Annotated in this window: 44 protein-coding genes, 1 tRNA gene and 1 pseudogene (1 of these 46 running past the window's edge); 22 read left to right on the top strand and 24 right to left on the bottom strand. The window is 72.6% G+C overall.

From position 1 onward, the window contains the following. Positions 1-122: 122 nt before the first annotated feature. Positions 123-2,648, top strand: coding sequence for an ATP-dependent helicase HrpB (gene hrpB / locus AB0946_RS32940; RefSeq protein WP_366764347.1), 2,526 nt, complete (start codon positions 123-125; stop codon positions 2,646-2,648). Here hrpB and AB0946_RS32945 read toward each other — a convergent pair. Continuing rightward, on the bottom strand, positions 2,570-2,932 hold the full coding sequence (locus AB0946_RS32945) for an SPW_0924 family protein (protein ID WP_366764453.1): 363 nt from the start codon (positions 2,930-2,932) through the stop codon (positions 2,570-2,572). The two genes, hrpB and AB0946_RS32945, sit on opposite strands and share 79 nt — an antisense overlap. Positions 2,933-3,048: 116 nt before the next feature. Further along, entirely contained in the window at positions 3,049-4,833 is a 1,785-nt protein-coding gene (locus AB0946_RS32950) for a lytic transglycosylase domain-containing protein (protein WP_366764348.1), read from the bottom strand. A 317-nt stretch (positions 4,834-5,150) separates the two neighbouring features. Between AB0946_RS32950 and AB0946_RS32955 the strand changes: the two genes are divergently transcribed. Next, the gene (locus tag AB0946_RS32955) at positions 5,151-6,017 is read left to right on the top strand and encodes a DUF4184 family protein (RefSeq protein WP_366764349.1); all 867 of its coding nucleotides are present in this window, start codon (positions 5,151-5,153) and stop codon (positions 6,015-6,017) included. Here AB0946_RS32955 and AB0946_RS32960 read toward each other — a convergent pair. After that, positions 5,929-6,336: a hypothetical protein gene (locus AB0946_RS32960; RefSeq protein WP_366764350.1), complete on the bottom strand. Its 408-nt coding sequence runs from the start codon at positions 6,334-6,336 to the stop codon at positions 5,929-5,931. The two genes, AB0946_RS32955 and AB0946_RS32960, sit on opposite strands and share 89 nt — an antisense overlap. 656 nt (positions 6,337-6,992) lie before the next feature. Continuing rightward, a complete protein-coding gene (gene polA, locus AB0946_RS32965) occupies positions 6,993-9,719 on the bottom strand; it encodes a DNA polymerase I (RefSeq protein ID WP_366764351.1) in 2,727 nt (908 codons plus the stop codon). 417 nt (positions 9,720-10,136) lie between these two features. Between polA and AB0946_RS32970 the strand changes: the two genes are divergently transcribed. From AB0946_RS32970 to AB0946_RS33010, 9 genes are all read left to right on the top strand, one after another. Then, entirely contained in the window at positions 10,137-12,449 is a 2,313-nt protein-coding gene (locus AB0946_RS32970; protein ID WP_366764352.1) for an FdhF/YdeP family oxidoreductase, read from the top strand. Between the two features lie 46 nt (positions 12,450-12,495). Further along, the gene (locus AB0946_RS32975) at positions 12,496-12,987 is read left to right on the top strand and encodes a hotdog fold thioesterase (RefSeq protein WP_366764353.1); all 492 of its coding nucleotides are present in this window, start codon (positions 12,496-12,498) and stop codon (positions 12,985-12,987) included. Between the two features lie 65 nt (positions 12,988-13,052). Continuing rightward, complete coding sequence (locus AB0946_RS32980; RefSeq protein WP_366764354.1) at positions 13,053-13,463, top strand: hypothetical protein; 411 nt, start codon at positions 13,053-13,055, stop codon at positions 13,461-13,463. Further along, positions 13,460-14,092 carry a Tat pathway signal sequence domain protein gene (locus AB0946_RS32985; protein WP_366764355.1) on the top strand — a complete coding sequence of 211 codons (633 nt, stop codon included), beginning with the start codon at positions 13,460-13,462 and terminating at the stop codon, positions 14,090-14,092. The genes AB0946_RS32980 and AB0946_RS32985 overlap by 4 nt, the downstream gene beginning before the upstream one ends. 292 nt (positions 14,093-14,384) lie before the next feature. Further along, a complete protein-coding gene (locus tag AB0946_RS32990; protein WP_366764356.1) occupies positions 14,385-15,617 on the top strand; it encodes a branched-chain amino acid ABC transporter substrate-binding protein in 1,233 nt (410 codons plus the stop codon). 111 nt (positions 15,618-15,728) lie between these two features. Continuing rightward, on the top strand, positions 15,729-16,658 hold the full coding sequence (locus tag AB0946_RS32995; protein ID WP_132783939.1) for a branched-chain amino acid ABC transporter permease: 930 nt from the start codon (positions 15,729-15,731) through the stop codon (positions 16,656-16,658). 5 nt (positions 16,659-16,663) lie between these two features. Further along, the gene (locus AB0946_RS33000) at positions 16,664-18,490 is read left to right on the top strand and encodes a branched-chain amino acid ABC transporter permease (RefSeq protein ID WP_366764357.1); all 1,827 of its coding nucleotides are present in this window, start codon (positions 16,664-16,666) and stop codon (positions 18,488-18,490) included. Between the two features lie 5 nt (positions 18,491-18,495). Next, positions 18,496-19,440 (top strand): ABC transporter ATP-binding protein, encoded by a 945-nt coding sequence (locus AB0946_RS33005; protein ID WP_366764358.1) that lies wholly within the window; start codon positions 18,496-18,498, stop codon positions 19,438-19,440. Further along, positions 19,437-20,153, top strand: a complete 717-nt coding sequence (locus AB0946_RS33010) for an ABC transporter ATP-binding protein (RefSeq protein WP_366764359.1) — start codon at positions 19,437-19,439, stop codon at positions 20,151-20,153. The genes AB0946_RS33005 and AB0946_RS33010 overlap by 4 nt, the downstream gene beginning before the upstream one ends. 68 nt (positions 20,154-20,221) lie before the next feature. Here the strand turns inward: AB0946_RS33010 and AB0946_RS33015 are convergent, their stop codons facing one another. After that, positions 20,222-20,881 carry a response regulator gene (locus AB0946_RS33015; RefSeq protein ID WP_366764360.1) on the bottom strand — a complete coding sequence of 220 codons (660 nt, stop codon included), beginning with the start codon at positions 20,879-20,881 and terminating at the stop codon, positions 20,222-20,224. A 99-nt stretch (positions 20,882-20,980) separates the two neighbouring features. On the opposite strand from AB0946_RS33015, the gene AB0946_RS33020 reads away from it, so the two are divergent. Then, positions 20,981-21,067, top strand: a tRNA-Leu gene (locus AB0946_RS33020). Positions 21,068-21,149: 82 nt separating this feature from the next. Further along, positions 21,150-21,938, top strand: coding sequence for a helix-turn-helix domain-containing protein (locus AB0946_RS33025; RefSeq protein ID WP_366764361.1), 789 nt, complete (start codon positions 21,150-21,152; stop codon positions 21,936-21,938). A gap of 13 nt (positions 21,939-21,951) precedes the next feature. Here the strand turns inward: AB0946_RS33025 and pyk are convergent, their stop codons facing one another. Next, positions 21,952-23,388, bottom strand: a complete 1,437-nt coding sequence (gene pyk, locus AB0946_RS33030; RefSeq protein ID WP_366764362.1) for a pyruvate kinase — start codon at positions 23,386-23,388, stop codon at positions 21,952-21,954. Between the two features lie 217 nt (positions 23,389-23,605). On the opposite strand from pyk, the gene AB0946_RS33035 reads away from it, so the two are divergent. Continuing rightward, entirely contained in the window at positions 23,606-25,411 is a 1,806-nt protein-coding gene (locus tag AB0946_RS33035) for a 5'-nucleotidase C-terminal domain-containing protein (protein WP_366764363.1), read from the top strand. Positions 25,412-25,434: 23 nt separating this feature from the next. Here the strand turns inward: AB0946_RS33035 and AB0946_RS33040 are convergent, their stop codons facing one another. From AB0946_RS33040 to AB0946_RS33055, 4 genes are all read right to left on the bottom strand, one after another. Further along, complete coding sequence (locus AB0946_RS33040) at positions 25,435-26,847, bottom strand: SidA/IucD/PvdA family monooxygenase (RefSeq protein WP_366764364.1); 1,413 nt, start codon at positions 26,845-26,847, stop codon at positions 25,435-25,437. Beyond that, positions 26,844-28,226 (bottom strand): aminotransferase class V-fold PLP-dependent enzyme, encoded by a 1,383-nt coding sequence (locus AB0946_RS33045; RefSeq protein ID WP_366764366.1) that lies wholly within the window; start codon positions 28,224-28,226, stop codon positions 26,844-26,846. The genes AB0946_RS33040 and AB0946_RS33045 overlap by 4 nt, the downstream gene beginning before the upstream one ends. A gap of 580 nt (positions 28,227-28,806) precedes the next feature. After that, positions 28,807-31,299, bottom strand: a complete 2,493-nt coding sequence (gene pepN, locus AB0946_RS33050) for an aminopeptidase N (protein ID WP_366764367.1) — start codon at positions 31,297-31,299, stop codon at positions 28,807-28,809. Positions 31,300-31,425: 126 nt separating this feature from the next. Beyond that, a complete protein-coding gene (locus AB0946_RS33055; RefSeq protein WP_366764368.1) occupies positions 31,426-31,776 on the bottom strand; it encodes a chorismate mutase in 351 nt (116 codons plus the stop codon). A gap of 503 nt (positions 31,777-32,279) precedes the next feature. On the opposite strand from AB0946_RS33055, the gene AB0946_RS33060 reads away from it, so the two are divergent. After that, entirely contained in the window at positions 32,280-33,161 is an 882-nt protein-coding gene (locus tag AB0946_RS33060) for a hypothetical protein (protein ID WP_366764369.1), read from the top strand. A gap of 33 nt (positions 33,162-33,194) precedes the next feature. Here AB0946_RS33060 and AB0946_RS33065 read toward each other — a convergent pair whose 3' ends face one another. The 5 genes from AB0946_RS33065 to AB0946_RS33085 form a co-directional block, all read right to left on the bottom strand. Next, the gene (locus AB0946_RS33065) at positions 33,195-33,737 is read right to left on the bottom strand and encodes a hypothetical protein (RefSeq protein WP_366764370.1); all 543 of its coding nucleotides are present in this window, start codon (positions 33,735-33,737) and stop codon (positions 33,195-33,197) included. A gap of 98 nt (positions 33,738-33,835) precedes the next feature. After that, complete coding sequence (locus tag AB0946_RS33070; RefSeq protein WP_366764371.1) at positions 33,836-34,588, bottom strand: VWA domain-containing protein; 753 nt, start codon at positions 34,586-34,588, stop codon at positions 33,836-33,838. 162 nt (positions 34,589-34,750) lie between these two features. Continuing rightward, entirely contained in the window at positions 34,751-36,214 is a 1,464-nt protein-coding gene (locus AB0946_RS33075) for a glutamate synthase subunit beta (RefSeq protein ID WP_366764372.1), read from the bottom strand. Next, positions 36,207-40,805 (bottom strand): glutamate synthase large subunit, encoded by a 4,599-nt coding sequence (gene gltB, locus AB0946_RS33080; protein ID WP_366764454.1) that lies wholly within the window; start codon positions 40,803-40,805, stop codon positions 36,207-36,209. The genes AB0946_RS33075 and gltB overlap by 8 nt, the downstream gene beginning before the upstream one ends. Positions 40,806-41,284: 479 nt before the next feature. Next, the gene (locus tag AB0946_RS33085; protein WP_366764373.1) at positions 41,285-42,016 is read right to left on the bottom strand and encodes a VIT1/CCC1 transporter family protein; all 732 of its coding nucleotides are present in this window, start codon (positions 42,014-42,016) and stop codon (positions 41,285-41,287) included. 262 nt (positions 42,017-42,278) lie between these two features. Here AB0946_RS33085 and AB0946_RS33090 point away from each other — a divergent pair. From AB0946_RS33090 to AB0946_RS33120, 7 genes and pseudogenes are all read left to right on the top strand, one after another. Beyond that, positions 42,279-43,265: pseudogene (locus tag AB0946_RS33090) on the top strand (ADP-ribosylglycohydrolase family protein); the annotation flags it as partial. Positions 43,266-43,630: 365 nt separating this feature from the next. After that, complete coding sequence (locus AB0946_RS33095) at positions 43,631-44,749, top strand: ADP-ribosylglycohydrolase family protein (protein WP_366764374.1); 1,119 nt, start codon at positions 43,631-43,633, stop codon at positions 44,747-44,749. Positions 44,750-44,757: 8 nt separating this feature from the next. Further along, the gene (locus tag AB0946_RS33100) at positions 44,758-45,942 is read left to right on the top strand and encodes an ADP-ribosylglycohydrolase family protein (protein WP_366764375.1); all 1,185 of its coding nucleotides are present in this window, start codon (positions 44,758-44,760) and stop codon (positions 45,940-45,942) included. Beyond that, entirely contained in the window at positions 45,930-47,291 is a 1,362-nt protein-coding gene (locus AB0946_RS33105) for an ADP-ribosylglycohydrolase family protein (protein WP_366764376.1), read from the top strand. Before AB0946_RS33100 ends, AB0946_RS33105 begins: the two co-directional genes overlap by 13 nt. Beyond that, a complete protein-coding gene (gene rbsK / locus AB0946_RS33110; RefSeq protein WP_366764377.1) occupies positions 47,288-48,181 on the top strand; it encodes a ribokinase in 894 nt (297 codons plus the stop codon). Before AB0946_RS33105 ends, rbsK begins: the two co-directional genes overlap by 4 nt. Continuing rightward, the gene (locus AB0946_RS33115) at positions 48,178-49,428 is read left to right on the top strand and encodes a CoA transferase (protein ID WP_366764378.1); all 1,251 of its coding nucleotides are present in this window, start codon (positions 48,178-48,180) and stop codon (positions 49,426-49,428) included. Before rbsK ends, AB0946_RS33115 begins: the two co-directional genes overlap by 4 nt. Then, complete coding sequence (locus AB0946_RS33120) at positions 49,425-50,237, top strand: CoA ester lyase (protein ID WP_366764379.1); 813 nt, start codon at positions 49,425-49,427, stop codon at positions 50,235-50,237. Before AB0946_RS33115 ends, AB0946_RS33120 begins: the two co-directional genes overlap by 4 nt. Before the next feature lie 67 nt (positions 50,238-50,304). Here AB0946_RS33120 and lgt read toward each other — a convergent pair whose 3' ends face one another. From lgt to AB0946_RS33165, 9 genes are all read right to left on the bottom strand, one after another. Beyond that, positions 50,305-51,261, bottom strand: coding sequence for a prolipoprotein diacylglyceryl transferase (gene lgt, locus AB0946_RS33125; protein WP_366764380.1), 957 nt, complete (start codon positions 51,259-51,261; stop codon positions 50,305-50,307). Between the two features lie 91 nt (positions 51,262-51,352). After that, positions 51,353-52,126 carry a thioredoxin domain-containing protein gene (locus tag AB0946_RS33130; RefSeq protein WP_366764381.1) on the bottom strand — a complete coding sequence of 258 codons (774 nt, stop codon included), beginning with the start codon at positions 52,124-52,126 and terminating at the stop codon, positions 51,353-51,355. A 111-nt stretch (positions 52,127-52,237) separates the two neighbouring features. Continuing rightward, on the bottom strand, positions 52,238-53,056 hold the full coding sequence (gene trpA / locus AB0946_RS33135; protein WP_366764382.1) for a tryptophan synthase subunit alpha: 819 nt from the start codon (positions 53,054-53,056) through the stop codon (positions 52,238-52,240). Further along, positions 53,053-54,336: a tryptophan synthase subunit beta gene (trpB, locus tag AB0946_RS33140; RefSeq protein WP_366764383.1), complete on the bottom strand. Its 1,284-nt coding sequence runs from the start codon at positions 54,334-54,336 to the stop codon at positions 53,053-53,055. Before trpB ends, trpA begins: the two co-directional genes overlap by 4 nt. Before the next feature lie 324 nt (positions 54,337-54,660). Further along, a complete protein-coding gene (trpC, locus tag AB0946_RS33145) occupies positions 54,661-55,470 on the bottom strand; it encodes an indole-3-glycerol phosphate synthase TrpC (RefSeq protein ID WP_171157252.1) in 810 nt (269 codons plus the stop codon). Positions 55,471-55,603: 133 nt separating this feature from the next. Then, positions 55,604-56,035 (bottom strand): DUF2752 domain-containing protein, encoded by a 432-nt coding sequence (locus AB0946_RS33150; protein WP_366764384.1) that lies wholly within the window; start codon positions 56,033-56,035, stop codon positions 55,604-55,606. A gap of 108 nt (positions 56,036-56,143) precedes the next feature. After that, positions 56,144-56,401 carry an HGxxPAAW family protein gene (locus tag AB0946_RS33155; protein ID WP_366764385.1) on the bottom strand — a complete coding sequence of 86 codons (258 nt, stop codon included), beginning with the start codon at positions 56,399-56,401 and terminating at the stop codon, positions 56,144-56,146. Positions 56,402-56,517: 116 nt separating this feature from the next. Then, the gene (locus AB0946_RS33160; RefSeq protein WP_366764386.1) at positions 56,518-57,156 is read right to left on the bottom strand and encodes a TIGR02234 family membrane protein; all 639 of its coding nucleotides are present in this window, start codon (positions 57,154-57,156) and stop codon (positions 56,518-56,520) included. A gap of 52 nt (positions 57,157-57,208) precedes the next feature. Continuing rightward, positions 57,209-57,671, bottom strand: partial view of an anthranilate synthase component I gene (locus tag AB0946_RS33165; protein WP_366764387.1) — the final stretch only. The gene runs 1,037 nt beyond the window's last position; the window shows 463 of its 1,500 coding nt (coding positions 1,038-1,500); the start codon falls outside the window, past its right edge — the gene reads right to left on this strand; its stop codon occupies positions 57,209-57,211.

Below are 57,671 nucleotides of genomic sequence, written 5' to 3' on the forward strand. Positions count from 1 at the left end.
CCGGCGTTTTGTGTTGGGGGGGGGGTTTTAAACCCGCGGGGGGGGGGGGGCCCCGCCCGCCCCCCCCGGGCCTCCCCCCGGTGGGGGGCCGGCCGTTCGGGGCCCCGTACGACACTAGAGGCGTGATCCGTTACGACGCCCTGGACGCCCTGCCCGTGCGCGGCGCTCTTCCTGCCCTGGCCGAGGCCCTGGACGGGCACGGCACCGCCGTCCTCGTGGCACCGCCCGGCACCGGCAAGACGACACTGGTGCCGCTGGTGCTGGCGGGACTCGTCGGAGGCGGTCCCGCGCGGCGGGTCGTGGTGGCCGAGCCGCGCCGGATCGCGGCGCGGGCGGCGGCGCGGCGCATGGCGTGGCTGCTGGGCGAGAAGCCCGGCGGGAGCGTCGGCTTCACGGTGCGCGGCGAGCGGGCCGTGGGGCGGCACACGCGCGTGGAGGTCGTGACGACCGGTGTCCTGCTGCAGCGGCTCCAGCGTGACCAGGAGCTGGCCGGGGTGGACGTCGTCGTCCTCGACGAGTGCCACGAGCGGCATCTGGACGCGGACACGGCGGCCGCGTTCCTGTGGGACGTGCGGCAGGCGCTGCGGCCGGAGCTTCGGCTGGTGGCCGCGTCGGCGACCACGGACGCGGAGGGGTGGGCGCGGCTGCTCGGCGGGGCGCCGGTGGTCGAGGCGGCGGGCGTGGCGCATCCGGTGGAGGTCGTGTGGGCTCCCCCGGCGCGTCCGGTCCGGCCGCCGCACGGGATGCGGGTGGATCCGGCGCTGCTCGCCCATGTGGCGTCGGTGGTGCGGCGGGCGCTGGCCGAGCGGGCCGGGGACGTGCTGTGCTTCCTGCCCGGCGTCGGCGAGATCGCGCGCGTGGCGGGCCTGCTGGGGGATCTCGGTGACGTGGACGTGCTCCCGGTGCACGGGCGGGCGCCGGCCGCCGTGCAGGACGCGGTGCTGGTGCCCGGCCAGCGGCGCCGGGTGGTGCTGGCGACGTCCGTGGCCGAGTCCTCGCTGACGGTGCCGGGGGTGCGGGTGGTGGTCGACTCCGGGCTCGCGCGCGAGCCGCGGGTGGATCACGCGCGCGGGCTGAGCGGGCTGACGACCGTGCGGGCGTCGCGGGCGGCGGGGCGGCAGCGGGCGGGGCGGGCCGGGCGTGAGGCGCCGGGTGCGGTGTACCGGTGCTGGGCGGAGGCCGAGGACGGCCGTCTGCCGGCTTTTCCGGCACCGGAGATCAAGGTGGCCGACCTGACCGCGTTCGCCCTTCAGGCGGCCTGCTGGGGCGATCCGGACGCCTCCGGGCTGGCGTTGCTGGATCCGCCACCGGGCGGGGCGATGGCCGCGGCGCGCTCGGCTCTGGCGGCGGTGGGGGCGGTGGACCCCGCCGGGCGGGCCACGCAGGTCGGCGTGCGGATGGCCCGGCTGGGGGTGCACCCGCGGCTGGGGCGGGCCTTGCTGGACACGGGCGGCCGGGGGGCCGAGGTGGTCGCCCTGCTCTCCGAAGAGGTGCCCCGGGAGTACGGGGACGATCTCGCCGGAGCGCTGCGCCGCGTCCGGCGCGGGGGTGACGCGTACGCCGCGCGGTGGTCGGCGGAGGTCCGGCGGCTGCGGGGCGCCTCGGAGGAGTTCTCCCACCCGCCGGCCCGTGACGGCCGGCGAGAGGGCGCCGCCCGGGTCGCGGCGGGCATCGGTGACGACCGGCTCGCCGGGCTCGTCGTCGCCCTGGCCTTTCCCGAGCGGGTCGCCCGGCTCGACGGCGGGTCGTATCTCATGGCGTCCGGGACACGGGCGGAGCCGGCCGAGGGGTCGGCGCTGCGCGGTGCTCCCTGGATCGTCGTGGCCGTCGCCGACCGGCCTTCCGGCAAGGGCCACGCGCGCGTGCTGCTCGGCGCGGCCGTGGACGAGGACGTGGCGCGGGCCGCCGCCGGCGCGCTGTGGGCGGAGGGGGACGAGGTGCGCTGGGCCGACGGGGACGTCGTGGCCCGGCATGTCGAACGGCTGGGCGCGATCGAGCTGACGGTACGGCCCCTGAAGGACTCCGGTCCGGCCCTCGTACGCGGCGCCCTCCTCGACGGGCTCCGGCAGGACGGGCTCGGGCTGCTCCGCTGGACGCCGCAGGCGCGGCTGCTGCGGCAGCGGCTGGCGTTCCTGCGGGCGCACCTGGGTGAGCCGTGGCCCGACGTGTCCGACGCCGCGCTGCACGCGCGCGTGGACGAGTGGCTGGAACCCGAGCTGAGCCGGGCCGGGCGGCGGGCCGATCTCGCCCGCATCGACGCCGGACAGGCACTCGCGCGGCTGCTGCCCTGGGCGAGCGGGGAGGCCGCCCGGCTGGACGAGCTCGCGCCCGAGCGGATCGCCGTGCCGAGCGGGTCCGGCGTCCGGATCGACTACGGGGATCCCGAGCGGCCGGTCCTCGCCGTCAAGCTCCAGGAGATGTTCGGACTGCGGGAGACGCCGGCCGTCGCGGGCGTGCCGCTGCTCGTGCACCTGCTCTCGCCCGCGGGGCGGCCCGCCGCCGTGACGGCCGACCTCGCCTCCTTCTGGGCGGACGGCTACCGGGCCGTCCGCGCGGAGCTGCGCGGACGCTACCCCAAGCACCCGTGGCCGGAGGACCCCGCGACCGCCGAGCCCACCCGGCACACGACCGCGCGGCTCGGGCGCTGACCCCGCCGGGCTCCACCGCCCGCGCGGACGCCGGGTACGGGCCTCCAGCCGGAGGGAGAGGGCGAGGAGCAGCAAGCCGCGGCCCCCGTACCGGACGGGCGCGGCCACGGGTGTGCGGGCGCCGTCGTCGGCAGCGGCTCGGGGAACGTCCGGCCCGGCGGGGAGTCCGGCGCGATGGTCGCGGGGACCAGGGCGAGCGCGAGGGCGAGACCGGTCGCGGCGGCGATCAGGGCGCGCCTGCGGGGGCTCCCGGCGGACGGTGGGTTCCCTGCGGGTGTCCTGATGGGCCGTCAGGTTCGGCACCGTGGCAACGGGCGGGCGGGACGGGAACAGCGGTGCGCGCACGAAGAAGGGCGCCCGCCCGCCGGAGCGGGTCGGGCGCCCTGTACGCCGCCGCGCGTCAGGAGGCGGACGCGCCGGGGTCCGGGCTCGCCGGGGAGTCGGCGGCGGCGACCTTCAGTTCGACCGTGAGCGTGGCGCCGCCCGTGGTGGTGATGCGGAGCAGGAACGTGCCGGTGGTGTCGTCGGCGTACAGCTTCGGCAGGGTCAGCAGGCCCTTGTCGTCCGTCAGGAGGCCGGTGAGGGTGCGTACGGACTTGCCGTCGGCGTCCTTGAAGTAGGGGCCCTTGTCGTTCTCCGTGGCGTCGTCCGCCGACTTGACCAGTGTGGCGGTGGCCGCGACCTTGTCCGCGACGGCGCCCTTGTACGTCGCCTTCACCTGGACCTGGTCGGCGAACTCGCCGCCCGGCGTGCAGCTCAGCGGGGTGTCGCCGGTACGGGCCAGGGTGTCGGCGGCGCGCGCGGTGACGGTCGCCGCGAAGTCGACGCCCTTGACGGAACGGCCCACGACGGCGGCGGTGACCTTGAAGTCACCGGTCTTCTCGCCCGCCTGGAGCGCCGGGGCGAGCGCGATGCCCTTGGCGTCGGTGGCGACCGTGGCCACGGTCTCGCCGCCGGCGAAGGTGGCGTCGGTGTCACCCGTGATGGTGAACCGGATCCTGATCTTGGCGACGGACTTGCCGCCCTTGGTCTCGGCACGGACGCTGACCGGCTCGGCGAAGGCGTCACCGGCCATGGTGCTGAGCTTTCCGGTGCCCACGCCCACCAGGTGGTCCACGAGATCGGTGGGCGTCTGCGGGTCCGTCGGCGGGGCGGGCGGCGTCGGCGGAGCGGGCGGTGTGGGCGGGGCGGGCGGCGTCGGCGACCCGGGGTCGGGGCTCTCGTTGCCGCCGTGGCCGCTGCCGCCGTGGTCGCTCCCGCCGTCGCCACCGGGCTTGTCGGGCTTCGGGTCCGGCTTGGTCCTCGGCGGGTCCGAGGGCTTCGGGGAGTGCGTACCGCCGGAGTCGTGGTCGCTGCGGTGCTCGGGGATACCGCCGGTGCCGTCGGGGATGGAGTGGCTGCCCTTGCGGTAGTACTCCAGCCAGTTCAGGACCAGGCCCAGGTAGTCCTGCGAGTTGTTGTAGCTGAGGATCGCGCTGTGCAGGCCGCTCTCGGTCGACATGTCCCAGTCGTTGCGGCACAGGTAGTGGCCGGCGGCGAGCGCGGCGTCGTAGACGTTGTTGGGGTCCTTCTTGCCGTCCCCGTTGCCGTCGCGGCCCGCCCAGGCCCAGGTGGACGGGATGAACTGCATGGGCCCGACGGCCTGGTCGTAGGTGCTGTTGCCGTCGTACGCGCCGTCGTCGGTGTCCGGGATGAGCGCGAAGCCGTTGCCGTCGAGCTGCGGGCCCAGGATCCGGCCCACGGTGGTGCCGTCGGCGTCGACCCGGCCGCCGCGGGCGTGCCCGGACTCCACCTTGCCGATGGCGGCGAGCAGTTGCCACGGCAGGTTGCAACCGGGCTTGGACGAGCGCAGTTCCGCCTCGGCCTTCTTGTAGGCGTCGAGGACCGTCGCCGGGATGCCCGCCTCTGCCGCGCCGCGGGAGACGGGGGTGCCGGCACTCGGCGAGGGACTGGGGTTGGGGCTCTTCAGGGGCGGCAGGTCCGTGTAGTACGGCGAGTTGCCGGTGGCGTTGCCGTCGGCGGCCCCGTCCGCGGCGGGGGCGCTGGCGCCGGCCGCCGTCTGTCTGCCCTCGTCCTCGTGAGTCACTCCCGGAGCCTGGGACGCGGAGAGAGCCGCGACCGCCGCCGCGGCCACGGCGGTGGTCGCCGCTCCCTTGCGCAGCCGCCTGCCGAAATGCGCCGCCATAGAGTGAACCCCTCCCATTGGACGCCCGTGCGTCCGTCTCCTTCTGTCTGCCTCGCTCTGGTGTGACGGTTGACCCGGTGCTGTGGTTGCGCCTGTTCCGCCCTTCCCTCCGTGCGACGGGTGTACGGCCGTGCGCCCGCACGGCGACGCAGGTGACCCTACGACAAGTTGCTTGGAAGCTGCACCGGTTCACGCCCGGATTTCACCGGTTGGCCAACTGTCGTTGCCCGCCCCGCCGCCGGACGCGGTCACGCATACTGGGCTGACCTGATCACCGGCGCCGCGTTCCGGGCCGCCGACCGCTCCAGGGGGCTTAGGTGCCGTTCACGCTCAGCCATGCGGCGGCCGTGCTGCCCGCGATCCGCCGGGACGGCAGCGGCCGTGGCCCACTGGTGCCGACGGTGCTCGTCGCCGGTTCCTTCGCGCCCGACATGCCCTACTACGCGGCCGGTGTCCTGCCGGGCGGGATGGAGTCCGGCGCGGTCACGCACGCGTTCGCCGGCGTCCTCACCGTCGACGTGCTCATCGCCTGGGCCCTGGCGGGGCTGTGGCTGCTGGTGCGGGAGCCGTCGCTCGCGCTGCTGCCACGGGCCCGGCAGGGCCGGCCGGCCGCCCTGCTGCGCTGCGGTGTGCCCCGCGCGCGGGTACGGGCCGCGTCGGCGGGCTGGTGGTACGCCTCCGCGGTGCTCGGAGCGCTCACCCATGTGGTGTGGGACGCGTTCACGCATCACGACCGCTGGGGCACGCGGCTGGTTCCGGCCATCGGGCGGGAGCGTCCGGCGGGCGTGCCGCTGTACACGTGGCTCCAGTACGGCTCGTCGGCGGCGGCTGCCGTGGTGATCGCCGTGTTCGTGGTCCGCGCGCTGCGGCGGGCGCCGGACGGGGCGCCGGTGGCGGTGCCGGCGCTGTCCGTGCGGGACCGGTGCCGGGCGCTCGCGGTGATCGGCGGCTGCGCGCTGACCGGGGCGGTGCAGCGCTCGGCGGGGTGGTGGTGGCGGCGGGGCACGGCCGCGGGGCCGTGGGAGCTGGTGCCCACCCTGTGCTTCGGGGTGGGCGCCGGGCTGGTCGTGGGGTTGCTGCTGTACGCCGTCGGGGTCAGGGTCTGGCGTCCGGCCGGTCCCGGGGATCCAGGGGATCCCGGTGGGGTGGTCGGTGCGGGCCGGGGGCGGCCGGTCGCTCGGTGACGGAGGCGACGAAGACCGTGAGCGTCGGCCGGGGGCGTGATCTCGGGACCAGGGTGAGGACGAGGGCGGCATAGCCGCGGGCCAGGTCGGCCCACTGACGCCAGTCGGTGGTGCGGGCCGCGCGGCCGGCGATCCTGCGCCGGAGGTCCCTGGGGACGTTGCGGACGGTCGTGGCCAGGTCGGCCGGGATGCGGGCGGTGCTTGCGTCGGCCGCGAGGGCCGGCACCGGCGCGGCGGGCACGGCCTGCGTCGAGGCGGTGACCGCCCAGACCCCGGCTGATGCCTCGGGCGTCCGGCGGTGAAGCATGCGTATACCCATGCCCGCAGTGTTGCGGCTGCGAGCGGTGGGAGGCGTTCTGGCGGGGTCCGTTCGGGTTGTGACGAATCCCTCTGGGGGATCGGCCGGGTGTTCGAGCCCGGGTGGGTCGGAGGGGGGAGGAGCGAGGCGGTCGGGACAGTGGGGCTGGCGGCGCCCGGCCGCGTCGTGGGGGGTGCCGCTGAGCCGCGTCGTGGGGGCCGCCGGGCCGTCTCGTGGGGGCCGCAACGCTGGGCCGCGACGCTAGGGGTGTCAGGCAACGCCCGGTCACGTCGTCGGGAGCCGCCCGGCCGACTCGTGGAGGACCGCCGGGCCACGACGTGGGGGGTGGCAGGCAACGCCCGATCGCGTCGTCGGGAGCCGCCCGGCCGACTCGTGGAGGACCGCCGGGCCACGACGTGGGGGGTGGCAGGCAACGCCCGATCGCGTCGTCGGGGCGACCACCGGGCTACCTCGCGGCGGGTGGCCGTGCCGGGCCGCGTCGTGGGGGCGCCGCCGAGCCGCGTAGAGGAGGGACCGCCGAGCCGCCTCGAGGTCGCCGGGCCACGTCGCGGGGACCGCCGGACGCGTCGAGGGGGTGATCGTCGTTGCGGCGGAGCTGTCGGTCCGGTCTTGGCCCGACGCCCGCCTCCCTTCGGTCACCCCCCACGCGCCGTCGGCTAGTGGGCCGCCGATTCCCAGTCGGGGCCGACGCCCACCGAGACGTCCAGCGGGGCCCTGAGCTGGACGGCGCCCGCCATCTCACGGCGGACGATCTCCTCCGCCGCCGCCCGCTCGCCGGGGGCGATCTCCAGCACGATCTCGTCGTGGACCTGGAGGAGCATGCGGGACCTGAGGTCCGCCTCCCGCAGCGCGCTGTCCACCTTGAGCATGGCGATCTTCACGATGTCCGCCGCCGTGCCCTGGATGGGCGCGTTGAGGGCCATCCGCTCGGCCGCCTCGCGGCGCTGGCGGTTGTCGCTGTTGAGGTCGGGCAGGTAGCGGCGGCGTCCGAAGAGCGTCGCCGTGTAGCCCGTCGCCCGGGCCTCGTCGACCGCCCGGCGCAGATAGTCCCGCACGCCGCCGAAGCGCTCGAAGTACGCGTCCATCAGGGCGCGGGCCTCGGCCGCCTCGATGTTCAGCTGCTGGGAGAGACCGAACGCGGACAGGCCGTAGGCCAGGCCGTACGACATCGCCTTGATCTTGCGGCGCATCTCGGCGTCGACCGCGCCCGGCTCGACGCCGAACACCTGGGACGCGGCCGTGGTGTGCAGGTCCTCACCGGAGGTGAACGCCTGGATCAGGCCCGCGTCCTCCGAGAGGTGGGCCATGACGCGCAGCTCGATCTGGCTGTAGTCGGCGGTCATCAGGGACTCGAAGCCCTCGCCGACCACGAAGCCCCGGCGGATCGCCCGGCCCTCGTCCGTACGGACGGGGATGTTCTGGAGGTTGGGGTCGGTGGAGGAGAGCCGCCCGGTCGCGGCCACCGTCTGGTTGAACGTGGTGTGGATACGGCCGTCACCCGCGATGGTCTTGATCAGGCCCTCGACGGTGACCCGCAGCTTGGCCTGCTCGCGGTGCCGGAGCATGATCACGGGCAGTTCGTTGTCCGTCTGGCCCGCGAGCCAGGCCAGGGCGTCGGCGTCCGTGGTGTAGCCGGTCTTGGTCTTCTTCGTCTTCGGCAGCGCCAGCTCGCCGAAGAGGACCTCCTGGAGCTGCTTCGGCGAGCCCAGGTTGAACTCGTGGCCGGCGGCAGCGTGCGCCTCCTTCACGGCCTGCTGCACGGCGCCCGCGAACATCTGCTCCATCGCTTCGAGGTGCGGCCGGTCCGCCGCGATGCCATGGCGCTCCATGCGGGCGAGCAGCGCCGAGGTGGGCAGCTCCATGTCGCGGAGCAGGTCTGCGGCGCCGACCTCCTCCAGGCGGCCCTCGAAGGCCGTGCCGAGGTCCAGGACGGCGCGGGCCTGGACCATCAGGGCCTCGGCCTCGGCACCCTCGTCCGCGCCGAAGGCCAGCTGGCCGTCGGCCGCCGCGGCGGGGGCCAGTTCGCGGTGCAGGTACTCCATCGACAGCGCGTCCAGGTCGAAGGAGCGGCGGCCGGGCTTGACCAGGTAGGCGGCGAGCGCGGTGTCCATGCGCACGCCCTCGACGCTCCAGCCGTGCTCGGCGAAGACGCGCATGGCGCCCTTGGCGTCGTGGAACACCTTGGGGCGGGCCGCGTCGGCCAGCCAGGCGGCGAAGGCGTTCTCGTCGGCCTCGTCCAGCTCCGACGGGTCGAACCAGACCGCCGCTCCCCCGGCCGCTGCGAGGGCGACCTCGGCGACCGAGCCGGCGCCCAGCGCCCAGGTGTCGACGGTGGCGACGCCCAGGGGGCCGGCGCCGTGCTCGGCGAGCCAGGGGGCCAGCTCGCCGGTGCGCAGGATCGCGCCGTCGATCTCGACGCCGTCGGTGACGACCGGGGCGGCCTCGGCCTCCTCCGTGCCGGGGTCGACGGCGAAGAGCCGCTCGCGCAGCGAGGGGTTGCGGATCTCCAGGGTGTCCAGGACCATCGCGACGGCCTTGCGGTCGTACGGTGCCCGCTCCAGGTCGGCGACCGTCTTCTCCAGCTCCACCTGGCGTTCCAGCTCGGTGAGGAGACGGTTGAGCTTGACGGACTCCAGGTGGTCGCGGAGGTTCTGCCCGGCCTTGCCCTTGACCTCCTCGACCCGCTCGACGAGCTCGGCGAAGGAGCCGAACTGGTTGATCCACTTCGCGGCGGTCTTCTCGCCGACGCCGGGGATGCCGGGGAGGTTGTCGGACGGGTCGCCGCGCAGCGCCGCGAAGTCCGGGTACTGGGCGGGCGTCAATCCGTACTTCTCGAAAACCTTCTCCGGGGTGAACCGGGTCAGCTCCGAGACGCCCTTGGTCGGATACAGCACGGTGGTGTTCTCGGTGACCAGCTGGAAGGAGTCGCGGTCGCCGGTGACGATCAGCACCTCGAAGCCCTCGGCCTCGGCCTGGGTGGCGAGGGTGGCGATGATGTCGTCCGCCTCGTAGCCCTCGACGGCGAAGCGGTGCGCGTGCATCGCGTCGAGCAGCTCGCCGATCAGCTCGACCTGTCCCTTGAACTCGTCCGGGGTCTTGGAGCGGTTCGCCTTGTACTCGGTGAACCGCTCGGAGCGCCAGGTCTTGCGGGAGACGTCGAAGGCCACCGCGAAGTGCGTGGGCGCCTCGTCACGCAAGGTGTTGGCCAGCATCGACGCGAAGCCGTAGATCGCGTTCGTCGGCTGGCCGGTCGCGGTCGTGAAGTTCTCCGCGGGCAGCGCGAAGAACGCGCGGTAGGCCAGCGAGTGCCCGTCCATGAGCATCAGCCGGGGACGGGAGCCGCCGGGGGTCTTGTCGGTCTGCTTCGCTGCTGTCTCTGCCACGTCCCCGATCCTGCCACGACCCACTGACAGCGCGGGCCGGACCGTTCCAGCGGGGCACAACCGGTCGCCCCCCGGTCGCTCACGGCGACGGGGCGCGCAGAGGAACACGGCGGGGTGCGCGAGCAGGCGGGCGCGGTGGGGCGGGAGCGAGGGGGTGCGGTGGGGCGGGCGCAGGGGGCGCCGTGGAATCCGCGCGAGCGGGCGCCGTCGGCCCGTGCGCACCACCCCGTGGGGCCGGCGCGAACCTACGCGGCAGGGCCCGCCCAGAAGCGCGCCTCGGCCCGCGCGGAGAAACGCCGTGGGCCCCGCGAGCAGTGCCGCCGCCTCCCGTCCCGCTCGCCCGACCGGCAGCGTTGTCAGCGGGCCGTGGGAGGATCGTCGGCGTACTTGTCACACGCAGTCGAAGGGGAGCGTGCGATGGCGACGAAGCCGCCCAAGGGTGATCCGGTCCAGGACGCGCCGCAGGTCGCGCAGCCCCGGCACGCGGCGGCGGGGCTGCCGGCCATCGGGCACACGCTGCGCATCGCCCAGCAGCAGATGGGCGTGAAGCGCACCGCGCTGACGCTGCTGCGCGTGAACCAGAAGGACGGCTTCGACTGCCCGGGCTGCGCCTGGCCGGAGCCGGACCACCGGCACACGGCGGAGTTCTGCGAGAACGGCGCCAAGGCGGTGGCCGAGGAGGCCACCCTGCGCCGGGTCACGCCCGAGTTCTTCGCCGCGCACTCCGTCGCGGACCTGTCCGGCCGCAGCGGCTACTGGCTGGGGCAGCAGGGCCGGCTCACGCACCCCATGTACCTCCCCGAGGGCGGCACGCACTACGAGCCGGTCTCCTGGGAGCGGGCCTTCGACATCGTCGCCGAGGAGATCGCCGCCCTCGGCTCCCCGGACGAGGCCGTCTTCTACACCTCCGGCCGCACCAGCAACGAGGCCGCGTTCCTGTACCAGCTCTTCGCGCGCGAGCTGGGCACGAACAACCTGCCGGACTGCTCGAACATGTGCCACGAGTCGTCCGGGTCGGCGCTCAGCGAGACCATCGGGATCGGCAAGGGCAGCGTCCTGCTGGAGGACCTGTACAAGGCCGACCTGATCATCGTCGCGGGCCAGAACCCGGGCACGAACCATCCGCGGATGCTGTCCGCGCTGGAGAAGGCGAAGGCGAACGGCGCGAAGGTCATCAGCGTCAACCCGCTGCCCGAGGCGGGCCTGGAGCGCTTCAAGAACCCCCAGACCCCGCAGGGCCTCCTCAGGGGTGCCGCCCTCACCGACCTGTTCCTGCAGATCCGCATCGGCGGTGACCAGGCCCTCTTCCGGCTCCTCAACAAGCTGATCCTGGAGACCGAGGGGGCGGTCGACGAGGAGTTCGTCCGCGAGCACACCCACGGCTTCGAGGAGTTCGCGAAGGCCGCGCGTGCCGCCGACTGGGAGGAGACGCTGACCGCGACCGGGCTCACGCGCGCGGAGATCGAGCGGGCCCTCGGCATGGTCCTCGCCTCGCGGCGGACCATCGTCTGCTGGGCCATGGGCCTCACCCAGCACAAGCACTCCGTCCCGACCATCCGCGAGGTGGTCAACTTCCTGCTGCTGCGCGGCGACATCGGCCGCCCGGGGGCGGGTGTGTGCCCGGTGCGCGGGCACAGCAACGTGCAGGGCGACCGCACGATGGGCATCTTCGAACGGCCCGTGCCGGCGTTCCTGGACGCCCTGGAGAAGGAGTTCGGGTTCGCTCCGCCGCGCGAGCACGGCTACGACGTCGTGCGGGCCATCCGCGCGCTGCGCGACGGCGAGGCGAAGGTCTTCTTCGCCATGGGCGGCAACTTCGTCTCCGCCTCGCCCGACACGGAGGTCACCGAGGCCGCGATGCGGCGCGCGCGGCTGACCGTGCACGTGTCGACCAAGCTGAACCGCTCGCACGTGGTCACGGGCGCGCGGGCGCTGATCCTGCCCACGCTGGGCCGGACCGAACGCGACGTGCAGGACGGCGGCGAGCAGTTCGTGACGGTCGAGGACTCCATGGGCATGGTGCACGCCTCGCGCGGGCGGCTGCGGCCCGCGAGCCCGCACCTGCGCTCCGAGCCGGCCATCGTCTGCGGTCTCGCGCGCCGGGTGCTCGGCGAGCGCAGCGTCGTGCCGTGGGAGGAGTTCGCCAAGGACTACGCGACCGTCCGTGACCGCATCGCACGCGTGATCCCCGGTTTCGAGGACTTCAACACGCGCGTGTCCCGGCCCGGCGGCTTCGCGCTGCCGCACGCCCCGCGCGACGAGCGGCGCTTCCCGACCGCCACGGGCAAGGCCAACTTCACGGCAGCGCCGGTGGAGTACCCGGCGCTGCCCGAGGGCCGGCTGCTGCTGCAGACCCTGCGCTCGCACGACCAGTACAACACCACGATCTACGGCCTGGACGACCGGTACCGGGGCATCACGGGCGGGCGCCGGGTGGTGCTGGTGCACCCCGAGGACGCCCGGTCGCTCGGGGTCCGCGAGGGGTCGTACGTCGATCTGGTGAGCGAGTGGCGGGACGGGGTGGAGCGGCGGGCACCCGGTTTCCGGGTCGTGCTGTATCCGACGGCCCGGGGGTGCGCGGCCGCGTACTACCCCGAGACGAACGTGCTGGTGCCGTTGGACGCCACCGCCGACACCAGCAACACCCCGGCCAGCAAGTCCGTCGTCGTACGGCTGGAGGACCACACCGGCACCGCGGTGAGCCGTCTGGAACAATCGGCGACCGACTGAGCGTTTGCTCAGCGAGCAGAAGGCGGACGACGAACGGAGCCGGCCCATGGGTGAGCAGCAGCACGTGAAGTTCCCGCAGGAGGTCCTCGACGAGTACACGGCGCTCGGTGTGGACCTGCCCGCTCTGTTCTCGGCCGGGCATCTCGGCACGCGGATGGGCGTGCAGATCCTGGAGGCCTCGGCGGACAAGGTCGTCGGGACGATGCCGGTGGAGGGCAACACCCAGCCGTACGGCCTGCTGCACGGCGGCGCGTCCGCGGTGCTGGCGGAGACCCTGGGCTCGGTCGGCTCGATGCTGCACGGCGGCGCCTCGAAGGTCGCGGTCGGGGTGGACCTGAACTGCACGCACCACCGGGGGGTCCGCTCCGGTCTGGTGACGGGCGTGGCCACGCCGGTGCACCGGGGCCGTTCGACGGCGACGTACGAGATCGTGATCAGCGACGAGGAGGGCCGTCGCGTCTGCACCGCCCGGCTGACCTGCCTGCTGCGCGACGTCCGGCCGGGCGACGGGGCGCCCGCCGAACCCACCGCGAGCTGAGCCGGGTTCTGCCCGGCCTTTGCCGGACCGTTGCCCCTCGCCCTCCCTCCCTCTAACTTCGGCACATGGGACGGCGAGGAGGCCCCCGGCGGGGGGTGGGGTTCCTGGTGCTCGGCCTGGCGTTGCCGGCGCTGCTGTGCACGGCGGGCTGCACCGGACCGGACGGCTCCGCTCCCACCCCCACCCCGGCCACGGGCTCCACCACGGCACAGCCGGCCTCGGACGCCGGCCTGTGCACCAGAGTCGTCACCTACTGGGCCCGCAGGACGCTCGCCGACGACACCTACGGTGACTACCAGTCGATGGGCCTGTCCCACGGGCAATACCAGATCCTCATGGACGTCGTGGCGGCGGGACGCTCCGAGCGACAGCGCCAAGGCGCCGACGCTGCACGGCGATTGATGGATCGTCAAGCCCGCGTGGCCTGTACCGCGCGCTACCGCCACGGGACCCCGAGCGGAGGCCCCTGGACATGAGCGGCATCGGTCCGCCGGAGCCCGGCGAGGGCACGCGCGCATGGGACGGCCGACGGCCACGGGACTCCCGTCCGCCGGGCCGGGCACGCGCGGCCCTGACCGCCTGGTACGCCCGACGGCGACGGATCGTCACCACCCTCGCGGCGGCCGTCGCCCTCGCGGGCGGCGGCTGTCTGTACGCCACCAGGCCGCACCGGCCGCCCGCGCGCGAGGACCGCGCGCACGCCCAAGTCCCCTACCCCGCCCAGGTGGTGGACATGACCTACCTGGACGGCCGGCCCACTCCCGCGGGCGCCCCGCCGCGCAGCTTCAGCTTCGCCGTGCTGCTGAGCGTGACCTCGGGGCCGCCGGTCACCGTGGCCCGGGTGACGCAGCCGTACGCGGGGCTGTCCCTGGATACGGAGCCTCCTGCTCCGCTTCGCACGAAGTCGGGTTCCGCCCGCAAGATCACGATCACGATGCACGTGACGGAATGCGAAAAAGTCCCCAAGAACGCCGGACTCCCTTTCCTGGACGTAACTCTGCGTAATACGCGCGCAATACAGGTGCAGAGCTTCATCCTGGGCCCCCGTTACGCGCAGGACCTCTCACGCGCCCTGCAAGTAGCCTGCAGCAACAAAGTGAGGTAATCACCAAAACGGCTGAGACGCCTGGATGGATCAAGGCGGGTCCTGCGGGTTCTCACAATGCGGACGGTGCGAATCCACCTGAATTCCACCTTCCACCCCACCGGGTACCGCTCTGCATTACGTCGTGTCATAACAAGAGCGTCACAGCCTCGGTCAGACACTCCTCCACGTTCCCCACACACGCTTAGAGTCACGGCCAGTCACCGCGCCTTCGGATTGTCCAAAATTCAGCGCGGCGCGCGACTCGGCCGCTTCCACGGGGAGGCGGTTGTGCCTGGGGAAAGGACTGATCGTGCGTCAACGTTCGCTTATCGCCATCACCGCCGCGCTGGCGGCGGGAGCGCTCACCCTCACCGCCTGCGGCTCGCGCGACAGCGGCGACAAGGGATCCGACTCCGACAACGGCGGCAGCACCGTCGTCATCGGCGTCGACGCCCCCCTGACCGGCGACCTGTCCGCCATGGGCCTCGGCATCAAGAACTCCGCGGACCTCGCCGTCCGCAACGCCAACAAGCAGAAGCTCGTCAAGGGCATCACCTTCAAGACCGAAGCCCTCGACGACCAGGCGCAGCCGTCCGCCGGCCAGCAGAACGCCTCGAAGTTCGTCTCCGAGCAGGACGTCCTCGGTGTCGTCGGCCCGCTCAACTCCTCGGTCGCCGAGTCGATGCAGAAGGTCTTCGACGACGCCAAGCTGGTCCAGGTCTCCCCGGCCAACACCGGCCCGGCCCTGACCCAGGGCCCGGACTGGCAGAACAAGAAGGTCCGCCCCTACAAGGCGTACTTCCGCACCGCGACCACGGACGCCATCCAGGGCCCGTTCGCCGCCCAGTACGTCTTCAACACCGCCAAGAAGAAGAAGGTCTTCGTCATCGACGACAAGAAGACCTACGGCTCCGGCCTCGCCGCCACCTTCACCTCGGAGTTCAAGAAGCTCGGCGGCAAGGTCGTCGGCACCGAGCACATCAACCCCGACGCCAAGGACTTCTCCGCGGTCGCCACCAAGGTCAAGAACTCCGGCGCCGAAGTCGTCTACTACGGCGGCGAGTACCCGCAGGCCGGCCCGCTCAGCAAGCAGATCAAGGCCGCCGGCGCCAAGATCCCGCTGGTCGGCGGCGACGGCATCAAGGACGACACCTTCATGAAGCTGGCGGGCTCCGAGGCCACCGGCGACCTCGCCACCTCCGTCGGCGCCCCGGTCGAGGACCTGCCCTCCGCCAAGCAGTTCGTCGCCGACTACAAGACCGCCGGCTACAAGGAGGAGTACTCGGCGTACGGCGGTTACGCCTACGACTCCGCCTGGGCGATCATCGAGGCCGTGAAGAAGGTCGTCGACGCCAACGGCGGCAAGCTGCCCTCCGACGCCCGCGCCAAGGTCACCGAGGCCATGCAGGGCGTGGCCTTCGACGGTGTGACCGGCAAGGTCTCCTTCGACGAGTACGGTGACGCCACCAACAAGCAGCTCACCGTGTACGCCGTGAAGAACGGTGCCTGGGTTCCCGTCAAGTCCGGTACCTACACCGGCTGATCCCCGCCTGAACCCCCTACGAGCCGCGCGGGGCGCTGTTCCACTGGCGCCCCGCGCGGACTCGCATCCGGCCACATCCCTCGCACTTTCCGAACGCTCGGAGGACATGCGGTGAACGAACTGCCGCAGCAGCTGGTCAACGGCCTGCTACTAGGATCCATGTACGGGCTGGTCGCCATCGGCTACACCATGGTCTACGGCATCGTCCAGCTCATCAACTTCGCCCACGGCGAGATATTCATGACGGGAGCGTTCGGCGCTCTCACCGTCTGGCTCTGGCTCCCCGGCGGCACCACCATGTGGATCGCGCTGCCGCTGATGATCATCGGCGCCGTCGTCGTCGCCGTCGCCATCGCCGTCGGAGCGGAACGATTCGCCTACCGGCCACTGCGCAACGCCCCGCGTCTCGCCCCCCTGATCACCGCCATCGGCCTCTCGCTGGCACTCCAGCAGGCCGTCTGGGCCTGGTACCCCGAGGCGAAGTCCGCGCGCACCTTCCCGCAGATCTCCGGCGGCCCCTTCGAGATCGGCAGCGTCACCATCCAGACCGGCGACATCTTCCTCGTCGTCGCCGCCCCCATCAGCATGGCCGTCCTCGCCTACTTCGTCATGAAGACCCGCACCGGCCGCGGCATGCAGGCCACCGCGCAGGACCCGGACACCGCCAAGCTGATGGGCGTCAACACCGACCGCATCATCGTCATCGCCTTCGCGCTCGGCGCCGCCTTCGCCGCCGTCGGAGCCGTCGCCTACGGCCTGAAGTACGGCGAGATCAACTTCCGGATGGGCTTCATCCTCGGACTGAAGGCCTTCACCGCGGCCGTCCTCGGCGGCATCGGCAACATCTACGGCGCCATGATCGGCGGCGTGGTCCTCGGCGTCGCCGAAACCCTGGCCACCGCCTACATCGCCGACATCCCCGGCATGGACAAGTTCGGCAGCCAGTCCTGGGCCGACGTCTGGGCCTTCGTACTCCTCATCCTCGTACTGCTGTTCAGGCCACAGGGCCTGCTCGGCGAGCGCGTCGCGGACAGGGCGTGAGACCGATGACCACACAGACCACCGCACCCGACACACCCAGCGCCCGCAAGGCCGACACCCCCACCGGCCTGCTCCCCCTGCCCGAGAACGCCGCCCGCGCCCTCGCCCTCGGCGGCAGCGCGCTGACGATCGTCTCCACCTTCCTCGCCTGGACCTGGACCCCCGACTTCCCCGGCGACCTCACCGTCTACGGCTACCCCGGCGGCCTCCAGGTCCTCGTCCTCATCGGCGCACTCCTCGCCACCCTGTACGCACTCGCCTCCTACGGCGTCCGCGGCCTGGCATGGCTGGCCCCCGCCGGCCCCGACGCCGCCCTGCGCTTCGCCACCCTCGCCACCTTCGCCACCAGCTGGTACACGGTCCTCGCGATCAGCGCCGACCTCGGCGGACTCGTCAACCTCGAACCCGGCGGCTTCCTCGTCGCCCTCGGCAGCCTCGCCGCCCTCGCCGGCGCCCTGGCCCTGCCCTTCCAGCGACCCGAACCCGAACCGATCGACCCCGACGACACCGGCTGGGAGAAGTTCAAGCACGGCGCCGCGCACACCTGGGAGACCACCAAGGCGGTCTTCGCCGCCGGCACCCCCCGGCCCGCCCCCGCCCTGCCCTCGTACGCCGAGATCCTCGTCATCGTCGCGATGCTCGCCCTCGGCCTCGTCGTCTTCACCTACGGCATCGGCACCGGGTACGACGAACTGTTCATCGGCTTCCTGATCACCGCGGGCTTCGGCTTCGCCGCCCTCAACAAGGCCGGCCTCATCGCCCACGCCTCACAGATCGCCTCCCGGCACACCAACATCACCATCTGCGGCGCCTTCGTCGCAGCGGCACTGTTCCCCTTCACCCAGACCAACGACCAGTACGCCACCCTCGGCGTCTACATCCTCATCTTCGCCACCGTCGCCCTCGGCCTGAACATCGTCGTCGGCCTCGCCGGCCTCCTCGACCTCGGATACGTCGCCTTCCTCGGCGTCGGCGCCTACGCCGCGGCCCTGGTCTCCGGCTCCCCCAGCTCACCCTTCGACGTGCACTTCCCGTTCTGGGCCGCCGTACTCGTCGGCGCCGCCGCCTCCCTCGTCTTCGGCGTGCTCATCGGCGCCCCGACCCTCCGGCTGCGCGGCGACTACCTCGCCATCGTCACCCTCGGCTTCGGAGAGATCTTCCGCATCACCGCCAACAACCTCGACGGCACCTCCGGACCCGACCTCACCAACGGCTCCAACGGCATCTCCTCGATCCCCAACCTCGACGTCCTCGGCTTCGACTTCGGCGCCCAGCACGACATGGGCGGCTTCACCATCGGCCGGTTCGCCAACTACTTCTTCCTGATGCTGATCATCACCGCCGTCGTGGTGCTGGTCTTCCGCCGCAGCGGCAACTCCCGCATCGGACGCGCCTGGGTCGCCATCCGCGAGGACGAGACCGCCGCCCTCGCCATGGGCATCAACGGCTTCCGCGTCAAACTCATCGCCTTCGCCGTCGGCGCCTCCCTCGCCGGACTCGCCGGCACCGTCCAGGCCCACGTCACCTACACCGTCACCCCCGAGCAGTACCTGTTCGCCGGCCCCATCCCGCCCAACTCCGCCTTCCTGCTCGCCGCGGTCGTCCTCGGCGGCATGGGCACCATCAGCGGCCCCCTGATCGGCGCCGCCCTGCTCTTCCTCATCCCGAACAAGCTCCAGTTCCTCGGCAACTACCAGCTCTTCGCCTTCGGCCTCGCACTCATCCTGCTGATGCGGTTCCGCCCCGAGGGCCTCATCCCCAACCGGCGCCGCCAGCTCGAATTCCACGAAGAAGCCGAAGCACCCACCCTCCTGACGAAGGCGGGGGCCTGACCACCATGACCACCGACACCACCACCAAGGACACCACCCCCGGCGCCCCCACGCCCGGCGAAACCGTCCTCGACGCCCGCGGCGTCACCATGCGCTTCGGCGGCCTCACCGCCGTACGCGGCGTCGACCTCACCGTCGGCGCCGGCGAGATCGTCGGCCTCATCGGCCCCAACGGCGCAGGAAAGACCACCTTCTTCAACTGCCTCACCGGCCTCTACGTCCCCACCGAGGGCGAAGTCCGCTACAAAGGCAACGTCCTGCCGCCCAAATCCTTCAAGGTCACCGCGGCCGGCATCGCCCGCACCTTCCAGAACATCCGCCTGTTCGCCAACATGACGGTCCTGGAGAACGTGCTCGTCGGCCGGCACACCCGCACCAAAGAAGGCTTCTGGTCCGCCGTACTGCGCGGCCCCGGCTTCCACAAGGCCGAAAAGGCCTCCAAGGACCGGGCCATGGAACTGCTCCAGTTCGTCGGCCTCGACCACAAGGCCGAACACCTCGCCCGCAACCTCCCCTACGGCGAACAGCGCAAACTCGAGATCGCCCGCGCCCTCGCCAGCGAACCCGGCCTGCTCCTCCTCGACGAGCCCACCGCCGGCATGAACCCCCAGGAGACCCGGGCCACCGAGGAACTCGTCTTCGCCATCCGCGACATGGGCATCGCCGTCCTCGTCATCGAGCACGACATGCGCTTCATCTTCAACCTCTGCGACCGCGTCGCCGTCCTCGTCCAGGGCGAGAAGCTCATCGAAGGCGACAGCGCCACCGTCCAGGGCGACGAACGCGTCGTCGCGGCCTACCTCGGCGAACCCTTCGAGGACGCGCCCGGCGCCGAAGAAGTGGCCGAGGTCGAAGCCGCCGAAGCACACGCCGGAACCACGGACGAGGCCACCGGCGCACGCGCCGACACCACGACCGACGCCGCGCCCGGCAAGGAGAACGACCGATGACCGCACTGCTCGAAGTCGAGGACCTCAGGGTCGCCTACGGCAAGATCGAAGCCGTCAAGGGCATCTCCTTCAAGGTCGAAGCCGGTCAGGTCGTCACCCTCATCGGCACCAACGGCGCCGGCAAGACCACCACCCTGCGCACCCTCTCCGGACTGCTCAAGCCGGTCGGCGGACAGATCAAGTTCAACGGCAGATCACTGAAGAAGATCCCCGCCCACCAGGTGGTCTCTCTCGGCCTCGCCCACTCCCCCGAGGGCCGGCACATCTTCCCCCGCATGAGCATCGAGGACAACCTCCGCCTCGGCGCCTTCCTGCGCAACGACAAACCCGGCATCGAAAAGGACATCCAGCGCGCCTACGACCTCTTCCCCATCCTCGGGGAGCGGCGCAAGCAGGCCGCGGGCACCCTCTCCGGCGGTGAACAGCAGATGCTCGCCATGGGCAGGGCACTGATGTCCCAGCCCAAGCTGCTGATGCTGGACGAGCCGTCCATGGGCCTGTCGCCGATCATGATGCAGAAGATCATGGCGACGATCGCCGAGCTGAAGTCCCAGGGCACGACCATCCTGCTCGTCGAACAGAACGCCCAGGCCGCCCTCTCCCTCGCCGACCAGGGACACGTCATGGAGGTCGGCAACATCGTCCTGTCCGGCACGGGACAGGACCTCCTGCACGACGAATCCGTCCGGAAGGCCTACCTCGGCGAGGACTGACCTCCCGGACACGGCAAAGGCCCGCGCCCCCTTCTCCGGGGCGCGGGCCTCAGCCGTACGCGACGGGCTCAGTCCTTCTTGCCCGCCTTCTTCTCCTCGCTGTCCGCGATGACCGCCTCCGCGACCTGCTGCATCGACATGCGGCGGTCCATGGACGTCTTCTGGATCCAGCGGAACGCGGCCGGCTCGGTCAGCCCGTACTCCGTCTGCAGAATCGACTTCGCGCGGTCCACCAGCTTGCGGGTCTCCAGCCGCTGGGTGAGGTCGGCGACCTCCTTCTCCAGCTGCTTCAGCTCGGTGAACCGGGAGACGGCCATCTCGATCGCCGGGACGACGTCGCTCTTGCTGAACGGCTTGACCAGGTAGGCCATGGCACCGGCGTCCCGGGCGCGCTCGACGAGGTCGCGCTGCGAGAAGGCGGTGAGCATCAGGACCGGCGCGATGGACTCACCGGCGATCTTCTCGGCCGCGGAGATGCCGTCCAGCTTGGGCATCTTCACGTCCAGGATGACCAGGTCCGGCTTGTGCTCGCGGGCCAGCTCGACGGCCTGCTCACCGTCCCCGGCCTCGCCGACGACGGTGTACCCCTCCTCCTCCAGCATCTCTTTCAGATCGAGCCGGATCAGGGCCTCGTCCTCGGCGATGACGACACGGGTCGTCAGCGGAGGCACGTGCGACTTGTCGTCGTCGGGCACGTCTACGGGCTGGGGCGACTCGGGGGCGGTCACTGAGGCTCCTTGGTACGGGGCAGGGGCTCTGCTCCCAGCAGGGTACCTAGCTGCGGCGACGCACGGGGAACCGGTACACTTCCCACGGCTCAGCAGCTTGCCCGGTTGGAGGAACTGGTCAGACTCGCGGCACTCAAAATGCCGTGCCCTTTGGGCATGTGGGTTCGAATCCCACACCGGGCACCACGGCTGGAAGCGGAAGACCACCTTCGCGTGTTCTTCCGCTTTCTGCTGCGTACGGTCGTCTCTGGTGACCCAGAGTGGTCGCATGAACATTCATGGCACAGACGTGCGACAAAGGGCGCTCACCCTGCTGCGCGGCGGTGTGAAGAACGCCGATGTGGCCCGCGTGCTCAACGTCCCCGTAGGGACGGTCGGCTATTGGAAGCATCTGGACCGGGCGAAACGGGGTGAGTGTCCAGGTCGCCACGATCCGCCCTGCCCGCGTTGCCACGGACGGGAACTGGACGAAGTGGCGTACAGCTACCTGCTCGGGCTGTACCTCGGCGACGGGCACATCAGCCACTACTCACAGCACCGCGTCCCCAATCTCATGATCAGCTGCACTGAGGCATGGCCGGGTCTCATGGACGCCTGTGAGGCAGCGATGCGCACGGTCTTCCCCGACAACAGGGTCTGCAGGGTCCGCAGGACCGGCTGCAGCAATGTGAAGGTCTACTCGAAGCACCTGCACTGCCTCTTCCCCCAGCACGGCCCCGGCAAGAAGCACGAACGCCCGATCGTCCTGGAACCCTGGCAGCAAGGCATCGTCGACGCCCACCCGTGGGAGTTCATCCGGGGCCTCATCCATTCCGACGGCTGCCGTATCACCAACTGGACGACCCGGCTCGTGGGCGGCGAGCGCAAGCGGTACGAGTATCCGCGCTACTTCTTCACCAACACCTCGGCCGACATCGTCCGCCTCTTCACCGACGCCCTGGACAAGGTCGGTGTCGAGTGGAAGACGCTCAACCAGAGCCGCGCGGCCGTGACCGTCTCCATAGCGCGCAAGGCCTCCGTCACCCTCATGGACACCCACGTCGGCCCCAAGCACTGAGCGGGGCCGCCCCTCACTTCGGGCTGTCGTCCTCGCCGATGTGGTGGACGCGGACCATGTTGGTGGAGCCGGAGACGCCGGGCGGGGAGCCGGCCGTGATGACCACGACGTCGCCCTTCTGGCAGCGGCCGTACTTCAGGAGCAGTTCGTCCACCTGGTCGACCATCGCGTCGGTGGAGTCCACGTGCGGGCCGAGGAAGGTCTCCGCTCCCCAGGTGAGGCTGAGCTGGGAGCGGGTGGCCGGCTCCGGGGTGAAGGCCAGGAGGGGGATCGGGGAGCGGTAGCGGGAGAGGCGGCGGGCGGTGTCCCCGGACTGGGTGAAGGCGACCAGGAACTTCGCGCCGAGGAAGTCGCCCATCTCGGCGGCGGCGCGGGCGACCGCGCCGCCCTGGGTGCGCGGTTTGTTCCGCTCGGTGAGTGGCGGCAGTCCCGCCGCCAGCATGCCCTCCTCGGCCGCCTCGACGATCTTCGCCATGGTGCGTACGGTCTCGACGGGGTATTTGCCGACGCTGGTCTCGCCGGAGAGCATGACCGCGTCCGTGCCGTCGAGGACGGCGTTGGCGACGTCGGAGGCCTCGGCGCGGGTGGGCCGGGAGTTCTCGATCATCGAGTCGAGCATCTGGGTGGCGACGATCACCGGTTTGGCGTTGCGTTTGGCGAGTTTGACGGCGCGTTTCTGGACGATCGGCACCTGTTCCAGCGGCATCTCCACGCCGAGGTCGCCGCGTGCGACCATCAGCCCGTCGAAGGCGGCCACGATGCCTTCGAGGTCGGCCACGGCCTGCGGTTTCTCGATCTTGGCGATCACGGGGAGGCGGCGGCCCTCGTCGGCCATGATCCGGTGCACGTCCACGACGTCGTCGCCGTTGCGGACGAAGGAGAGGGCGATGACGTCGAAGCCGGTGCGCAGCGCCCAGCGCAGGTCGTCCTCGTCCTTCTTGGAGAGGGCGGGGACGGAGACGGCCACGCCGGGGAGGTTCAGGCCCTTGTGGTCGGAGACGACGCCGCCCTCGACCACGCGGGTGTGGACGCGGGGGCCGTCGACGTCGGTGACCTCCAGGCAGACCTTGCCGTCGTCCACGAGGATGCGTTCGCCGGGGGTGACGTCTGCGGCGAGGCCGGCGTGGGTGGTGCCGCAGTGGTGGCGGTCGCCGTCGACGCCTTCCTCCACGGTGATGGTGAAGGTGTCGTCGCGTTCAAGGAGTACGGGTCCTTCGGTGAAGCGGCCGAGCCGGATCTTCGGGCCCTGAAGGTCGGCGAGGATTCCGACGCTGCGGCCGGTCTCGTCGGCCGCCTTTCGCACGCGTCGGTAGCGCTCCTCGTGTTCGGCGTGGGTGCCGTGGCTGAGGTTGAACCGGGCGACGTCCATTCCGGCCTCGACCAGTGCCTTGATCTGGTCGTACGAGTCGGTGGTGGGCCCCAGTGTGCAAACGATTTTTGCTCGGCGCATGGGTCGAGCCTATGGCTTACCGGCGGGTAGGGAATTGGCGCCGTATGACTACTCAACGGACTTTCGGCAAAGGCTTATTGACAAGTGTTGAATTGTGCGGCGGTTCGCTCCTATGAGCGATGGTCACCAGATCGCAACCTCCCGGACCTGTTGCCGCAAGTCATGCTCAGGTCAGAATCTACGCGCGTTGTTGTTCCATCGCCAAGGAGACCGAGACATGCCGTTGAACCGCCGGAAGTTCCTGAAGAAGTCCGCCGCCACCGGAGCGGGAGTGGCGATCGCCGGCGCGGCGGCGGCTCCGGCGGCCGAGGCGGCTGAGACCGGGAAGCCCGGGCATCCCGTGAAGCGGTACTCCCTGACCGTCATGGGCACCACCGACCTGCACGGGCACGTCTTCAACTGGGACTACTTCAAGGACGCCGAGTACGCCGACAAGGCGGGCAACGCGATGGGGCTGGCCCGGATCTCCACCCTGGTCGAGCAGGTGCGCAAGGAGAAGGGCCGCTGCAACACGCTGCTCCTGGACGCCGGTGACACCATCCAGGGCACCCCGCTCACCTATTACTACGCCAAGGTGGACCCGATCACCGCCAAGGGCGGTCCGGTGCACCCGATGGCGCAGGCGATGAACGCGATCGGGTACGACGCGGCGGCGCTCGGCAACCACGAGTTCAACTACGGCATCGAGACGCTGCGGAAGTTCGAGGACCAGCTCGACTTCCCGCTGCTCGGTGCCAACGCGGTGGACGCGAAGACGCTGAAGCCCGCCTTCCCGCCGTACTTCATGAAGACCTTCCACGTGCCGGGCGCCAAGCCGGTGAAGGTCGCCGTCCTCGGCCTGACCAACCCGGGCATCGCGATCTGGGACAAGGCGTACGTCCAGGGCAGGCTGGCGTTCCCGGGCCTGGAGGAGCAGGCGGCCAAGTGGGTGCCGAAGCTGAGGTCGATGGGTGCCGACGTGGTCGTCGTCTCGGCGCACTCGGGCACCTCGGGCAAGTCGTCGTACGGCGACCAGGTGCCGTACGTGGAGGACGCGGCGGCCAATGTGGCCAGGCAGGTGCCGGGCATCGACGCGATCCTGGTCGGGCACGCGCACCTGGAGATCCCGGAGCTGAAGGTCGTCAACGAGCAGACCGGGAAGACGGTCGTGCTGTCCGAGCCGCTGTGCTTCGCCGAGCGGCTGTCCCTCTTCGACATCGAGCTGGTGTTCAGCAGGGGCCGCTGGGAGGTCGAGTCGGTCTCCGCCTCGCTGCGCAACTCCAACACGGTCGCCGACGACCCGAAGATCACGAAGCTGCTCACCGACGAGCACGAGAAGGTCGTGGCGTACGTCAACCAGGTCGTGGGCCGGGCGACCGAGACCCTGACGACCGTGGAGGCCCGCTACAAGGACGCCCCGATCATCGACCTGATCACCAAGGTCCAGGAGGACGTGGTCAAGGCCGCGCTCGCGGGTACGGCGTACGCCTCGCTGCCGGTGATCGCCCAGGCGTCGCCGTTCTCGCGGACCTCGCAGATCCCGGCCGGTGACGTCACCATCCGGGACCTGTCGAGCCTGTACGTGTACGACAACACGCTGGTCGCGAAGCTGCTGACGGGCGCCCAGGTCCGCGCCTACCTGGAGTACTCGGCGGAGTACTACGTCCAGACGGCCGCCGACGCCACGGTGGACGTGGAGAAGCTGACCAACGCCGGTGGCCGCCCGGACTACAACTACGACTACGTCTCGGGTCTGTCGTACGACATCGACATCGCCCAGCCGGCCGGGTCGCGGATCAGGAACCTGACCTTCGGCGGGGCCGCGCTGGACGACGCCCAGCAGTTCGTGCTGGCCGTGAACAACTACCGGGCCAACGGCGGCGGTGCCTTCCCGTACGTGGCCACCGCCAAGGAGCTGTGGTCGGAGTCGACGGAGATCCGCACCCGGATCGCCGAGTGGGTGACCGCGAAGGGTGTCCTGGACCCGAAGGACTTCGCGTCGGTGGACTGGAAGCTGGTGCGCGACGGCAAGCCGGTGTTCTAGGCGTCACCCTCCCGGGGCGGTGTTCACCTGTCCTGGACGAGCGGGGTGAGCCGCTGTGGTTGCCTGCCCTGCGGCACCCGGGCCGCCGGCTCCTGGAGTCCGAAGGAGGTGAAGGCGGTCCGGGCCGGCAGCGGGTACGGCTCCTTCCCGGTGAGCGAGTTGAGGATGGTGGCGCTGCGCCAGGCGGCGAGGCCGAGGTCGGGGGCGCCGACGCCGTGTGTGTGCAGTTCGGCGTTCTGGACGTAGACCGAGCCGGTGACCGAGGGGTCGAGCACGAGGCGGTACTCCTCGTCGACGCGCGGGCGTTCGCCGCTGTCGCGGCGGATGTAGGGGTCGAGTCCGGCAAGGATGCGGTCGAGGGGGCGTTCGCGGTAGCCGGTGGCGAGGACGACGGCGTCGGTGGTGAGGCGGGAGCGGCTGTCCTGCTGGAGGTGCTCCAGATGCAGCTCGATCTTGCTGGTGGCCATCCGGCCGGCGGTGCGGACGCGGACGCCGGGGGTGAGGACGGCGTCGGGCCAGCCGCCGTGCAGGGTGCGCCGGTACAGCTCGTCGTGGATGGCGGCGAGGGTGCCGGCGTCGACGGCCTTGTACAGCTGCCACTGGGCGGCGACCAGCCGGTCGCGGACGGGCTCGGCGAGGGCGTGGAAGTAGCGCGTGTAGTCGGGTGTGAAGTGTTCCAGGCCGAGCTTGGAGTACTCCATGGGCGCGAACGCCTCGGTACGGCCGATCCAGTGCAGTTTCTCCTGGCCGGCGGGGCGGTGCCGGAGCAGGTCCAGGAAGACCTCGGCGCCGGACTGCCCGGAGCCGACGACGGTGACGTGTCCGGCGGCGAGGATGCCGTCGCGGTGTTCGAGGTAGTCGGCGGCGTGGACGACGGGCACGCCGGGCGCGTCCACCAGGGGCTTGAGGGGGTCGGGCACGTAGGGGGCGGTGCCGATGCCGAGGACGACGTTGCGGGCGTAGGTGCGGCCGAGGGCCTCGGCCTCGCCGTCGGCGTCGAGCTGGGTGAAGTCGACTTCGAACGCGTCCTGTTCGGGGTTCCAGCGGACGCCGTCGACCTGGTGGCGGAAGCGCAGGCCGGGCAGCTGCCCGGCGACCCAGCGGCCGTAGGCGTCGTACTCGGCGCGCTGGATGTGGAGGTGCTCGGAGAAGTAGAAGGGGAAGAGCCGTTCGCGGGTCTTGAGGTAGTTGAGGAAGCTCCAGGGGCTGGTGGGGTCGGCGAGGGTGACCAGGTCGGCAAGGAACGGGACCTGGACGGTGGCGCCGTCGACGAGCAGGCCGGGGTGCCAGTGGAAGTCGGGGCGCTGTTCGTAGAAGACGGCGTCGAGTTCGGCGAGCGGTTGGGCGAGCGCGGCGAGGGAGAGGTTGCTGGGGCCGATGCCGACGCCGACCAGGTCGCGTGGGGTGGTGGGTTCGGGGCGTGGGGGGTGGGTCATCCGGAGAGGCTTCTTTCGGCGAGTTCGACGAGTTTGAGCAGGTGGGTGAGGTCGTCCGGCCGGGTGTGGGGGTTGAGGACGGTGGCCTTGAGCCAGAGCCGGCCGTCGAGCCGGGCGCGGCCGAGGACGGCCCGGCCCTCGTGGAGCAGGCGTCGGCGTACGGTGGCCACGGTGTCGTCGTCGGCGCCGGCGGGACGGAACAGGACGGTGCTGATGACGGGGCGGTCGTAGAGTTCGAAGCCGGGGTGTTCGCGGATCAGTGCGGCGAACTCGCGGGCCCGGGCGCAGACCTGGTCGGCCAGGGCGCCGAGTCCGCTGCGGCCCAGTGCCTTGAGGGTGACGGCGATCTTCAGGATGTCGGGGCGGCGGCTGGTGCGCGGGGAGCGGCCGAGGAGGTCGGGGAGTCCGGCGTCGGTGTCGTCGTCGGCGTTGAGGTAGTCGGCGCGCTGGTGGAGTGCGGTGAGTTCGTGGGGGCGGGCGACGGCGAGGAGTCCGGCGGCGACCGGTTGCCAGCCGAGTTTGTGCAGGTCGAGGGTGACGGTGTGGGCGGCTTCGAGTCCGGCGAGTCTGTCGCGGTGGCGGTCGCTGAAGAGCAGGCCGCCGCCGTAGGCCGCGTCGATGTGCAGCCGGGCGCCGTGGGCGGTGCACAGGCCGGCGATCTCGGGCAGCGGGTCGATGAGGCCGGCGTCGGTGGTGCCGGCGGTGGCGGCGACGAGCAGGGGGCCGGGGAGCGCGGTGAGGGCTTCGTGGAGGGCGGCCGGGTCGAGGGTGCCGCCCGGTGCGGGGATGACGACGGGGTCGGGCAGGCCGAGCAGCCAGGCGGCGCGGGGCAGCGAGTGGTGGGCGTTCGCGCCGCACACGAGGCGTACGCCGCCGTGTGCTTCGCGGGCGAGCAGCAGGGCGAGCTGGTTGGACTCGGTGCCGCCGGTGGTGACGAGGGCGTCGGCGAGTCCGGCCGTGCGGGCGAGGGTGCGGGTGACGACGGCTTCGAGGGCGGAGGCGGCCGGGGCCTGGTCCCAGGAGTCCAGGGAGGGGTTGAGGGCGCTGGCGGCGAGGTCGGCGGCGGTGGCCACGGCGAGCGGCGGGCAGTGCAGGTGGGCCGCGCACAGCGGGTCGGCGGGGTCGGCGGAGCCCGCGGCGAGCGCGTGCACGAGGGTGCGCAGGGCGTCCGGGTCGCCGGTGTCGGGCAGGACGTCGCCGAGGGCGTCGGCGACGCGGGTGGCGACGGCGTCGGGTCCGCCGGCGGGCAGCGGTCCGCCGCGTTCGTCGTGGCCGGCGGCGAGGGCGTCGAGCACGGTGTCGAGGAGGGGCCGCAGGGCGGCGGGGCCGGTGGGGCCGGAGGCGAGGGGCGGCAGGCTCGTGGGCTCTCCTGCGCTCATGGGTTCTCCTCCGGGCAGGGGAACGTCCGGCGGGCATCCGGGGCCCGGGGCTTCCGGCGTGTGGGTGGAGTTCCAGCTTGTACCGGAAGGGGGCCTTGTGTCCCGGAAGCCGGGCGAACGGAACCCGAAAGTGTGTACTGCCGTGCCCCTGCGAGGGGTTGGCGGGCCGGGCTCCTCGGGCCGGCGCCCGGTGGCCGGCGGCGTGGTCCGGCGTTCCCGGGCACAGGTGCGGGCCGGGGTTCCGGTGCGGCGGCACGGGCGGGAACGGCTCCGGGCCGCCGCAGAGGAACAGCCCCGGCACCCCGGAGGGACAGCGCCACGAAGGCGCCGCGCACCGGCCGGCCGCGCCGGCGGCGACCGGCCCGCGCGGGTGACCGTCTGGGGCGGTGGGACGGACCGCGCCCCGTGAGCCGGCTCGGGCAGCCGGCCGCGCCGGTCACCGTCGAACGCGGCGCCGCCCGCGCGGGCTTCGCCGGTCCCCGGCCGTCCGGGCCAGGGGACGGCGGCCGGTCCCCGCGTCGTCGGCGGGGACCGGCCGTCCCGGGGCGTCGGAGCTGTGCCGGTCCGGGCCGGCCGGCTGCTACTCCGCCCGGTCCTCGCCGCGCACCCTCAGGGCGCGGGACAGGTCGTCCAGGCGGTCGGCGAGGGTGCGGCGCAGGGCCGGGGTGAGGTCGGCGTCGCGCAGGCAGGCCTCGCCGAGGCGGACGTTCTCCGTGTCGACGGCGTGGGCCGGGAAGCACCAGCGGCCGGCGGCGACGGCGATGGCGGGGCCGCGGCGGGCGGCGACGGCGACCGCGTCCGTGTAGAAGCGCGGCACGTACTCCCGTACCAGTTCGGCCTGTTCGGGTTGCCAGAAGCCCCGGGCGGTGGCCGTGAAGAGGTAGTTGGACAGGTCGTCGCCGGCGAACATCGCCTCCCAGGCGGCGCGTTTGGCCTCCGGTTCGGGCAGGGCGGCGCGGCAGCGGGCGGCGCCTTCCTGGCCGGTGGCGCTCGGGTCGCGGGCCAGCTCGGCGGCGATGGCGTCCTCGTCGGTGGCGCCGAGCACGGCGAGCCGGGCGAGGATGCGCCAGCGCAGTTCGGGGTCGAGTTCCGGTCCGCCGGGGACCGTGCCGTCGGCGAGCCAGGCGGCGATGGTCTCCGGGTGGGCGGCGACGTCGATCAGGTGCCGTACGGCGATCAGCCGCAGGCCGGGGTGGTCGCCGTCCTCGGTGCGCCGCAGCAGGTCGCGGCAGAGCGAGGTGAGGGTGGCCAGGGCGGCCGGGCGGTCCTGGGGTGTCAGGTACTGGTCGGCGAGCTGGCCGGCGGCGAAGGCGAGGACGCCCTCGGCGACGGCCAGGTCGGTCTCGCGGGGCAGGTGGGCGCGGGCGGTCTCCAGGTAGGCGGCGGGCGCGAGTTCGCCGTCGCGGACGGCGTCCCTGAGGGCGTTCCAGACGACCGCGCGGGTGAGCGGGTCGGGCAGGCCGGACAGGCTGGTGCGGAGGGTGTCGAAGGAGGCGGTGTCGAAGCGGATCTTGGCGTAGGTGAGGTCGCCGTCGTTGAGGAGGACGAGTGCGGGGCGCTTGCCGATGGGCTGCGGCGCGGTCTGCGGGACGTCGAGGTCGATGCGCTCGCGCAGCAGCAGCCGGCCCTCCTCGGCGACGTCGTGGTCGTACAGGCCGGCGCTGAGGCGGTGCGGGCGGTTGCCCGTGCGGTCGGCGGTCAGCGCGCAGGTGCCGCCGGTGGGGGCGATCCGCGGGGTGAGGGTGTCGACGCCGGTGGTGCGCAGCCAGCTGTCGGCCCAGGCGTGCACGTCGCGGTCGGTGGCGGAGGCGAGGGAGTCGATGAAGTCGGCGAGGGTGGCGTTGCCGAACTTGTGCCGGGTGAAGTGGGTGTTGATGCCGGCGAGGAAGTCCTTCTCGCCGAGCCAGGCGGCCAGCTGGCGCAGCGCGGAGGCGCCCTTGGCGTAGGAGATGCCGTCGAAGTTGAGCAGGGCGGAGGCCGTGTCGTCGACGTTCTCGGGGGCGACCGGGTGGGTGGTGGGGCGCTGGTCGGCGTCGTAGCCCCAGGACTTGCGGGTGACGCCGAACTCGGTCCAGGGGTCGGTGAAGCGGGTGGCCTCGGCGGTGGTCTGGTAGCCCATGTACTCGGCGAAGGACTCGTTCAGCCAGATGTCGTCCCACCACTTGAGGGTGACGAGGTCGCCGAACCACATGTGGGCCATCTCGTGGGCGATGACCATGGCGCGGGTCTGCCGCTCGGTGTCGGTGACAGCGGAGCGGTAGACGAATTCGTCGCGGAAGGTGACCAGGCCCGGGTTCTCCATGGCGCCGGCGTTGAATTCGGGGACGAACGCCTGGTCGTAGGAGTCGAAGGGGTAGGGCTCCTCGAACTTCTCGTGGTAGCGGTCGAAGCAGGCGCGCGTGATGTCGAGGATCTCGTCGGCGTCGGTGTCGAGGTGGGGCGCGAGGGAGCGGCGGCAGTGGAGGCCGAAGGGCAGTCCGCGGTGTTCGGTGCGCACGGAGTGCCAGGGGCCGGCGGCGACGGCGACGAGGTAGGTGGAGATCAGGGGGGTGGGCGCGGCCTGCCAGAGGCCGTCGCCGCGGTGTTCGGTGACGCCGTTGGCGAGGACGCTCCAGCCTTGGGGTGCCTTGACGGAGACCTCGAAGACGGCCTTCAGGTCGGGCTGGTCGAAGGCGGCGAAGATGCGCTGGACGTCGTCCATGAACATCTGGGTGTAGACGTAGGTCTCGCCGTCGCTGGGGTCGGTGAAGCGGTGCATGCCCTCGCCGGTGCGGGAGTAGCGCATGACCGCGTCGACGCGCAGCTCGTGCTCGCCGGCGGTGAGGTTCTTCAGCGGCAGCCGGTCCTCGCTCAGGGACTCGGGGTCGAGGGGCTGTCCGTCGAGCGTGACGCCGCGCAGCTCGGCGGGCTTCAGCTCGACGAACGTGTCCCCGTCGGACCGCGCCGTGAAGCGGATCGCGGTACGCGATGCGAAGGTCTCGTCACCGGTCGTGAGATCGAGTTCGACGGTGTACCGGTGGACGTCGAGGAACTGTGCTCGGAGCTGCGCTTCGTCGCGCGTGAGTACGGACATGCAGGCCATGCTGCCTGATGGGGCCGACAGCGCACAGGGGCGGATCGGTACACGGCTTTTGTCCCCTGCGCGCCCCGTGGTCCCTCACCCGGTCGGCCCCTCCGGGTGTCCCGGCCGGGGCCGTGTTCAGTTGTCGTGCGCCGGCTGTCCGTTGTGGGTGTCCTCGGCGATGCGTTCGTGGTGCCGGATCACCTCGGCGATGATGAAGTTGAGGAACTTCTCGGCGAAGGCCGGGTCGAGTTTCGCGTTCTCGGCGAGGCGGCGCAGCCGTTCGATCTGCCGGGCCTCGCGGGCCGGGTCAGCGGGGGGCAGCTGGTGCAGCGCCTTGAGCCGGCCGACCTGCTGGGTGCACTTGAAGCGCTCGGCGAGCATGTGGACGACGGCCGCGTCGATGTTGTCGATGCTGTCGCGCAGCCGCTCCAGTTCCTGGCGGACCTGGGGGTCGCCGGCACCGGTGCCGGTGTTGCTGGTGGTCATGGGGGTTCACCCTATGCGTTTCGGGGGCCGGGACCCATGGGGTGTCCGGAGAGTGGATCACCGGCGTCCCGGGGCGTTGCCGGGCGGTGGGCCCGCAGCGGTCGCTGGACGTGCCCGGGCCGGTGCCGCGGAGGGCGCGGAGGAGGTCTGGCTGCCGGATCCGGACGGCGGCGCACCGTCCGGACCGGGCCCGCGGCGGGAGCCGGTGTGGCGGCACCGAGCGCGCTGCTTCCGCCTGCCGGCGGGGGTACGGCCGCCGAGCGGGGCCCTTCCCTGCTGTCCCGGTGGCCGGCCACCCGCCGGGACGCTTCGGGCGTGCTGCCCGGCTGACGGCCACTGGCGGGGCCCCTTCCCGGCTGCCGTCCGTGCGCCGAACGCCCACCGGGCCGCTCCCGCCTGCCATCCGGGTGGCGACCGTACGGCGGCCGTCCGACGGCGTGCTTCCCGTGCTGCCGTCCCGCCTACAGTGGTAGGGAGTTCCGGCGGCTTCAGGGGGTGCCGACGTGGCGAACGGCGGTCCGGTCCAGCACGGCTACCCGCACCTGGAGACGGTGCGGGCCGCCGTCACCGCGCTGTACCGGCGCCTGTCCCGCGACACCATCGAGACGTTCTCGGCCAGCGTGGCCCCGGCCGACGTGGCCTTCTGCGACACCGACGACCTGCATCTGGGCGCGCAGCGCGTGGCCCGGGAGATCGTGCGGCACTTCCGGCTGCCGGACGCGCGGCTGATCGTCGGCTTCCGGGAGATGACCCACGCGGCGAACGTCGAACTCGCGGCGGGCCCCGAGTACTTCGTCGAGCTGAACGACCGGTTCCGCACCCACCGCGGGGACATCGGTGCCGCGCTCGCCCACGAGGTGGCGCACGTCTACCTGCACCGTCTGGGTCTCGCCTTCCCCACGACGGCGGAGAACGAGATCCTCACGGACACGGCGACGACCTATCTGGGCGCGGGCTGGCTACTGCTGGACGCCTACCGGGAGGACGCGGTCTCGTCGCAGAAGCTCGGTTATCTCACCCCGGAGGAGTTCGGTTACGTCCTGGCCAAGCGGGCCCTGCTGTTCCGGGAGGACCCCTCGGTGTGGTTCACCAGTCCGCAGGCCTACACCGCCTACGTCAAGGGGATGGCCCGGGCCCGGCAGGACGAGCAGCAGCCGCCGTTGACCGGGGCCGGGTGGGCGGGCCGCCGCCGTTACGCCCACGACCGCCGGCACGCCTCGGGTGCCCCGCCGGCCGCCCCGTACGCCTTCACCCCCGACAGCGGCGGCCACCTCGGGGTGACCTTCCCGTGCCCGACCTGCCACCAGCGGATCAGGGTGCCGGTGCGGGGTCGGGTACGGGCGCGGTGCGGGTTGTGCCGGACGGTGCTGGAGTGCGACACCTAGGGCCTCTCGTTCGGATCATGCCGGCTCGCGGGGTTAGCCCTCGTGCTCGGGTACCGCCCGCCGCGGGAGCGCCGCGCACAGCGCCCCGCACACCACGAACACCCCCACGACCCATGGCATCGCGCCGGTGAGCGCACCCTGGAGCCCCTGCCCCACGGCCCCGAAGAACACCGTGCCGATCACGGCCGCGCCCAGCGCGCCCCCGAACTGCTGGGCCGTGGAGAAGATCCCGGACGCTCCCCCGGCCAGCTCCCCCGGCACGGCCGACAGGACCACGTTCACCAACGGCACCACCAGGAGTCCCAGCCCGGCCCCGGCGAGCAGCAGTCCCGGGACCAGCGGCCACGCGCCCGCGTGCACCGCCGGCGCGTCGCCGGCCGCGGCCCACACCCAGCCGAACCCGCCGGCCATCAGCAGCGCCCCGGCGCCGAGCACCAGCCGCCCGTACCTGACGGCCAGCCCGTCCGCGACGGGCGCGGTCAGGAACCCGCCGGCCGAGAACGCGACGGTGACCACCCCGGCCTGGAGCGGGGTGTACCCCTCGCCGCCCTGCAGCCACACCGCGGACCGCGCCACCCGGCTCCGCCGCCCGTGCACTTTGCGCAAGGCACGTGCGGAACCCGCGTGGGGGACGCCCGGGGAGTGCCGGGACCCGGTGCTCGCGGGGACGGGCTCTAGGAGGCGGTGGCGGACCGGCTCGGGGTCACGTGCCGTACGACGCCCGCCGCGCGTGCGGCCGCGAGCCACCCGGGGAAGCCGCCGACGAGACGGTCGTACAGTTCGGCGTCGGAGACCCGGCGCGGCTCCCGGCCGGCGTGGAAGAAGCCGGCGTTGTCCACGATCCGCTTGCCGGGCACCGCCAGTTCGTCCAGCTCGCGCAGGAAGTCGAACTGCCGGCTGTCCGGGTCGCCGAAGCCGACGAACTGCCAGAACAGCGGGAGCCGCGCGGCCTTGCAGAGGTAGCGTTCGGCGGCGGGCTTGCTGATCGGGCCGCCGTCGGTCTGGAAGACGACGAGGGCGGGGGCGGTGGCGCCGCTGTCCAGGTAGTGGTCGATGACGGCGTCCATCGCCAGGTGGTAGCTGGTCCTGCCCATGTGGCCGAGTCCGGCCACGATCCGCTCGATCCGGCCCTCGTGTCCGGCGAGGGTGATGTCGGTGACCGCGTCGACGTCCGTGGAGAAGAACACGACGGGCACGCGGCCGTCGTCGTCCAGGTGCGCGGACAGGCCCAGCACCCGCTCGGCGAGCGCCTGCACACTGCCGTCCCGGTAGTACGGCCGCATCGAGCCCGAGTGGTCGACGACGAGGTAGACGGCGGCCCGCTGCCCGTCCAGGCCGTGCTTGCGCAGCGACACCCCCGCCGACCGGTAGGCGCCGACCAGCGCGGGCGCGGTCTCCTCCACCTTGCGCAGACTGATCGCGGCCATGGTCCCCCCTCGGCTGTTCCGGCGCCCGAGCGTACCCGTACGGCGACATGCGACGACGCCTGCCCAGTCGTCCGGTCGGGGACAGGCGGGCAGGCGCCGTTCATGTTCCGTACGCCTTTGTACGGGACGTCTGTGCGGGACCTCAGGTCCGTTGTGTGCGCGTCAGACCGCCAGGGCGCGGTCCGTCGGGCGGATCGGGGCCGGCAGGTCGCTGGCTCCGGTCAGGAAGCGGTCGACTCCGCGGGCGGCCGAGCGGCCCTCCGCGATCGCCCACACGATGAGGGACTGGCCGCGGCCGGCGTCACCGGCGACGAACACACCCGGCACGTTGGTCTGGAAGTCGGCGTCGCGGGCGATGTTACCGCGTTCGTCGAGGTCCAGGCCGAACTGCTCCACCAGGCCGTTCTCCCGGTCGGTGCCGGTGAAGCCCATGGCGAGGGTCACCAGCTGGGCCGGGATCTTGCGCTCGGTGCCCGGCTTCGGGGTGAGCCTGCCGTCGATGAACTCCACCTCGGTGAGGTGCAGCCACTGCACGTTGCCGTCCTCGTCGCCCTCGAAGTGGGTGGTGGACACGGAGTAGACCCGCTCGCCGCCCTCCTCGTGCGCGCTGGTGACCTTGTAGAGCATCGGGAAGGTCGGCCAGGGCTGGTTGGTCGGGTGCCGCTCGTCGTTCGGGCGGGGCATGATCTCCAGCTGGGTGACGGAGGCCGCGCCCTGCCGGTGGGCGGTGCCCACGCAGTCCGCGCCGGTGTCGCCGCCGCCGATGACGACGACGTGCTTGCCCTCGGCCGAGACCGGCGGGGCGACGTAGTCGCCCTCCTGGACCTTGTTGGCCAGCGGCAGGTACTCCATGGCCTGGTAGACGCCCTTGAGCTCGCGGCCGGGCACCGGCAGGTCACGGGCGGTCGTGGCGCCGACGGCCAGGACGACCGCGTCGTACCGCTTCCTCAGGTCGCGGGCGTTGATGTCGCGGCCGATCTCCACACCGGTGCGGAAGCGGGTGCCCTCCGCGCGCATCTGCTCGATACGGCGGTTGATGTGCCGCTTCTCCATCTTGAACTCGGGGATGCCGTACCGCAGGAGGCCTCCGACGCGGTCCGCGCGCTCGTAGACGGCGACCGTGTGGCCGGCCCGGGTCAGCTGCTGGGCGGCGGCGAGGCCCGCGGGGCCGGAGCCGACGACCGCGACCGTCTTGCCGGACAGGCGCTCGGGGATCTGCGGGGCGACGTCCCCGGTCTCCCACGCCTTGTCGATGATCGAGACCTCGACGTTCTTGATGGTGACCGGCGGCTGGTTGATGCCCAGCACGCACGCCGACTCGCAGGGTGCGGGGCACAGGCGACCGGTGAACTCCGGGAAGTTGTTGGTCGCGTGCAGCCGCTCCTGGGCGGCGGCCCAGTCCTCGCGGTAGGCGTAGTCGTTCCACTCGGGGATCAGGTTCCCCAGCGGACAGCCGTTGTGACAGAAGGGGATGCCGCAGTCCATGCACCGGCCGGCCTGCTTGCTGATGATCGGCAGCAGGGAGCCGGGGACGTAGACCTCGTTCCAGTCCTTCTTGCGCTCTTCGACGGGACGGGTCTTGGCGACCTCACGGCCGTGCTTCAGGAAGCCCTTCGGGTCAGCCATTGATCGCCGCCTCCATCATCTTCTCGGTGATCTCGGTCTCGGTGAGACCGGCTCGCTCGGCGGCGTCCTTGGCGGCGAGCACTGCCTTGTACGTGCTGGGGATGATCTTGCTGAACCGCTCCACGGCCGTGTCCCAGTCGGCGAGCAGCTTCTCGGCGACCGTCGAGCCGGTCTCCTCGGCGTGGCGGCGCACCACGTCGTGCAGCCACTGCTTGTCGGTGTCGTCCAGCGCCTCGACGGAGCCGGCGTTGCCGGCGTTGACGTTGTCGCGGTCGAGGTCGACGACGTAGGCGATGCCGCCGGACATGCCCGCCGCGAAGTTGCGGCCGGTCGGGCCGAGGACGACCGCGTGACCGCCGGTCATGTACTCGCAGCCGTGGTCGCCCACGCCCTCCGAGACGACCAGCGCGCCGGAGTTGCGGACGCAGAACCGCTCACCGGTGCGGCCGCGCAGGAACAGCTCGCCGCCGGTGGCGCCGTAGGCGATGGTGTTGCCCGCGATGGTCGAGTACTCGGCGAGGTGGTCGGCGGCCCGGTCCGGGCGGACGACGATCCGGCCGCCGGAGAGGCCCTTGCCGACGTAGTCGTTGGCGTCGCCCTCCAGGCGGAGCGTGACACCGCGCGGCAGGAAGGCGCCGAAGGACTGGCCGGCCGAGCCCGTGAAGGTGATGTCGATGGTGTCGTCGGGCAGGCCCGCGCCACCGAACTTCTTCGTCACCTCGTGGCCGAGCATGGTGCCGACCGTGCGGTTGATGTTGCGGATGGCGACCTGGGCGCGCACCGGCTGTGCCTCGGTGGCGTCCGAAGCGCCGAGCGCGTCGGCGGCGAGCTTGATCAGCTCGTTGTCCAGGGCCTTCTCCAGGCCGTGGTCCTGGGCGACCAGCTGGTGGCGGGCCGCGCCCTCGGGCAGGTCCGGCACGTGGAACAGCGGCTCCAGGTCCAGGCCCTGCGCCTTCCAGTGGTCGACCGCGCGCTCGACGTCGAGCACCTCGGCGTGGCCGACGGCCTCCTCGATGGAGCGGAAGCCCAGCTCGGCGAGGAGCTCGCGGACCTCCTCCGCGATGAACTGGAAGAAGTTCACCACGTACTCGGCCTTGCCGGCGAAGCGGTCGCGCAGCGTCGGGTTCTGGGTGGCGATGCCGACCGGGCAGGTGTCCAGGTGGCAGACGCGCATCATCACGCAGCCGGAGACGACGAGCGGCGCGGTCGCGAAACCGAACTCCTCGGCGCCCAGCAGGGCGGCGATGACCACGTCACGGCCGGTCTTCAGCTGGCCGTCGGTCTGCACGACGATGCGGTCGCGCAGGCCGTTGAGCAGCAGGGTCTGCTGGGTCTCGGCGAGGCCGAGCTCCCAGGGGCCGCCCGCGTGCTTCAGCGAGGTCAGCGGGGAGGCACCCGTGCCGCCGTCGTGACCGGAGATGAGCACGACGTCCGCGTGCGCCTTGGACACACCGGCCGCGACCGTGCCGACGCCGACCTCGGAGACCAGCTTCACGTGGATCCGCGCCTGCGGGTTCGCGTTCTTCAGGTCGTGGATCAGCTGGGCCAGGTCCTCGATGGAGTAGATGTCGTGGTGCGGCGGCGGCGAGATCAGGCCGACGCCCGGCGTCGAGTGCCGGGTCTTGGCGACCCACGGGTAGACCTTGTGGCCGGGCAGCTGGCCGCCCTCGCCGGGCTTGGCGCCCTGGGCCATCTTGATCTGGATGTCGTCCGCGTTGACCAGGTACTCGGAGGTCACGCCGAAGCGGCCGGAGGCGACCTGCTTGATCGCCGAGCGGCGCGCCGGGTCGTACAGGCGCTCCGGGTCCTCGCCGCCCTCACCGGTGTTGGACTTGCCGCCCAGCTGGTTCATGGCGATGGCGAGGGTCTCGTGCGCCTCCTTGGAGATGGAGCCGTACGACATCGCGCCCGTCGAGAACCGCTTGACGATCTCGCTCGCCGGCTCGACCTCGTCGAGGGGGATCGGCTGCCGGCCGGACTTGAAGCCGAACAGGCCGCGCAGCGTCATCAGGCGCTCGGACTGCTCGTTCACCCGTCCGGTGTACTTCTTGAAGATGTCGTACCGGCCGGTGCGCGTGGAGTGCTGGAGGCGGAAGACCGTCTCCGGGTCGAACAGGTGCGGCTCGCCCTCGCGGCGCCACTGGTACTCGCCGCCGATCTCCAGCGCGCGGTGCGCCGGGGCGATGCCGGAGGCCGGGTAGGCCTTGGCGTGGCGGGCGGCGACCTCCTGGGCGATGACGTCGATGCCGACGCCGCCGATCTTGGTGGCGGTGCCGTTGAAGTACTTCTCCACGAAGGTCTCGTCCAGGCCGACGGCCTCGAAGACCTGGGCGCCGCGGTAGGAGGCGACGGTGGAGATGCCCATCTTGGACATGACCTTCAGGACGCCCTTGCCGAGGGCGTAGATCAGGTTGCGGATGGCCTTCTCGGGCTCGATGCCGTTGATGAAGGTGCCCGCGCGCAGCAGGTCCTCCACCGACTCCATCGCCAGGTACGGGTTGACGGCGGCGGCGCCGTAGCCGATGAGCAGGGCGACGTGGTGGACCTCGCGGACGTCGCCGGCCTCGACCAGCAGACCCACCTGGGTGCGCTGCTTGGTGCGGATGAGGTGGTGGTGGACGGCCGCGGTGAGCAGCAGCGACGGGATCGGCGCGTGCTCGGCGTCGGAGTGCCGGTCGGACAGGACGATCAGGCGGGCGCCGTTCCCGATCGCCGCGTCGGCCTCGGCGCAGATCTCCTCGATGCGGGCGGCGAGGGCCTCACCGCCGCCGGAGACCCGGTACAGACCGGACAGCGTGGCGGCCTTGAAGCCGGGCATGTCGCCGTCGGCGTTGATGTGGATGAGCTTGGCCAGCTCGTCGTTGTCGATGACCGGGAAGGGCAGCACGACGGACCGGCAGGAGGCGGCGGTCGGCTCCAGCAGGTTGCCCTGCGGGCCCAGCGACGAGCGCAGGGAGGTGACCAGCTCCTCGCGGATCGCGTCCAGCGGCGGGTTGGTGACCTGCGCGAACAGCTGGGTGAAGTAGTCGAAGAGCAGCCGCGGGCGCTCGGACAGGGCCGCGATCGGCGAGTCCGTACCCATCGAGCCGATGGGCTCGGCACCGGCCTTGGCCATCGGCGCCAGGATGACGCGCAGCTCCTCCTCGGTGTAGCCGAAGGTCTGCTGGCGGCGGGTGACGGAGGCGTGCGTGTGCACGATGTGCTCGCGCTCGGGCAGGTCGGAGAGCTCGATCTCGCCGGCCTCCAGCCACTCGGCGTACGGCTTCTCCGCGGCGAGGGACGCCTTGATCTCGTCGTCCTCGATGATGCGGTGCTCGGCGGTGTCGACGAGGAACATCCTGCCGGGCTGGAGGCGGCCCTTGCGGACGACCCTGGCCGGGTCGATGTCGAGGACGCCGACCTCGGAGCCGAGGACGACGAGGCCGTCGTCGGTGACCCAGTAGCGGCCGGGACGCAGGCCGTTGCGGTCGAGCACGGCGCCGACCTGGGTGCCGTCGGTGAAGGTGACGCAGGCGGGGCCGTCCCAGGGCTCCATCATCGTGGAGTGGAACTGGTAGAAGGCACGCCGGGCCGGGTCCATGGAGTCGTGGTTCTCCCACGCCTCCGGGATCATCATCAGCACGGAGTGCGGCAGCGAACGGCCGCCCAGGTGCAGCAGCTCCAGGACCTCGTCGAAGGAGGCGGAGTCGGAGGCGTCCGGGGTACAGACCGGGAAGATCCGCTCGATGTTCTTCTCGTCGGAACCGAACAGGCTGGAGACGAGCTGGGACTCGCGGGCGCGCATCCAGTTGCGGTTGCCCTTGACGGTGTTGATCTCACCGTTGTGCGCGACGAAGCGGTACGGGTGCGCGAGCGGCCACGACGGGAAGGTGTTGGTGGAGAACCGGGAGTGCACGAGCGCGATCGCGGAGGCGAAGCGGCGGTCGGACAGGTCCGGGAAGAAGGGCTCCAGCTGGCCGGTGGTCAGCATGCCCTTGTAGACGATCGTCCGGGCGGACAGGGACGGGAAGTAGACCCCGGCCTCGCGCTCGGCGCGCTTGCGCAGCACGAACGCCTTGCGGTCCAGCGCGATGCCCTCGCTGGCGCCCTCGGTGACGAAGACCTGCCGGAAGACCGGCATGGTGGAGCGGGCGGTGGCGCCCAGCAGTTCGGGGGCGACCGGGACCTCGCGCCAGCCGAGGACGGTCAGCCCCTCTTCGGCGGCGATCGTCTCGATGCGTGAGACGGCGTCCTCGGTCCCGTCCTCCGGCAGGAAGGCGATGCCTACGGCATAGGAGCCGGCCGCGGGAAGGTCGAAACCGGCCACTTCGCGGAGGAAGGCGTCCGGCACCTGCGAGAGGATGCCCGCGCCGTCGCCGGAGTCGGGCTCGGAACCGGTGGCACCACGGTGCTCCAGGTTGCGCAGGACGGTGAGGGCCTGCTCGACCAGGGTGTGGGACGCCTCGCCGGTGAGGGTGGCGACGAAACCGACGCCGCACGCGTCGTGTTCGTTGCGGGGGTCGTACATACCCTGCGCAGCAGGGCGAGCATCCATGAACGACCAGTTCTGGCCATTCGCGGAGTGCTGGGACGGCTGGCGCGGCGTACGCATCGGCTCTCCCGTCGTCGTCATGTGGCATGTGGCAGGTGCCGAGGGACGACGTTGGCCCTCTGCGTTGATCTGCGATGAGATCAAAATTTCGTGCAGGTTACATGATGGAGCGGTTCTCGGGAACCGGAAACACCGTTCCAACATGCGGACGCCGCGGTCGCGGCTCCGGTGCCGCGCGGACGCGACGGGCGCCGTGCGGTGGCGGCGCGGTGCCGTGCCAGGACGGCGGTGCCGTGCGGTGGCGGCGGGGGCCGTGCGGTGGCGGCCGACGGGTACGGGGGGGCGTTGCGGACACGATCGGTCGGATCGGCGTCCGGCGGCCCGAAGGGGGGTTTCGGGGAAGAGCGTCATCGCCCGCCCCGCGGGGGTGCGGCAGGCGTCATTGCCCACAGCGCTTACGGCTCATGCCCGGTGGTCATGCACTCGAAACCAGCGAGTAACGGGTACTTATGCGGCCCATCGCATAGGTACCGGTCGCACTATCCTACGGCCGTTCCGAACACGGTGCCCAGGAGGTACGTCACACCGGCCGCCGCACCACCGAGCGCGAGCTGCCGAAGACCGCTGAACCACCAGCTGCGCGCGGTCACCTTGGCCACGACGGCACCGCACCCGAAGAGACCGGCGAGGGCCAGCAGGACGGCGGGCCACAGCGCGGTCGCACCGAGCAGGTACGGCAGGAGGGGCAGCAGGGCGCCGAGCGCGAACGAGCCGAAGGACGAGACGGCGGCGACCAGCGGCGAGGGCAGGTCCCCGGGGTCGATGCCCAGTTCCTCGCGGGCGTGGATCTCCAGGGCCTGCTCGGGGTCGGCGGAGAGCTGCCGGGCGACCTGCCGGGCCAGGCCCGGCTCGACCCCGCGGGCCACGTACAGCGCGGCCAGCTCGTCCTCCTCGTCCTGCGGATGCCTGCGCAGCTCGCGGCGCTCGACGTCGAGTTCGGCCTCGACGAGCTCCCGCTGGGAGGCGACGGAGGTGTACTCACCGGCCGCCATGGAGAAGGCGCCGGCCGCGAGACCCGCGAGACCGGTGATGATGATGGTGTGCTGGCTCACGGACCCGCCGGCCACGCCCGTCATCAGGGCCAGGTTGGAGACGAGACCGTCCATGGCGCCGAAGACGGCGGGACGCAGCCATCCGCCGTTCACGTCGCGGTGCGTGTGGTTGTCGCGGTGCGCCTCGTGCAGCGCGGCCTCGGTTTCGAGAATGGCCATCCGGGACCCCCAGGGAAGCTAAGCCAAAGCTAACTTTGGACGAGTTCTATATTTCGACAACACAGAACTTACGCTCTTCATTTCGCTCGCGCCAGCAAGGAAAGGCTGGGCTAACCTGCGGCTTCGCCCACCAGCGCTCAAATGTGCGATTGCCATCTCAGATGCTGACCGGGTGACAGAGCCGCGCCCCTGGCTCATGCGGCCGCCTCCCGTGGGACACATCCGCAGAGGGTCCCGTGGGACCCGCCGAAGGAGGCCGCCCATGGCATCGATCGCCCGCACCCCCACGGCCCCGGTGCCCGGTGACGCCCCCCGACTCCGCGAGCGGGCCCGCGGCGCGCTGCTGGGCCTGGCCGTCGGGGACGCGCTGGGCGCACCGGCGGAGAACCTCAGACCCTCCGAGATCCGCGCCCGCTGGGGCCGGATCACCGGGTACGTCAGCGAGCAGCCGTACGGCACGGACGACACCGAGTACGCGATCTTCTCCGGTCTGCTGCTGGCCCGGCACGGCTCGGCGCTCACCCCGGAGCACGTCGAGACGGCCTGGCACGAGTGGATCGCCGACCGGGCGGAGGGTCCCTTCCGCGGCGCGGGCTTCAGCGAGCGCGGCACGCTGGAGAACCTCCGCCGTGGCCTCGCCGCCCCCATCTCCGCGCAGCACCGGCACGCCTGGAGCGACGGGCTGGCGATGCGGGCGGCGCCCTTCGGGGTCTTCGCCGCCGGGCGTCCCGCCGAAGCGGCCCGGCTGGTGGCCGTCGACGGCTCCGTCAGCCACGAGGGGGAGGGCATCTACGGCGGCCAGGCGGTCGCGGCGGGCGTGGCCGCGGCGATGACCGGCGCGGCGGTCCCGGTGGTGATCGCCGCGGCCCTCGCGGTGATCCCGGACGACTCCTGGACGGCGCGCTCCCTGCGGCGCGCGGTGTCGGTGGCGCACCGCGGCGAACGCGCGGTGCGCTCCGCGGTCGTCATCGGCGGCTACCCCTGGACCGACCTGGCCCCGGAAGCGGTCGCCCTCGCCTTCGGCGCGTACGCGGCGGCCGACGGCGACTTCCGGGAGGCGGTCCTGACGGCCGTCAACATGGGCCGCGACGCGGACACGACGGCGGCGGTGGCGGGCGCCCTCTCCGGCGCCACCCAGGGCCTCCCGGCGATCCCGCCGCACTGGTCGTCCGCGATCGGCCCGGCCCGGGGCCGCTGCCTGCCGTCCATCGCCGGCCACCACGTGCTGGACGTCGCGGACCTCCTGCTGACGGCGGCGGAAGCGGGCAGGGAAGGGGCGGCAGCCGGGGTGGCGGGGAAACGGGAGGTCATCCCGGCGGCCGTGGCGGCGCCCCTGGCCGCGGTCCTGCCGGCGGCCGTGGCGCAGGGGGAGCGGGCAGCGGCCGACGGTGTGACGGAGCCGGCCGAGCTCCTCCCGCTGCCCGACGCCGTCCGGCCGACCGAACTCCTCCCCCTGCCCGACGCCGTCCGGCCGACCGAACTCCTCCCGTCACCTCCCCCCGCCTCTGAGCCGACCGGGTCGGATGGTGGGCGGGCGGGGGACCGCGGGGCCGGGGAGCGGAGCCCGCTGGTGGGCACCGGGCACGCCGGGCAACCGGACGGCGAGGGCCGGTCATGACGGCGCGCCGTATCGAGGGCCTCCTCCTCGGCCTCGCCGCCGGGGACGCCGCCGGCTGGCCCGCCGCCCGGCACCGCGCCGCCCGCATGCCCGAGTGGACCCGCCGCCTCACCCGGGAACTGGACACCTTCGCCGAGCAGAACGCCACCACCACCCTCCCGGTGCCGATCGCCCTCAACCAGCCCCCCGAACCGCTCCGCCTCGGCCCCTCCGACGACGCCGAGTGGGCGGCGTTCGCCGCGGAGGCGGTCCTGCGCGCCGGCGACGACGACGTCCTCGGCGACCTCAGCCGGGCCCGCCGTATGCGCGCCGCCATCGACCTCACCTGGACCGCCGTGGCCTCCGAGGTCGCCGCCGCGGCGGACCGCGCCCCGGAGATCGAGTCCGCCGTCCTGCCGCTGCGCGCCCGCATCTCCGTCCGCGCCGGCCTCGGCAACCTCGCCACCGGCCTGCGCCCGCCCGCCACCGGCCACGACAACCCGCACTACTTCGACGACGCGGCCTGCGTCCGCGCCTGCGTCCTCGCCGTGGCACACCCCGGCGACCCGCGGCAGGCCGCCGCGCTCGCCGAGTTCGACGCCCGCTACACCCAGGACGGCGACGGCGTGCACGGCGCGCGGGCCATGGCGGCGGCCCTCTCCCTCGCCCTCGCCGACGCGGACACCGACGCCTGCGTGACCGCCGCGCTCGCCGAACTCCCGGCGGACACCGAGATCGGCCGCAACGCCCGCCACGCCCTGGCCCTGGCCGAGGACAGCGGGTCCGCCTTCGCCCTCGTCCCCCTCCTGGAACACCAGATCGTCGACCACGTCTACAGCTACGGCATCGCCGCCGCCGAGACCGTCCCCGTCGCGCTCGCCCTGGCCACCGCGGCCCGGGGCCGGATCGCCGAGGCCGTACCGGCCGCCGCCTGCCTGTCCCGGGTCGCCGACTCCGCGCCCGCCCTCGCCGGCGCGCTCACCGGCGCCCTCGGCGGCGGCGCGGCCGTTCCCGCGACCTGGCGGGACGCCTGCCGCGTCCTGCCCGGCTGCACCCTGCCCCGTCTCACCGGCACCGACCTGGTGGAACTCGCCGGACTCCTGGAAGCCGCACAACCGGCCCGCCCAGGAGGATGATTCGGGGCATGACGCCCAAAGAAGAAGAAAGCAGCGGCCCCGCCCCGAACGGTCTCGCCGACCGCGTCACCGCCGCGCTGGTGGGAGCCGCCGTGGGTGACGCCCTCGGCGGCCCGGTCGAGGGCTACTCCCCCGACCAGATCGCCGAGCGGCACGGCGGTCGCGTGCGCGGCATCGTCGGTCCCTGGCACGGTGACGCCTGGCGCACCGCCCGTCCCATCGCGCCGTACCACAAGGGCGACGGCCACGTCACCGACGACACCCTGATGACACACGCGCTGGTCCGCGTCTACGACCGCGTCCGCGACCACCTCGACGCGTACGCGATCGCCGAGCACCTGGTCCCGGACCTGATGACCACCCCCCGCTGGATCCCCGAACTGGAGGCCGAGGCCCTGCCGCTGCACCGCCTCTTCCTCGCCGAGAAGTGGCTGGTGGCCAGGCTCGCCTACGGTCACGCCGACCCCCGGGAAGCGGGCACCGGCAACATCGTCAACTGCGGCGCCGCGATGTACATGGCCCCGGTCGGCCTGGTCAACGCGGCCCACCCGGCCGCCGCGTACGCCGAGGCGCTGGACGTCGCGGGCGCGCACCAGTCGTCGTACGGCCGGGAGGCGGCCGGTGTGTTCGCCGCGGCGGTGGCCGCCGCCACCGCCCCCGGCGCGACCCCCGGCTCGGTGGTGGACGCCTGCCTGTCGCTGGCCAAGGACGGCACCCGCACGGCGATCGAGAAGGTGTGCGAAGTCGCCGCCCGGCACCGGGACTTCGAGTCGGCGCTCGGTCCGCTGCGCGCGGCGGTGGAGCCGTACGACACCGTCGGGCCGGACTACCGCGCCCCCTCCCTCGCCGCCCGCCGCCCCTCCCGGCTGCACTCCATCGAGGAACTCCCGGTCGCGCTGGGCATGCTGGTCGTCTCCGGCGGCGACTACCGGCAGGCCGTGCTCGGCTCCGTCAACTACGGCCGTGACTGCGACTCGATCGCGACGATGGCCGGCGCCCTCGCGGGCGCGCTCGGCTCGCCCGCCCCCGAGGAGTGGGCGAAGACGGTCGCCGACGCCAGCCGGCTGGACCTGTGGGCGCCGGCCCGGACGCTCACCGAGGTCACGTGCGAGATCTTCGACCGGGACGTCCGCCGCCGGCGCGCCCACGGGGAGGCGTTCACCGCGCTCGGAGGCCGGCCGTGCTCCGACTGACCTGGGTCCAGCCGGAGGACCTGCTGGGCCACGAACTGCGCCAGGCCCGCCTGGACGGGCGTGAGCCGAAGGCGATCGAGGCGCGCTGGCGGGCGGCGGGCGGCCCGGACGCCCCGGAGTGCGCGGGCGCGTCCCCGCACCGCGTCTCCCGCTACCTGCGCCTGCTGGCGGAGGACCTGCTGGACGAACTCGCCGATCTGCCCAGCCGCTTCGCCGACGACGAGCCGACCGACCTGGCCCGCATCAGGTCCCGGTGCCCCGACTGGCCCACCGGACGGTCCGCCACCGCACCGGACCCCCGCGCCCTGGAGGCCGCCTGGCTCGGCCGGGCCATCGGCTGTCTCCTCGGCAAACCGGTCGAGAAGCTCCCGCTCGACGGCATCCGCGCCCTCGCCCGGGCGACCGGGAACTGGCCCCTCTCCACCTGGTTCACCGCCCGGGGAGTCCCCGGCGACCTGCTGGCCGCCCACCCCTGGAACCGCCGTTCGGCCGCCACCTCGCTCGCCGAGAACATCGACGGCATGCCCGAGGACGACGACCTGAACTACCCCCTGCTCAACCTCCTTCTGCTCCAGCGCCACGGCAGGGCCTTCACCACCGACGACGTGGCCCGGCTCTGGCTGGAGGAACTCCCGCCCGGGCGTACCTTCACCGCCGAGCGCGTCGCCCACCGCAACCTGCTCACGGGCATCGAACCCCCGCACACGGCCCGCCACCGCAACCCGTTCCGCGAGTGGATCGGCGCGCTGATCCGCGCCGACATGCACGGCTGGAGCAACCCGGGCGACCCGGCCGCCGCCGCCGAACAGGCCCACCGCGACGCGGTCCTCACGCACACCGCGAACGGCGTCTACGCGGCGATGTTCACGGCCGCCGCCATCGCCACGGCCGCCACCGGCACGCACGACGTCCACGCCTGTCTGCGCACCGGCCGCGCGGTGGTCCCGGCCCGCTCCCGCCTGGCGAAGGCGATCGACCACGCCGTCCGGCTGGCCACTGTCACGGACGACTTCGACGACGTCGTGGACGAACTCCACGCCGTCTACGGTCCCACCCACCACTGGGTGCACGCCCTGCCCAACACCGCCCTGACCGTCGCCGCCCTCACCCACGCCGGCGGCGACTTCACCGGCTCCGTCTGCCGTGCCGTGTCGGGTGGCTGGGACACCGACTCCAACGGCGCCACCGCCGGAAGCATCGCCGGCCTGCTCGCCGGCTCCCCCGGCGCGCTCCCCGAGCGCTGGCGGGCCCCGCTGAAGAACCGGCTCGCCACGACCGTCGCGGACTTCGACGGCACCGGCTTCGACGCCCTCGCCCACCTCACCCACCTGGAGGCGACCCGACCATGACCCACATCGCCGTCCTCGGCAGCACGAACATGGACCTCGTCACGTACGTCGCCAAGGCCCCGCGGCGCGGGGAGACCGTGACGGGACGGGAGTTCCGTACGATCCCCGGCGGCAAGGGCGCCAACCAGGCGATCGCCGCGGCCCGCGCCGGCGCCACCGTCTCGATGATCGGCGCGGTCGGCAACGACGCCTTCGGCGCGCGGCTGCGCGACACCCTCGAACACTCGGGCGTGGACACCGACTTCCTGCGCACGGTCGAGGGGCCGTCCGGCACCGCGCACATCGTGGTGGACGACGAGGGCGGCAACGCGATCGTCGTCATCCCCGGCGCGAACGGCACGGTCGACCACCTCTGCCCCGGCGACGAGGGAGTGATCGCGACCGCCGACGCCCTGCTGCTGCAACTGGAGATCCCGCGGGCGGCGGTCGTCGCGGGCGCGGAGGCGGCCCGCCGGCACGGCGTCCGCACGGTCCTCACCCCGTCCCCCGTCCAGCCGCTGCCACCCGAACTCCTGAGGGCGATCGACCTGTTGGTGCCGAACGAGTACGAGGCGGTCACCCTCACCGGCCGCACCGACCCGCGCGAGGCGGCCGCCGCCCTGCTGGACCTGGTGCCGGAGGTCGTGGTGACGCTGGGTGCCACGGGCTGCCTGTACCTGACCCGGGGCGCCGAACCGCTCGTCGTCCCCGCGCCCCCCGTGCGGGCCGTGGACTCCACGGGCGCGGGCGACACGTTCGCCGGTACGTTCGCGGTGGCCCTCGCCGAGGAGAAGCCGGTGCGGGAGGCCCTGTCCTGGGCGGCGGCAGCGGCGGCGATCTCCGTCCAGCGGGAAGGCGCGTCGACGTCGATGCCGTACCGCCCGGAGATCGAGGCCCAGTACAGCGCATGAACACGACGAGATCGACACCTACGACGGCTGGAACGGCTGCGACCGCCGCGTCGGCACGGACGTCCCCGGCCCTGGACGGGCTGCGGGTGCTGGACCTCGCGACCCTCTTCGCCGGGCCGATGGCCGCGACGCTGCTCGGTGACTTCGGCGCCGAGGTGATCAAGGTGGAGCATCCCCGGCGGCCCGACCCGTCCCGGGGCCACGGTCCGGCCAAGGACGGCGTCGGCCTGTGGTGGAAGGTGCTCGGCCGCAACAAGCGGGCCATCACCCTCGACCTGTCCACGCCCGGCGGGCGGGCCACCCTGCTGCGGCTGGCCGCAACCGCCGACGTGGTGATCGAGAACTTCCGCCCCGGAACCCTGGAGAAATGGGGCCTCGGCTGGCCGGAGCTCTGCGCGGCCAACCCCCGGCTGGTCCTGGCCCGGGTGACCGCGTTCGGCCAGTTCGGCCCCTACGCGCACCGCCCCGGCTTCGGCACCCTCGCCGAGGCGATGAGCGGCTTCGCCGCGGTCACCGGCGAACCGGACGCGCCACCGACGCTGCCGCCCTTCGGTCTCGCCGACTCGATCGCCGGCCTGGCGACCGCCTATGCCGTGCTGACGGCGCTGGCCGCGCGCGAGCGCACCGGCACCGGACAGACGGTCGACATGGCGATCATCGAACCGATCCTGTCGGTCCTCGGCCCCCACGCCACCTGGTACGACCAGCTCGGCTACGTCCAGGAGCGCACCGGCAACCGGTCCGCGAACAACGCCCCGCGCAACACCTACCGCACCGCCGACGGCACCTGGGTCGCCGTCTCCACCTCCGCCCAGTCGGTCGCCGAGCGGGTGCTACGGCTGGTGGGCCGCCCGGAGCTGATCGAGGAGCCGTGGTTCGCCACCGGCGCGGACCGGGCCGCCCACGCCGATGTGCTGGACGAGGCGGTCGGCTCCTGGATCGCCGGCCGCACCCGTGCCGAGGTGCTCGCGGCCTTCGAGGAGGCGGAGGCCGCGGTGGCCCCGGTGCAGGACGTCCGGGACGTCCTCGTGGACCCCCAGTACCAGGCGCTGGACACGGTCACCACCGTCGACGACCCGGAACTGGGCCCGCTGCGCATGCAGAACGTCCTCTTCCGGCTCTCCGCCACGCCCGGCGCGATCCGCTGGGCCGGCCGCCCGCACGGCGCCGACACCGACGCCGTGCTCGCCGAACTCGGGCTCACCCCGGCCGCCGTCGCGGCGCTGCGCGCGGAGGGCGCCCTGTGACCGGCTTCCCGCTCACCTGGCTCTACGTCCCCGGCGACCGCCCGCATGTGGTGGCCAAGGCCCTGGCGGCGGGCGCCGACGTGGTCGTGGTCGACCTGGAGGACGCGGTCGCCCCCGACCGCAAGGAGTACGCCCGCGCGGCCACCGCGGAACTCCTGGCGGAGCCCCGGCCGGTCCCGGTGCACGTGCGCGTCAACGCCCTGGACAGCGTCTGGGCCGCCGCCGACCTCCATGCCCTGGCCGGTCTGCCGGGCCTGTGCGGCGTACGGCTGCCGAAGGTGACGGCCCCGGGCGAGGTGCGGCAGGTCGCCGTGGTCACACCGGTCCCGCTCTACGCGCTCCTGGAGTCGGCGCTCGGCATCGAGCACGCCTACGCCATCGCCACCGCCCACCCCGCCCTGCGGGGCATCGCCCTGGGCGAGGCCGACCTCCGCGCCGACCTCGGGGTACGGGCCGACGCGGGTCTGGACTGGCCGCGCTCCCGGGTGATCGTCGCCGCCCGTGCGGCGGGCCTGCCCCCGCCCTCGCAGACCGTCTACCCGGACATCCGTGACCTCGACGGCCTGGCCGCCTCCTGCGCCCACGGCCGGGCGCTCGGGTTCCTGGGCCGCGCCGCGATCCACCCCCGCCAGCTGCCGGTGATCGAGCGGGCCTACCTGCCCTCGCAGGCCGAGATCGAACACGCGGAGACGGTCATCAAAGCGGCCTCGGTGAACGAGGGCGCCCAGGCCCTGCCCGACGGCCGCTTCATCGACGCGGCGGTGGTGGCGATGGCACGGCGGACGCTGTCGCTGGCTGCCCGCGGCTGACCCTCCGCACGCGCCGAGGGCGCCCGGAAGACCTCCGGGCGCCCTCGGCGTCGTGCCACGAACGGGTTCAGCTCTTCTCGGCCGGCGCCGCCTTCTGCTCGCCCTCCGCGTCGGCATCGGCGTCCGTGCCGGCGCCGGCCTCCGCGTCCTTGCCGGCGCCGGCCTCCGCGTCCGTGCCGGCCGCCGTGTCCTCGACCGGGTCGCCGGAGACCCCCGGCTCGACCACGGCTTCCCGTCCCGGCCGCTTCTTCGACGACACCACGATGTACGTCACCGCCAGCAGGAAGACGAGCAGCGCGGTCCAGTCGTTCAGACGGAGGCCCAGGATGTGGTGGGCGTCGTCCACCCGCATGTACTCGATCCAGCCCCGGCCCACGCAGTACGCGGCGACGTACAGGGCGAACGCCCGGCCGTGCCCCAGCTTGAAGCGGCGGTCCGCCCAGATGACCAGCAGGCCCACGCCGACGCACCACAGGGACTCGTAGAGGAAGGTCGGGTGGTAGTACCCCGGCACCCGGCCGCCCTCGGAGGAGGTGATGTGCAGCGCCCAGGGCAGATGGGTCTCGCGGCCGTACAGCTCCTGGTTGAACCAGTTGCCCCAGCGGCCGATGGCCTGCGCGAACGCGATGCCGGGCGCGACGGCGTCGGCGTACGCGGGCATCGGGATGCCGCGGCGCCGCGCGCCGATCCAGGCGCCGAGCGCGCCGAGCGCGATGGCGCCCCAGATGCCGAGGCCGCCCTCCCACACCTTGAAGGCGTCCACCCAGTCACGGCCGTCGCTGAAGTACAGCTCGTAGTCCGTGATGACGTGGTAGAGCCGGCCGCCGACCAGGCCGAACGGCACGGCCCAGACGGCGATGTCGGCGACCGTGCCGGACTGCCCGCCGCGGGCGATCCAGCGCTTGTTGCCGAACCAGACGGCGACGAAGACGCCGATGATGATGCAGAAGGCGTAGCCGCGCAGCGGGATGGGGCCGAGGTGCCATACCGCGTGCGACGGGCTGGGAATGGAGGCAAGGTTCATGGGGTTCATGGCATGTCCGACGCTACCGTGCCGGGCCGTGGGGACGGCAAGCGGACCGGCTACGGGTCCATAACGGGGGCGTGAGAAACGCTTACCCGCGCGCGGCGGCCTCCACCAGTTGCCTGAGTTTGGCCGGGGTCATCGTCTGGTCCTGGTAGATGTTCTTGCCGCCGAGCAGCACCGTGGGCGTACCGGTGAAGCCGCCGGACCGGAACGCCTGGTTGGACTTGTCCACCCAGCCGTCGTGCCTGCCGTCCCGGACGCACGCGCGGAAGGCGGGCGTGTCCAGGCCCTTGACCTTGCCGGCCAGCTCGATCAGCTTGTCGTTGCCCGCGAAGGCGTCGTCGGTCTCCTTCGGCTGGTTCGCGTACAGCACGTCGTGGTAGTCGCGGAACTTCCCGGCGTCCTGGGCGCAGGCCGCGGCGTTGGCGGCGCGCAGCGAGCCGGTGCCGCCGAGGTTGCCGTCGATCAGCCGGACGAGGTGGTACTCGATCCTGAGCTTGCCGGCGTCGGCCAGTTCGTGGAGGGTCGGCCGGTACGCCGCCTCGAAGGCCTGGCAGGCCGGGCAGCGGAAGTCCTCCCAGACGGTGAGCGTCGACCTGGCGCCGTCCTTGCCGACCGGGATCGCGAGGCCGTCCTTGCCCTGCGCCCCCGACGGTGCGACGGCCGGGCCCGCGCTGGTGCTCTTGTGCTTGCCGGCGTTCGCGGCGACCACGCCGATCACCGCCGCCAGCCCCAGGACACAGACGACGCTCGCGCCCACGATGAGCGTGCGCCGCCGCCTCTCCGCGGCCTTCTGCTTCTCGCGCTCGACCGCCAGCCGTTCCCGGGCGGTGCGCTTTCCGTCACGGTTCTTCTCGCTCACACCCCCAGAACGAACCGGGGAGGCGCAGCGCGCCTCCCCGGCCCGAGGTCCACCCGTTCGAGTGACCGAAACATCCGGTTCGGGACGTTCGCCGTCGGTCACTGCCGTCCGTCACGCCTGTCCGCGCACGCCTTTCGCCAGCTCACCGGCCAGCTCACGGACCGCCGCGATGCCGGAGGCGTGATCGGGGGCGTCCAGCATCCGCTTGACGAACGCCGAGCCGACGATCACGCCGTCGGCGAAACCGGCGACCTCGGCGGCCTGGGCCCGGTTGGAGACGCCGAGACCGACGCAGACGGGCAGTTCGGTACCGGTGGCGCGGGTGCGCCGGACCAGGTCCTGGGCCTGCGTGCCGACGGACTCGCGGGTGCCGGTGACGCCCATGAGGGAGGCCGCGTAGACGAAGCCGCTGCCCGCCGCGGTGATCTGGGCGAGCCGCTCGTCCTTGCTGCTCGGCGCCACGACGAAGACCGTGGCGAGGCCGTGCTTCTCGGCGTGCTCCCGCCACGTCGCCGACTCCTGCACGGGCAGGTCGGGCAGGATGCAGCCCGCGCCGCCCGCCTCGGCCAGCTCGGCGGTGAACCGCTCCACGCCGTAGCGGTCGATGGGGTTCCAGTACGTCATGACGAGCACCGGCTTCCCGGTGGCCTCGTGGGCCTCCCGGACCGTGCGCATGACGTCGGCGATCCGCACCCCGCCCCGCAGGGCGATGTCGTCGGCGGTCTGGATGACCGGGCCGTCGAGCACCGGGTCGCTGTGCGGCAGCCCGACCTCGACGACGTCGGCGCCGCCGTCGAAGACGGCCTTGATCGCCTCGATGCCGCCGTCCACGGTGGGGAAGCCGGCCGGGAGGTAGGCGATGAGCGCGGAGCGGCCCTCGGCCTTGGCGGCGGCGAGGGTGTCGTTCAGCAGCTGTGCGTTCCCGCTCACTTGGCGTCCCCCTCGATCTCGGCGGTGTCGGCTTCGTCGGCGGCCACCTCGGCGTCGGGGTCGTAGAGGCCGAAGTACCGGGCGGCGGTGTCCATGTCCTTGTCGCCGCGTCCGGACAGGTTGACGACGATCAGGCCGTCCTTGCCGAGTTCCCTGCCGACCTCCAGGGCGCCGGCCAGCGCGTGGGCGCTCTCGATGGCCGGGATGATGCCCTCGGTGCGCGACAGCAGGCGCAGGGCCTGCATGGCGGCGTCGTCGGTGACCGCGCGGTACTCGCCGCGGCCGGAGTCCTTCAGGTAGGAGTGCTCCGGGCCGATGCCCGGGTAGTCCAGGCCGGCCGAGATGGAGTACGGCTCGGTGATCTGGCCCTCGTCGTCCTGGAGGACGTAGGACCGGGAGCCGTGCAGGATGCCGGGCTCACCGGCGGTGAGGGTGGCCGCGTGCTCGCCGGTCTCGATGCCGTGGCCGGCGGGCTCGCAGCCGATGAGGCGGACGCTCTCGTCCGGGATGAAGGCGTGGAAGAGGCCGATGGCGTTGGAGCCGCCGCCGACACAGGCGACGGCCGCGTCGGGGAGACGGCCGGCGCGCTCCAGGAGCTGGCGCCGCGCCTCCACGCCGATCACCCGGTGGAAGTCGCGGACCATGGCCGGGAACGGGTGGGGTCCGGCGACCGTGCCGAAGAGGTAGTGGGTGTGGTCGACGTTGGCGACCCAGTCGCGGAACGCCTCGTTGATGGCGTCCTTCAGGGTGCGGCTGCCGGACTTCACGGCGACGACCTCGGCGCCGAGCATGCGCATGCGGGCGACGTTGAGGGCCTGGCGCCGGGTGTCGACCTCGCCCATGTAGATGGTGCAGTCGAGGCCGAACAGCGCGCAGGCGGTGGCCGTCGCCACGCCGTGCTGGCCGGCGCCGGTCTCGGCGATGACCCGGGTCTTGCCCATGCGCTTGGTGAGCAGGGCCTGGCCGAGCACGTTGTTGATCTTGTGGGAGCCGGTGTGGTTGAGGTCCTCGCGCTTGAGGAACACACGGGCGCCACCGGCGTGTTCGGCGAAACGGGGCACCTCGGTGAGCGCCGACGGGCGGCCGGTGTAGTGGACGAGCAGGTCGTCGAGCTCACGGGCGAACTCGGGGTCGTGCTTGGCCTTGTCGTACTCGACGGCGACCTCGTCCACGGCGGCGACGAGGGCCTCCGGGATGAACTTGCCGCCGAACGCGCCGAAGTAGCCCTCGGCGCTGGGCACCTGGCCGGCGGGATCGGGGATGAAGAACTCGCTGGGCATGCGGAAACCTCACGGTGAGTGCGGTGGGACAACACTGATCGCCGTGGGGGCGGGGCCGGTCGTACGGCCTCGGGCCGGGTGTGGTTGCTCGCGCACACGCGGCGGTGGCCGCACGTCAGACAGGAATCCCGCGCCCCTTCGGGGCGCGCTGCCATCGGCGTCCGTTGACCTGCCCGGGTTCGTCGCCGATGACGTACCGGACGCGACGGCCGTGCACGCGGCGCGCGGGAGCGCGGCAGCCACGCGGACGGCAGCCGCGCGCCAGGCGCGCGTGCCGGTCCACGGTCGTCACGGTGAGAGTCATCGCCGCCAAGCCTAGCGTGATCAGCCGCGCCCGTGCCGCAGTGCCGGGTGCTCGCCGGCCGCCACCAGGTCGGCGACCGCCGCCTTCGGGTCGCGGCCGGTCACCAGGGACTCGCCGACCAGCACCGCGTCGGCGCCGGCGTTGGCGTACGCGATCAGGTCGTGCGGGCCGCGGACGCCGGACTCGGCGACCTTCACGAGGGTGTCCGGGATCTCCGGGGCGACCCGCTCGAACGTGCCGCGGTCCACCTCCAGCGTCTTCAGGTTGCGCGCGTTGACGCCGATGACCTTGGCGCCCGCGTCCACGGCCCGCTCGACCTCGTCCTCGTCGTGCACCTCGACGAGGGGGGTCAGGCCGATGGACTCCGCCCGCTCGATCAGCGACTCCAGGGCCGGCTGGTCCAGGGCGGCCACGATCAGCAGCGCGAGGTCGGCGCCGTACGCCCGGGCCTCCCAGAGCTGGTACGACGTGACGATGAAGTCCTTGCGCAGGACGGGGATGTCGACCCGCGCGCGCACCGCCTCCAGGTCGGCGAGCGAGCCGCCGAAGCGGCGCTGCTCGGTGAGGACGGAGATGACGGCCGCGCCGCCCGCCTCGTAGTCGGCGGCGAGTCCGGCGGGATCGGCGATCGCGGCCAGCGCGCCCTTGGAGGGGCTGGAGCGCTTCACCTCGCAGATCACCTTGACGCCGTCGCCCTTGAGCGCGGCCACCCCGTCCTTGGCGGCGTGGGCCTTGGCCGCGCGCTCCTTGAGCTCGTCGAGGGTGACGCGTGCCTGCCGCTCCGCGAGGTCGGCACGGACTCCGTCGATGATCTCGTCGAGCACACTCACGCGAGCGGCCCCCTTCCAGACGGTGGTTCCTTCAGGTTCTGAAAACCCGTGGTCAAACCGATGGTATCCGCAGCAGCGCCGAGGCCTCGCATCCGGTGGCGGCCGGTCCCACTACCTGGACGTTCGTTGATGATCAAGGATGGAGCCAGCCACCGAACGGCAGGTTCCGGACGACGGTGAACACCAGCAGCAGGACGCCCGCCGCCCACAGCGGTGCCGGTCCGGGCTCGATCCGCACCGGTCGGCCGCGTGCCGCGCGGACCACCCAGACGGTCCACAGCACGGCGAAGCCCAGGTAGGCCAGCACGCCGAGCGCGTTGTCGCGCAGCGCCCCGAGCAGATCGCCGTGCACGAAGGCGTGCGCGCTCCGCAGTCCCCCGCAGCCCGGGCAGTACAGCCCGGTGAGCCGGTACAGCGGGCACACGGGGTAGTGCCCGGGTTCGTTCGGGTCCACGGCCCCCACGTACGCGAAGGCCCCGGCCACGGCCGCCAGCAGGGCCACCGGCACGGCGATCCGCCGCCAGACGGGGACGAGGGCGGCGACCGGTCGGCTGTGGACGTTCACGCGGGCATTCTGCCCCGCCGGTCACGGACCCGCCTCACCCGGCGAACGCGAGGGGCGGTCCGCAGCACCCGTTCGGCTGCCGGACCGCCCCTCGCGGAAGACCCTGACTCAGCTATTCGCGGCCGCCGGCTCGCGCGTCGCGGCGGGCGCGGTGTGCGGCAGGGCGCGCTCCTGCTTGGGCTGGCCGAGGCCCATGGCGCGCATGATGCCGCCGACCACACCACCGAGGAGGGTGAGGGCGATGCCGGCCCAGAAGCCGACGGGCTGGGCCATCACCATGAAGGCACCCGCGACGCAGAAACCGATGAAGGCGATGATGACACCGGTCCAGGCGGCCGGGGTGTGACCGTGGCTGCTGCCCGCCATGACTTGCTCCTCGTTGCTGTCTGTGTGTCGTACGAGCCGGACGCTCGCCGTCCATTGTCCCGTACGCGTGCGTGTGCCGGACGCGGGGGTGGCGTCTGGTTCACCACATCCGGGATTCAGGCGCCCGTCGGGTCCTCGCCCCGGTCCAGCGCCTTCCAGATCTCCTCGGGCCGCTCCGGGTCGACCGGCCGGGCCGTGCGCCGCGGGCGGGCGGTGCCGCGCTCGTAGCGGCCGGACATCGCGGGCCACAGGCGGCCGTAGCGCAGGGCGAGCAGACCGGCGAGCAGGAGCAGCACGCCGCCGGCGGCCGCGACGTAGGGCCAGCCGGTGTGGCTGAGGGCATCGACCGTGGCGGAGGTGTCGCCGCTCGCCTTGGCGGCCTGCTCGTCCAGCGCGGAGCTGTCGGAGGCGGACACGAGGGCCGCGGCGGCGATCCCGGCGCCGGAGAGCGCGAGCAGCCCCGAGACGAGGAACCGGCCGGCCCTGCGGACGGCGAAGACGGCGACGAGCGCGGCGAGGCCCACTATGGCGAGGGCCGCGGGGACGCCCGTGACGTCGCTGCCCCTGGCGGTCAGCGGGAACGCGCCGCCGGCCACCGTCGCGGTGCCCTCCGCCCAGCGCTGCCGGGTCGCGAGCAGCGTCACGGCCGCGCCGAGCGCACCGCACAGGAGGGCCACGGCGAGGCTCCGCCGGCCGGACCGGGCGGACGCGGCGGCTTGGGAACGGGGGTCAGGTACGGCAGTCACATACCCCACTATCGCCTGAACCCCGGGTGAGGCGTCACCCGGGGTTCGTATGAGAAGCGTCCTACGCGCGAGCCGGAGCGCCCTGCTCGCCCAGCCGGTTGGCGGTGTGCACCGCCCGCAGCACCGCCGCCGCCTTGTTGCGGCACTCCTGGTCCTCCGCGACCGGGTCGGAGTCGGCGACGATGCCGGCACCCGCCTGGACGTAGGCCGTGCCGTCACGGAGCAGGGCCGTGCGGATGGCGATCGCGGTGTCGGAGTCGCCGGCGAAGTCCAGGTAGCCGACGCAGCCGCCGTACAGGCCGCGCCGGGACGGCTCCAGTTCGTCGATGATCTGCATCGCCCGGGGCTTGGGGGCGCCGGAGAGGGTGCCGGCCGGGAAGCAGGCGGTGAGCACGTCGAAGGCCGTGCGGCCGGGGGCTACCCTGCCGGTGACGGTCGAGACGATGTGCATCACGTGCGAGTAGCGCTCGACGGACATGAAGTCGACCACCTCGACGGAACCGGGCTCGCAGACCCGTCCGAGG

The sequence above is a fragment of the Streptomyces sp. NPDC046870 genome (assembly GCF_040704595.1).
Lineage (GTDB): Bacteria > Actinomycetota > Actinomycetes > Streptomycetales > Streptomycetaceae > Streptomyces > Streptomyces argyrophylli.

Bases quoted from the DNA above. Each gene is read 5' to 3' on its own strand.
- AB0946_RS33075 (WP_366764372.1), bottom strand. From the start codon at position 36,214: ATGGCTGACCCGAAGGGCTTCCTGAAGCACGGCCGTGAGGTCGCCAAG.
- AB0946_RS33085 (WP_366764373.1), bottom strand. From the start codon at position 42,016: ATGGCCATTCTCGAAACCGAGGCCGCGCTGCACGAGGCGCACCGCGAC.
- trpB (WP_366764383.1), bottom strand. From the start codon at position 54,336: ATGCCCAGCGAGTTCTTCATCCCCGATCCCGCCGGCCAGGTGCCCAGC.
- AB0946_RS33035 (WP_366764363.1), top strand. From the start codon at position 23,606: ATGCCGTTGAACCGCCGGAAGTTCCTGAAGAAGTCCGCCGCCACCGGA.
- AB0946_RS33095 (WP_366764374.1), top strand. From the start codon at position 43,631: ATGACGGCGCGCCGTATCGAGGGCCTCCTCCTCGGCCTCGCCGCCGGG.
- AB0946_RS33010 (WP_366764359.1), top strand. From the start codon at position 19,437: ATGACCGCACTGCTCGAAGTCGAGGACCTCAGGGTCGCCTACGGCAAG.
- AB0946_RS32975 (WP_366764353.1), top strand. From the start codon at position 12,496: ATGGGTGAGCAGCAGCACGTGAAGTTCCCGCAGGAGGTCCTCGACGAG.
- AB0946_RS32985 (WP_366764355.1), top strand. From the start codon at position 13,460: ATGAGCGGCATCGGTCCGCCGGAGCCCGGCGAGGGCACGCGCGCATGG.
- pepN (WP_366764367.1), bottom strand. From the start codon at position 31,299: ATGTCCGTACTCACGCGCGACGAAGCGCAGCTCCGAGCACAGTTCCTC.
- AB0946_RS33025 (WP_366764361.1), top strand. From the start codon at position 21,150: ATGAACATTCATGGCACAGACGTGCGACAAAGGGCGCTCACCCTGCTG.
- AB0946_RS33070 (WP_366764371.1), bottom strand. From the start codon at position 34,588: ATGGCCGCGATCAGTCTGCGCAAGGTGGAGGAGACCGCGCCCGCGCTG.
- lgt (WP_366764380.1), bottom strand. From the start codon at position 51,261: ATGAACCTTGCCTCCATTCCCAGCCCGTCGCACGCGGTATGGCACCTC.
- AB0946_RS33155 (WP_366764385.1), bottom strand. From the start codon at position 56,401: ATGGCGGGCAGCAGCCACGGTCACACCCCGGCCGCCTGGACCGGTGTC.
- AB0946_RS33040 (WP_366764364.1), bottom strand. From the start codon at position 26,847: ATGACCCACCCCCCACGCCCCGAACCCACCACCCCACGCGACCTGGTC.
- AB0946_RS33045 (WP_366764366.1), bottom strand. From the start codon at position 28,226: ATGAGCGCAGGAGAGCCCACGAGCCTGCCGCCCCTCGCCTCCGGCCCC.
- AB0946_RS32980 (WP_366764354.1), top strand. From the start codon at position 13,053: ATGGGACGGCGAGGAGGCCCCCGGCGGGGGGTGGGGTTCCTGGTGCTC.
- AB0946_RS32950 (WP_366764348.1), bottom strand. From the start codon at position 4,833: ATGGCGGCGCATTTCGGCAGGCGGCTGCGCAAGGGAGCGGCGACCACC.
- AB0946_RS33005 (WP_366764358.1), top strand. From the start codon at position 18,496: ATGACCACCGACACCACCACCAAGGACACCACCCCCGGCGCCCCCACG.
- pyk (WP_366764362.1), bottom strand. From the start codon at position 23,388: ATGCGCCGAGCAAAAATCGTTTGCACACTGGGGCCCACCACCGACTCG.
- AB0946_RS33055 (WP_366764368.1), bottom strand. From the start codon at position 31,776: ATGACCACCAGCAACACCGGCACCGGTGCCGGCGACCCCCAGGTCCGC.
- AB0946_RS33000 (WP_366764357.1), top strand. From the start codon at position 16,664: ATGACCACACAGACCACCGCACCCGACACACCCAGCGCCCGCAAGGCC.
- AB0946_RS32960 (WP_366764350.1), bottom strand. From the start codon at position 6,336: ATGGGTATACGCATGCTTCACCGCCGGACGCCCGAGGCATCAGCCGGG.
- gltB (WP_366764454.1), bottom strand. From the start codon at position 40,805: ATGCGTACGCCGCGCCAGCCGTCCCAGCACTCCGCGAATGGCCAGAAC.
- rbsK (WP_366764377.1), top strand. From the start codon at position 47,288: ATGACCCACATCGCCGTCCTCGGCAGCACGAACATGGACCTCGTCACG.
- AB0946_RS32970 (WP_366764352.1), top strand. From the start codon at position 10,137: ATGGCGACGAAGCCGCCCAAGGGTGATCCGGTCCAGGACGCGCCGCAG.
- AB0946_RS33115 (WP_366764378.1), top strand. From the start codon at position 48,178: ATGAACACGACGAGATCGACACCTACGACGGCTGGAACGGCTGCGACC.
- AB0946_RS33100 (WP_366764375.1), top strand. From the start codon at position 44,758: ATGACGCCCAAAGAAGAAGAAAGCAGCGGCCCCGCCCCGAACGGTCTC.